Here is a 56859-nt window from a genome sequence, read left to right as displayed (position 1 = left end):
CGCCGCCATGGCACTGTGCCAGGCGCAGGCCGCCGAACCGGCTGCCGCCAGCCTGGACGCGCACCTGGCCGCTTCGGGCGACTTGCCCACCGTCATCATTACGGGCAGCATGCCGCTGCCCACCGTGGAGCAGCCGCGCGATACCCTGGCCGCGCCCGTGCAGACGGCCAGCGCGCAGCAGATCGCCCGCAGCGGCGCGCTCGACATTTCCGCTTTCCTGCGCCGCAACCTGGGCAGCGTGTATGTGAACGAGGTGCAGAACAATCCGTTCCAGCCCGACGTCAGCTACCGCGGCTACACGGCCTCGCCCTTGCTTGGCACGCCCCAGGGCCTGTCCGTCTACCTCGACGGCATGCGACTGAACCAGCCGTTCGGCGACGTCGTCAGCTGGGACCTGATCCCGCGCATGGCCATCGGGTCGCTGACCCTGATGCCGGGCTCGAATCCCCTGTTCGGCCTGAACACCCTGGGCGGCGCGCTGGCCCTGCAGACCAAGGATGGCCGCAGCAGTCCCGGCACCGCCATCGAGGCGCGCCTGGGTTCGCACCAGCGCCGCGCCGTGGAGGCCGAGCATGGCGGCAGCAATGCGCAGGGCTGGCACTGGTACGTGACGGGCAACCGTTTCAAGGAAGAGGGCTGGCGCGACGATTCGCCGTCCGACGTGCGCCAGGTGTTTGGCAAGCTGGGCTGGGGCGATGCGCGCACGGACATTGCCGCCACCGTGTCCCACGCGGACAATGCGCTGACGGGCAATGGCTTGCAGGAACAGCGCATGCTGGCGCGCGATTACCGCAGCGTCTACACCAAGCCGGACTTGACGGAAAACAAGTCGACCCTGTTGAACGTGACGGGCAAGCACCAGGCCAGCACGGCCTTGCTATTGTCCGGCAATGTGTATTACCGCAAGATCGACACGCACACGTTTAACGGCGACCTGAACGACGAGTCGCTCGACCAGTCCGTCTACCAGCCCGGCGCGGCCGAGCGCGCGGCGCTGGCGGCGGCCGGCTACACGGGCTTTCCCGCCAGCGGGGCGAACGCGTCCAACACGCCTTTCCCCAAATGGCGCTGCATCGCCAACGTGCTGCTGAACGATGAGCCGGCCGAAAAATGCAACGGCATGATCAACCGCAGCCATACGCAGCAGGAAAACTATGGGTTTTCGGGCCAGTTCACCGCGCTGGCCGACGTGGCGGGAGTGCGCCATACGGTCACGGCCGGTGCCGCCTACGACGTGAGCCACGCCACGTTCCGCCAGACCAGCCAGTTCGGCTATCTGAATCCGGACCGCAGCATCACGCCCGTGAACTTCTTTGCCGACGGCACGGAAATCGATGACGATGGCACGCCCGTGGACAACCGGGTCGACTTGAGCGGGCGCATGCGTACGTGGAGCGTGTATGCGAGCGACAGCATGGCGTTCACTCAAGATCTGACCTTGACCGTCTCGGGCCGCTACAACCGCAGCACCGTGCGCAACCGCGACGCCATCACGCCCGGCGGCGGCGGCGGCTCGCTCGATGGCGACCACCGTTTCAGCCGCTTCAATCCCGCCATCGGCCTGGCCTATGCGCCAGCCGCAGGCGTGAGCGCCTACCTCGGCTACAACGAAGGCAGCCGCACGCCGACGGCCATCGAACTCGGTTGCGCCGACCCGGAAAACCCGTGCCGCCTGCCCAACGCCATGGCGGGCGACCCGCCCTTGAAGCAGGTGGTGACGAAGACGTGGGAAGCGGGCGTGCGCGGCACGTTCGCCAGCGTGGCCCGTTGGAGCGCGGGCGTATTCCGCGCAGAAAACCACGACGACATCCTGTTCGTGGCCGACAACCAGGCGGGTTTCGGCTACTTCAAGAATTTCGGCAAGACGCGGCACCAGGGCGTGGAACTGGCGCTTGATGGCAAGGCGGGCGCGCTGGACTTCGGCGTCAACTACACGTGGCTGCAGGCCACGTATCAAAGCCGCGAAGTGGTCAACGGCAGCGCCAACAGCAGCAGCGATGCGGCGGCGCCCGGCCTGGAAGGCAATATCGTCATCATGCCTGGTAACCGCATTCCCCTGACGCCCAGCCATATCCTGAAGGCGCACGTGGATTACGAGGGCGGACGCGACTGGACGGTGGGCCTGGCCATGACGGCCGTGTCGAGCGCCTACGCGCGCGGCAATGAAAACAATGGCCACCAGGCGGGCGGCCCGTCCTACCTGGGGCCGGGCAAGAGCGCCGGCTACGCCGTGGTCGAGCTGAACGGCAAGTACCAGCTGACGCCCCGCCTCAGCGTATTTGCCCAAGTAAATAACTTGTTCGACCGCAAGTACGCGACGGCGGCCCAGCTGGGCGCGACGGGGTTCGATGCCAACGGCAATTTCGCCGCCCGCCCGCTGCCCGCCGTGAATGGCGACTATCCGATGGTCAACGCGACGTTCTATGCGGCAGGCGCGCCGCGCAGCGTGAATGTGGGCGTGCGTTACGCGTTTTAACGGGTCAGGGCTGGCGCTGCTCGATGATGCTGTTGCGCAGCGCCAGGTGGACGAGGGCGGCGGGGCCGGGCACGTCGAGCTTTTCCTTGATGCAGGTCTGGTGGTTGGCCACCGTCTTGCTGCTCACGTGCAGCAGGCGGGCGCAGTCGGCGGCGCTGCGGCCTTCGGCCAGCAGGCGGAAGATTTCGAATTCACGCTGGCTCAGGCTGCTCAAGCGCTGCGCTTCCGCGCTGGCTGCGCCCTGCAGCACGCCGGGCGCGCTGTGCGGGTCCAGGTAGCGCCGGCCCGCGTGGGCGGCGCGCACGGCGTCGACCAGGTGTTCCGGGTCGGCTTGCTTGCTGACGAAGCCGCAGGCGCCGCCGTCAAACGCGCGCGCGATCAGCTGCGGCGTGTCGTGCATGCTGAATACCAGCACGCGGGCAGCCGCATCGCGCGCGAGCAGCTTGCGCAGCAATTCCAGGCCGCCGATGCCGGGCATGGACAAATCCGTCACGCAGACGTCGGGCGCCTGCTCCTGGTACAAGCCATACGCCGTTTCGCCATTGCCCGCCTCGGCCACGACGGCGATGTCGCCGCCCTGTTCCAGCAGGCGGCGGTAGCCCGTGCGCACCACGGGATGGTCGTCCACCAGCATCACGCGGATCGGCCGCATGTTGCCGTTCATGGCGCTCATGCCGCGCACCGGGCGGCCAGGGCCACTTCGATGCGCAAGCCGTTGTCCAGCGCGCTGATCCAGCGGATATGGCCGCGCAAGCCCGCCACGCGCTCGCGCATGCCCAGCATGCCGAAACCGGATTCCTGCTGCGCGTCCTGGCGCAAACCCTGGCCATTGTCTTCGATGGCCAGGTGCAGCAAGCCGTGCGCATCGGCGCGCAATTCCACCGTGGCACGGTCGGCCCCCGCGTGGCGCGCCACGTTCGTCAAGCCTTCCTGCACCAGGCGGTAGATGGCGGTGGCGGTGCTGTCGTCGAGGCCGATGGGGATGGCGTGCGGTGTGAAATGGCAGGCGATGCCGTGCTGCTGCGCCCAGCTGTCGCACAGCGCCTGCAGGGCCGCTTCCAGGCCCAGGCTGTCGAGCACGGGCGGGCGCAGCCGGCGCAGCATGGTGCGCACCATCGCATGCAGCGCTTCCGAGGAGCGGGCGATGCTGGCGGCGCACGCCTGCACGTTTGCCTGGTCGCTTGCGCCGGCGCGCAGGATGTAGCTGGCGGCCGCGCGGATGGCCGTGCAATCCTGTCCCACTTCATCGTGCAGTTCGCGCGCCAGCGCGCAGCGCTCCTCTTCCTGCGCGCGCAGCAGGCGCTGCGTCAGGGCGCGGTTCTGCGCCAGCAGCAACGCCACCTGGCGTTCCCGCCGCACGGCAAGGCCGGCCAGCGCCAGTACCAGCACCAGCAGGCTCAGGACCAGTTCATCGAGCTGCAAGTGTTCCTGCCGCGCGAATGCCTGCGTCAGCCGTTCGGCCAGGTCCAGCCTGGCGGCCAGCAGGAAAAAAGCCAGCGCCAGGGCGCAGCACATGATGTTGCGCCGGACCGGGCGCGTGCCTGTGCGGCCGCTGGCGGCCAGTTGGTCGTGTTGCATGGTGCTGCTCCCCGGGCATGGTCGATCTTCTGGTTGTGCAAGCTTCATGCCATCGGCGCAGTGGCGCGACGGGACGCGTCATGCGTTGCGCAGGGGGACGGGCAAGTGTTCCAGGATGGAACAGGTGTACCGCGATGTGACGGAGAGGAGGGCGCGGCAGGCGCGGTTTTCGAGCTTATCCGAAGTTGCGCCCGCACGCTGGCGCGCACGTCTGCAGTGCGATGGATTGTTGTTCAGATGTAACGTTGAGATTGCTCAAGCTTTCATAGATAAAACAAAACAAAGTTTCGCGGACCTAGATAAAAAATAAATAAATGATATTAAAAATATGATATTTGTTTTATGCGATTTGCTATATTTGTTGACACTTTTGTGAAAAAGCTGAAAGCGGGCGTCAGACCTGCCGACCTATCTATCCACAACAATCAAGGGAATAGAATGAATCGTTTATCACATGCGCGGGTATCGCCCGCCACCGTCAATCCGTCCGCTATCCGCGGTCGCGCCACCGTCCTTGCCGCGCTGGCCGGCTTGTCCGTGCTGGCCTCGGCGCCGGCCATGGCTGGTGTCCTGACTTTCGACAACTTGCGCCCCGATGTCTTTGAAAGCGGCCAGACGCTCAATACGGCGAGCTACAACCTGCTGTTCCTGGCCGATCCGACCACGGCGGCCGGCGGCGGCGTCAGCGGCGTGGGCGCCATCCTCAATGGCCGCGTGGGCTCGTCGTGCGATATCGCCGCCTGCCCGCAGGGCGCCACCGGCAATTACCTGGCCATTCTCAACGATGGCGGCGTGAATTTCTCGCGCGCCGACCGCCAGGCATTCACCCTGGCCGGCTTCGATTATTCCTTCATCGCCCCCGTGTCCGGCTTGCCCAACCAGAATTGGGGCCAGCTGCAGCTGAACGGCACCTTGAGCGACGGCCAGGTGATCAGCACCTCGCTGGCGTTTCCGGGCCAGGGCAGCGACGGCAATTACCATTTCCAGAGCGCTTCGCTGCTGGCGGGCTTCAGCAACTATGCGTTTACGGGCCTGACCTTCAATGCGTGCATCTTCAACGATACGGGCGCGTGCAGCAATTCCCTCGATTTCCCCGCCTTCAACCAGGGCCAGTTCGCGCTCGACAATATCAACATCAGCGCCGTGCCGGAACCGTCGACCTACATGCTGATGCTGGCCGGCCTGGGCGCCATCGGCATGCTGTCGCGCCGCCGCACCGGCAAGTTCGCCGCCTCCACCGTGCAAGGAGCGTAAGATGAAATTACGTCCCGTTTCGCTCGGTATTCTCCTGCTGGCCGCCAGCCTGGCGCAAGCGGCCCAGGCTCAGGAACGCCGCTCCTACATCGTGCAGCTGGTCGACAAGCCGGCCGCCACCTATACGGGCCAGGTCGACGGTCTGGCCGCCACCAAGCCCGCCCCGGGCGCGCGCATCAATGTGGGCGCCGCCGACGTGCAGGCTTACCTGAACTACCTCGACACCAAACAGGCCGCCGTGGCCGGCACCGTCAGCGCGGCCGAAATCACGCACCAGTACAGCGTCGTCTTCAACGGCTTTTCCGCCTTGCTGACGGACGATGAAGTGCGGGCCCTGAAGAAAAACAGCGGCGTGGCCAGCATCAGCGCCGACTCCATCCTGCAGCTCGACACCAGCTACACGCCCAGCTTCCTGGGCCTGGACAAGCCGGGCGGCATCTGGGAGCAGCTGGGCGGCAAGGCGCACGCGGGTGAAGACATCATCATCGGCATCGTCGACAGCGGCATCTGGCCCGAGAACACGGCCTTTGCCGACCGCCTCGACGAGAACGGCGTGCCCAGCCACAGCGGCAACAACGTCGTGTACGGCGCGCCGCCCGCCAGCTGGCAGGGTACTTGCCAGACGGGCGAAGGCTTTGGCGCCGAGAATTGCAACAACAAGCTGATCGGCGCGCGCTACTACCGCGCCGCCACGTCAGCGCTGCACTGGACGGAATTCCTGTCGCCGCGCGATTCCGTCGCCGGCCTGACGGGACACGGCGGCCATGGCACGCACACGGCGTCCACGGCGGGCGGCAACAACGGCGCCCTGGCCACCTCGAACGGCGTATCGCTGGGCAAGGCTTCGGGCATGGCGCCGCGCGCCCGCATCGCCGCCTATAAAGTGTGCTGGACGGCTGCTTCGACGGGCCGCAACGGTTGCGCCACGGCCGACAGCGTGGCCGCCATCGACCAGGCGGTCAAGGATGGCGTCAACGTCATCAACTTCTCCATCGGCCCGAACGCGGGCGGCGGCGCCTTCGACGAACCGACGGAAGTGGCCTTCCTCGGCGCGGCGGCCGCCGGTGTCTTCGTGGCTACGTCCGGCGGCAATTCCGGCCCGGCCACGCCCGCACCGGACGTGCCGGCGCCCGTGTCGCACATCAGCCCCTGGCTGGCGACGGTGGCCAATTCCACCCACAACCGCCTGTACGCGGCCAACGTGATCCTCAGCAGCGGCACGAAGCTGGAAGGCGCATCGAGCAATGCGAAGACGCCGGCGCTGCCGCTGATCCAGGCGCGCGACGCGGGCCTGGCCGGCGTGCTGCCGACGGATGTCAACCTGCTGCGCTGCTTCGGCGTGGCCGATGCCACGTCGGCCTACCTGGACCCGGCGAAAGTGGCGGGCAAGGTGCTGGTGTGCGACCGTGGCGGCAACGTGCTGGTCAACAAGAGCGCGAACGCCAAGACGGCCGGTGCGGCGGGCGTGATCATCGCCAACGTGGCCGGTGGCGCCAACACCATCCTCAACCAGGCGCATGCGCTGTCGACCGTGCACCTGGCGCAGGCGCAGGGCGACGCGCTGAAGGCTTTCATGGCGGCGACGCCCGACGGCACGGCGGCGCTGGACGAGGTGCATACGATACCGGACACCACGGTGCTGGCGCCGATCGTCAGCGACCGTTCGTCGCGCGGCCCGAACGTGGCCAACGCGAACATCCTGAAACCGGACCTGTCGGCGCCCGGCACCAACGTGCTGGCCGGTGTGACGGCCGACCTGACGCAGGCGCAGCGCGATGCCGTGGCAGCGGGCGGCGTGGCGCCGGCGGCCGAGTGGGATTTCTATTCCGGCACCTCGATGGCCAGCCCGCACGTGGCGGGCGTGGCGGCACTGCTCAAGCAGCAGCATCCGGACTGGTCGCCTGCGGCCATCAAGTCGGCGCTGATGACGACGGCCTTCAGCACCTATTCGGACGGCTTGAACGGTTCCGTGTCGTGGGATGCCACGGCGAAGAACTCGGGCCAGCTGCCGTGGGGCCAGGGCGCCGGCCACATCGCGCCGAACAGCGCGGCCGATCCCGGCCTCGTGTACGACATGTCGGAAATCGACTATGCGCGCTTCCTGTGCGGCCTGAACCTGAAGGTCTACAGCGCCGCCACGTGCCAGGCCATCGGCAGCATCGCTGCCTACAACCTGAACCTGGCGTCGCTGACGGCGGCCAATGTGCTGGGCACGCAAACCCTGACGCGCACGGTGACGAACGTGGGCGCCGGCAGCGCCGTCTACACCGTCTCGGCCAGCCTGCCCGGCTACACGGTGGCGGTGACGCCAACCAGCCTGAACCTGGCTCCGGGCGCCAAGGGCCAGTACCAGGTCAAGCTGACGCGCACCACGGCGCCGGCCAATACCTGGACGTACGGCGCCTTGAGCTGGACCGATGGCACGCACACGGTGCGCAGCCCGCTGACGGCGCGCGGCACCTCGCTGGCCGCCATTCCGCTGGTCAGCAGCGAAGCGGCCACGGGCAGCAAGGTGCTGACCCTGGGCACGGGCTTCTCGGGTGCGCTGGTCGGCGTCAAGTCGGGTCTGGTCGAAGCCGTGCGTGAAACGCGCACGATCGGCCAGGCATCGACGGGCGCTGCCGCATCGGCCGCCTGCAAGGCCGGCGGCGCCACGGGCGTGAACGTGCACAACGTGGTGATACCGGCCGGTACTCTGGCGGCGCGCTTCGCCACGTACGACGCGGAAACGACGGGCGGCGCGAATACCGACATGGACATGGAGGTCTACAACGCCGCCAATGTGCTGGTCGGCAGCAGCGGCAACGAAAGTTCCAATGAGCAAGTGGAACTGCGCCTGCCCGCCGCTGGCACCTACAAGGTGTGCGTGATCGGATTCGCGCCGCAAAACGGCCAGGCCGATTACACCTTGTCGTCGTGGGTGCTGGCGCCGGGCTTGTCCAACGGCAGCTTTAAGGCGCTGATGCCGGGCACGGCCTTCACGGGCGGCACGGCTTCCGTCTCGCTGAGCTGGTCCAACCTGGCCGAAGGCAAGCGCCACCTGGGCGCCGTCGGCTACCAGGTGGCTGGCGTGGTGCAGGGCGTCACGGTGGTCGAGGTTAATACCAATGATCCCGTGCCGCTGTTCCAGAACGCGCGCGGCGCCAGGCCGGTGCTGGCCGAGTAATCCGCTGCAGGTGTGAGCGCAAGGCGTGCCTCCGGGCACGCCTTTTTTATTTGACACCCCCCGTTCGGGAGGAATAGCGCTTGCGCGGCGCACATCGCCCCGGTATCTTGTCGAACAGCCATGGCTTTGTGCCCTGGCATTCTTGGGGAGTCGCGCGTGACCAGTTTCCGCACCAATACCGACCGCCTGCTGGAAGTGCGCCTGCAGGATGAAAAAGTGCTGGCCATTGCCGGCGCCATGGTCGCCTATACGGGCAGCATCAAATTTGAAAAATCCCTGCTCGGCGGCGAGGGGATCTTCGGCGCGCTCAAGCGCAAGGTGACGAACGAAGGCATGCAGGTGATGCAGGCCGCCGGCACGGGCACCGTGTTTTTCGCGCAGAATGCGGCCGAGATCACCGTTATCCCGTTGACGGGCGAAAAGCTGACCATCGAAAGCAGCAGCCTGCTGGCCTACGACACGAGCCTGAAGACGGGCACGAGCTTTGCCGGCTTGCGCGGCGCCAGTTCGGGCCAGGGCCTGTTTTCCACCACCGTCGAAGGCCACGGCAACCTGGCCGTCATTTCGCGCGGCAACCTCATCATGCTGGAAGTGACGCCGGCGCACCCGCTGCGCGTGGACCCGGACGCCTTCGTCGGCTTCAAGGGCGATATCCGCCAGGAATTCGTCTTCGACGTCAACTGGCGCACCATGATCGGCCAGAGCTCGGGCGAATCGTACCAGCATAAATTCACAGGCCAGGGCGTGGTGTTCATCCAGCCCGCCGAACGTTAAGTCAGCGAGGACCCGCGATGCCTGTCTATCAGCAGATCAATGAAAAGATGCTCGAGGTTAAACTCGGCAATGAAGAAGTTTTCGCGCGCAAGGGCGCCATGGTGTCCTACCAGGGCGACGTGGCGTTCAGCCGCTCCTTCCTGGCCGGCCAGGGCGTGCAAAGCCTGGCCATGCGCGCCGTCACGAACGAGGGCTATGCCCTGATGTCGGCGCGCGGCACGGGCAGCGTGTTTTACGCGCAGGGCGGCCTGTTCGTCACCATCGTCCCCGTGCGCGGCGAAACGTTCTATGTGGAAAGCGATTCCCTGCTGGCCTTCGATGCGCGCCTGACGGCCGGCACCATGTTCCTCGGTAACCAGGGCGGCGTGCAGGGCGTGGTGCGCGGCATGGCCTCGGGGCAGGGCTTGTTTACCACCACCTTGCAAGGCACGGGCGAAGTGGCAATCCTGTCCGACGGCAACGCCATCGGCTTGCCCGTCACGCCGGACGTGCCCGTGTTCGTGGACCCGCAAGCGTATATCGGCCACACGGGGCAATTGAGCTCGACCATCGTCACGGACCTGAACTGGAAAACCTTCGTCGGCCAGGCATCGGGCGAGTCCTACCAGGTGAAGTTTACGGGCCAGGGCACGGTCTACATCCAAGCGAGCGAAAGGTAAGCCATGACGATTTACACCCCCGATACCTTGCCGAAGAACGATAACCTGAACCGTTTTTCGTATGTCATCGACGTCAAGGAACAGATCTTCATTCGCAAGGGCAAGATGATCGCCTTCTATGGCGAGCTGCGCTTCGAAGCCATGGGCAGCAGCGTGCTCGACCTGATCGTGCGCAATGCCTTCAATGCCCCCAAGTATGTGCACCACTTTGTCGTGGCGCAAGGGCAGGGGCAATTGATCCTGGGCGACAATGGCAACGACCTGGCGTGCTACGACCTGGACAACGCCAACATGACCATCCGCGCGAAGAATCTGCTGGGTTTTACCAAGGACGTGATTTGCCAGGAATCGACCCTGCCCGGCTATCTGACCATGATAGGCACGGGTAAAGTGATCGCCTCGTCGAACGGCCCCGTGCATTTCCTCGAATTGCCGTGCCGCGTGGACGAGCAGGCCGTGCTGGGCTGGGCCGACTGCCCCAGCCCGTCCTACCACTACGACTATGCCCACGTGCAGGGCTGGGCCTCGGCCGCCGGCGCGCTCACGGGTTTCAGTTTGTCTGGCGAGGAAAAGCAGATCGATTTCACGGGCGCCGGCACGGTGCTGGTGCAGTCGTCCGAGCTGGACGTGACGGGCAGCTCCGCCCTGGCCCAGCTGCTGGCGCAATTGCCCCTGCTGGGCAAGGAAGACCTGGGTACCTTGAGTCTTTCTGTCCAGCAGCAGATGAAGGATACTCGTTAGCTTACTCATTCAAGAGTACCTGACAGAGCCGTAGCGAGCGGAAGGGAGAGGTGGCCGAGAGGCGCAACTGTACTGAAGTACAGTGAGCATCGCAGGCCGCCTATACCGACGCGCAGTAGGTTCGGTCAGGTGCTCAAGGCCGCGCCCAGCTGGGCGGCCGCTTCTCTAGGAAGGCGGTGACGCCTTCGTCCGCATCCTCTTCCATCATGTTGCGCGCCATCACGTCGCCCGCATACGCATACGCGTCGTCCAGCGGCAGCTGGCGCTGTTTGTAAAACATCTGCTTGCCGTAGCGGATGGCCGTGGGGCTTTTCGCCATGATCTGCTGCGCCAGGCGCGCCACGGCGTCGTCGAGTGCCGCGTCGGCCACCGTTTCATTGATCAAGCCCCAGTCGGCGGCCGTGTCGGCATCGATGAAGCGGCCCGTCACCAGCATGTCGAAGGCCCGCTTGGTCGATACATTGCGCGAGAGGGCCACGGACGGCGTGGCGCAGAACAGGCCCACGTTGATGCCGGACACGGCAAAGCGTGCCGACGCGCCCGCCACGGCCAGGTCGCAGCTGGCGACCAGTTGGCAGCCGGCCGCCGTGGCGATGCCGTGTACGCGGGCAATCACGGGCACGGGCAGGGTTTGAATGGCTTGCATCACGCGCGAACATTGCGCAAACAGGGTTTGATAATACGCAAGCTGGCGCGTGGCCTGCATCTGGCGCAAGTCGTGGCCCGCGCAAAAGGCCTTGCCCTCGGCGGCCAGCACCACGCAGCGCACGTGCGGCTGCCCGGCGATGAGGTCGAGTTCAGCCTGCAGCGCCGCCAGCATGGCTTCCGACAGGGCATTGAATTGCAGGGGACGGTTCAGCCTCAGGGTGACCAGGCCACCCTCGTCCTCGCGCAGCACCAGCGGCGCTGCGGTGTCATGTGTTGCGGTCATGCGGTCTCCAGCGGCCTGATGGCCTTGTTTTTGTCAGCAACGCTTATTTGGCGGCGTTGACGCTGCCGATGCCGGCGATCGACTTGTGCACGATCTTCGGCTTGCCGTAATAGGTCAGTTCGCCCATGCCGCGCACCACGGCGTTCAGCTCGCCCGAGGAGTACACCTTGACGGAGCCGATGCCGTCGAAATTGACGTCGACGTTTTTCGCCAGCAAGGCTTTCGTATCGACTTCGCCCACGCCTTGCGCTTTCAGGCGCAGCCAGTCGACCTGGCCATCGGCGGCCAGGCGTCCCGCGCCCTTGTAGCTGATGTCGACCCGCGGGCCATTGAGCTTGGTCAGGATCTTTTCGCCCGCGCCTTCCGCGATCAGCTTGCGCAAGGTGGGCATGGTGATGATGATCCGCGGATCGCCATCCGTTTTCTTGATGTCCTTGTCCTTCATGGAAATTTTCAGCTCGCCGTCGACCACTTCCGTGATCACGCCGCTGAGGAATTTCTGGTCGCCGCGCAGCAGCAGGGTCTGCTCTTTGCCCGACTCGATTTCGATGTTGATGGGGCCGCGGATGTCGATGGCGTTGAAGGCGCCCACCGTGCGCGCCTGCTCGTCGGCATGCGCGACGCTCGCGAGGCAGGCAAGGGACAGGATGGACAACTGAAACAGATGACGCATGGCGGTTTCCTTGAATAGTTGATCAGTGTATTCTAGGGCGGAAGCTCTCGCAAAAGGGAGAAAGTTGCGATGCACTGCACAAATCGCGGCATCGATGAGACAGCGCCGCTGCCGGCCAGGCGCGCGCCCGGCAAGCTGCCGTTCGGCTATGCTATGGCGTACCGCGTCCTGGAGACTGCATGAAAAATTACCACAAAGAAGACTATCCCGTCGCCGATATCCGCCGCTTCCTCGAACCGGGGCCGGTGGTGCTGGTCAGTTCCACCTGGAAGGGCGAGAGCGACGTCATGACCATGGCCTGGCACATGCTGATGGAATTTACGCCATCGTTGCTGGGCTGCTTCATTTCCGACGCGAACCACAGCTATGAAATGATCAAGCGCAGCATGGAGTGCGTGATCAACCTGCCCACGGCCGACATGGTCGACCAGGTGGTCGCCATCGGCAACTGCAGCGGCGAAGACACGGACAAGTTCGCCGCCTTCGGCTTGACGGCGCAGCCGGCCGAGCAGGTGGGCGCGCCTCTGATTGCCGAGTGCTATGCCAACTTCGAATGCAAGCTGGCCCAGGTGGCGGGCAATCCGAAAGGGGGCTTTTTCATTTTCGAGTGCGTGAAAGCCCACGTGGCCACTTCGCCCAAGCTGCCCGAAACCCTGCACTACCGGGGCAACGGCGAGTTCATGGTGTCGGGCCGCACCATCAGCCGCAAGAGTTTGATGAAACCGGAAATGCGTTAACCCCAAACGCAAGGGCTGGGGTCGGACCCTGAGGGTCCGACCCCAGATTTTGTCATTGGGTTAAATCACCCCTTGCGCCAGCATCGCATCGGCCACTTTCACGAAGCCGGCGATATTGGCGCCATCCACATAGCTGACGGAACCATCGGCGCGCGTGCCGTATTGCTTGCATGCGGCGTGGATGCCTTGCATGATCTGCAGCAAACGCGCATCGACTTCTTCGCGGGGCCACGACATGCGGGCCGCGTTCTGGCTCATTTCCAGGCCGGATGTCGCCACACCGCCCGCATTGCTGGCCTTGCCCGGCGCATACAGCACACCGGCCGCCTCGAACGCCTTTGCCGCCTCGATGGTGGTGGGCATGTTGGCGCCTTCGGCCACGCACTGCACGCCATTGGCAATCAGGGTGCGCGCATCGTCGATGTCCAGTTCGTTTTGCGTGGCGCAGGGCAGGGCGATATCGACGGGCACATGCCATGGCGAGGCGCCCGCCGCGAAGCGCACGCCCGTGCGTTCCGCGTAGTCGCTGACCCTGCCATACAGATGGTTCTTGATCTCCATCAAGATGGCCAGCTTGTCCGGCGTAAAGCCCTCTTCGTCGATGATGGTGCCGCTGGAATCGGAGACGGTGATGACTTTGGCGCCCATGGCCATGGCTTTTTCCACCGCGTACTGCGCCACGTTGCCCGAGCCGGAAATGGACACGCGCATGCCTTCGAACGAACGGCCCCGCGTTTTCAGCATTTCTTCGGCAAAATACACAGTGCCGTAGCCCGTCGCTTCCGGACGCATCAGCGAGCCGCCGAAGCTGGCGCCCTTGCCCGTGAAGACACAGTCGGCGCGGTTGCTGAGTTTTTTCATCATGCCGGCCATGTAGCCCACTTCGCGCCCGCCCACGCCGATATCGCCGGCCGGCACGTCCGTGTCCGAACCCACATGACGGAACAGTTCGCTCACGAAGGCCTGGCAGAAACGCATCACTTCGCCCGGGCTCTTGCCCTTCGGATCGAAATCGGCGCCGCCCTTGCCGCCGCCCATGGGCAAGGTCGTCAGCGCATTCTTGAATGTCTGTTCGAAGGCGAGGAATTTCAGCACGGACAAGGTCACGGACGGGTGGAAGCGGATGCCGCCCTTGTACGGCCCGATGGCCATGCTGTGCTGGATGCGGTAGCCGCGGTTCACTTGTACTTGCCCATGGTCATCGACCCACGACACGCGGAACATCACCACGCGCTCTGGCTCGATCAAGCGTTCCAGCAAGCCTTGTTCCGCGTATTTCGGGTGCTGTTCCAGGAACGGCCACAAGCTCTCCATGACTTCGGTGACGGCTTGCAGAAACTCGGGTTGACCTGGATTGCGTGCGACGACATGCTGGACATACTCGTGAGCAGATGCGTATTTCATCAGAATTCCATGGAGGTGATCGGTTATTTGGGCAACTATCATCGCAGATTTTGCACGAAAATAGTGCGGAAATTTGGTTTTGAGGGGTTTCTGCTACATTTTGGGGATTTTCTGGCGAAGCTTTGCCGTCGCTGGAAAGGCAACTGGTCTGCCAGGAAAAACAACCAAGTGGCACTGTCGTTACCGCGTCACGGCAAGGCTGGTCCACGCCGTGGCGCGGTGGCATCGCCATGATGCGATACCGCTGGTCACCAGCTTTCCCCGGCGCGCTGCGCGCGCTTGCACACAGCGGTCGCCGCCATGTTCCGCGCAGAAACGACAACGCCAGCCCGAAGGCTGGCGTTGTCGTGTGTCATGCAGTTTGCCTGGCGCACGCCAGTACCCTGATCATCCCGCCATGCTGCGCAATATCAATCCCGTGATGTAGGCGCCATAGGTGCCCAGCGCATAGCCGAGCACGGCCAGCAGCACGCCCACGGGCGCCAGGGCCGGGTGGAAGGCGCTGGCGATGACGGGCGCCGAGGCGGCGCCGCCGATGTTCGCCTGCGATCCCACGGCCATGAAGAACAGGGGCGCGCGGATCAGCTTGGCGACGAGCAGCATCAGGCCGCCATGGACGGCGATCCAGATCAGGCCCAGCAGGAATAAAAAGGGCTTGTCGAGCAGGGCTTTCAAGTCCATGTGCATGCCGATGGTGGCCACCAGCACGTACAGCATGGCCGAACCGATGGTCGATGCCCCCGCGCCTTCCAGGCTGCGCGCCCGGGTAAAACTGAGCAGCAGGCCGAACGTGGTGGCGAGCACGACGATCCAGAAGAAGGCCGACGTCAGGCTGTAATCCTGCAAGCGCCAGACGGCCGGCAAGGTGGTGATCCAGCTGATGATGGGGCCGGCCAGGAAATGCGACAGGCCCGTCACGCCCAGGCCCACGCCGAGGATGATCATGATGTCCGTCAGGCTGGCAACACGCGCGTGCTGGGCGCGGTAGCTTTCGATGCTGTCCTTGAGCGCATTGATGGCGGACAAGTCCGCGCCCGTCCAGCGGTCGAACGCGCCTGCGCGGCCGGCCAGGAACAGCAGCACGGCCGTCCAGATGTTGGCCACCAGCACATCGACGGCGACGAACTGGCCAAACAGGGTGGCGTCCACGTCAAACACTTCCTTCATGGCCGCCTGGTTGGCGCCGCCGCCTATCCACGAGCCGGCGACAGTCGTCATGCCGCGCCATGTGTCGCCCGCCACCGTTTCCGGGTGGATCAAACGCAAGGCTTCGAACGAGACGAGGGCGCCCAGCATCACGCCCAGCGTCCCGGTGAGAAACATGATGATGGCCTTGGGGCCGAGGCGGATGATGCCGCCGAAATCGATGGCCACGCACAGCAGGACCAGCGCGCTGGGCAGCAGATAGTCGCGCGCCACGGCGTACAGGCCCGACGTGCTGCCGTCGATGATGCCAAACGTGTTGAGCAGCGCCGGGATCAGATAGCACATCAGCAGCGACGGGATATACGTATAGAACTTTTTCCAGAAGCCGTCCGGGCGGGAAGCGGTCCAGAAAACGGCTCCCAGGGTCATGGCGAGCAGGCCGAGGACGACGGCGTCATTGGTGATGAGGGCAGGAGTGGCAGGTGGCATCGGGGGTTCCGGTGAACGTGTCAGGAACGCACGGGATGCCGATACGGCCCCCGGGCGCAGGGTGGCCGTATCGTATAGCAATGTTGAGGCTTAAACAAATTGTTTGAGCGCCAGGGTGCAAATTTTTTCTTGTCAAATCAAACACTTACATACTGGTTCACCACTGTGCACCCCAGACTGGCGGTTACAAATAGCGGGCCAGCAAGGCCTTGTCCAGCGCCCCGTCGAGTTCGATGCGCACGAAGTGGCCGCTGCCGGGCGCCACCTGGATCTCGCTGCCGTCGTCGGCCAGCATGCGCGCGATGGTGATGTCGCGGTTGCCGCCCGGATGCACGGCTTCGATGCGGTCGCCCACGGCAAAGCGGTTTTTCACTTCCACCCTGGCCCAGCCGTCCGTCACGCCCAGCACGTCGCCCACGTACTGGCTGCGGTCCGCCTCGGAGGCGCCGCGCATGTAGTTCTGGTGCGCCTGCGTGTGGTGGCGCTGATAGAAACCGTCCGTGTAGCCGCGGTTGGCCAGGCCTTGCAGCTGGCCCAGCAGGCTGATATCGAAGGGCCTGCCCGCGACGGCGTCATCGATGGCCTGGCGGTAGACTTGCGCCGTGCGCGCCGCGTAGTACAGCGACTTGGTGCGGCCCTCGACCTTCAGCGAATCGACGCCGATCTTGACCAGGCGCTCGATGTGCTCGACGGCGCGCAAGTCCTTCGAGTTCATGATGTAGGTGCCGTGCTCGTCTTCGAGTATCGGCATCAGCTGGCCCGGGCGCTGCGCTTCTTCAATCAGATACGGCTGGTCGGCCAGCGGGTGGCGCGGCTGCTGGTGCAGGGCGGAAAACGCGTTGTTGTCGGCCTCGGCCAGCGCCTGGTGAAATGCCAGCGGCACCACCTGCATGCCGCCCAGGTCGCCGCTGGCGTCTTCCGCCGCGTTTTTCACCTTGTAATCCCAGCGGCAGGAATTCGTGCACGTGCCCTGGTTCGGGTCGCGGTGGTTGAAATAGCCGGACAGCAGGCAGCGGCCCGAATAGGCGATGCACAGGGCGCCGTGGACGAACACTTCCAGTTCCATCTCCGGGCAGCGCTGGCGGATTTCCTCGATTTCGTCGAGCGACAGCTCGCGCGACAAAATCACGCGCGTCAGGCCCATGCGGTGCCAGAATTTCACGTCGGCCCAGTTGACGGCATTTGCCTGCACGGACAGGTGCACGGGGATCTCCGGCCACTTGTCGCGCACCATCATGATCAGGCCCGGATCGGCCATGATCAGGGCGTCCGGGCGCATGGCGATCACCGGCTCCATGTCGCGCAAATACGTTTTCAGCTTGGCGTTGTGGGCGAAGATATTGCTGGCAACAAAGAATTGCTTGCCGCGCGCATGCGCACCGTCTATGCCCTCCTGCAAGGCTTGCAAGGTCGAAAAATCGTTATTGCGCACGCGCAAACTGTAGCGGGGCTGGCCCGCGTAGACGGCGTCGGCGCCATAGTCGAAGGCGGCATGCATCTTGGCCAGCGAGCCGGCAGGCAGGAGTAATTCGGGAGCGTGGCGCATGGGGGATGGGCAAAGCCGGCGATTGTAGGCGGGCGGCGCGCGCATTGCATTGCCCTGGATCAAGGGATTGCAAGGCGCTGCGCCGTGGCAGCCTAGGCGGCCGGACAGATGTTCTGGTTGGCGCGGAACAGGTTGGCGGGATCGTATTGCTGCTTGATGCGCGCCAGGCGCGGATAGTTCACGCCATACGCGTCGACCGTGCGCCCGCCTTCATCGTCGGTCAGGAAATTGACGTACACGCTGCCCGTCGCATACGGCGCCGCGTCGTTGAAGAAGTCGCGTGCCCAGGCGATGCAGCGTGCATCATCGGCCGGCTCGTCCCAGCGCGTGTGCACGTTCATCACGTACAGGGCGTCGCGGTGCGGATAAGCCGTATCCTGCGGCGCCGGCCGGCTCGCCTGCGCGCCCAGCAGGCCGAGGAAGATTTCGCATTGCGGCGTCGGCAGCTTGCCCGCATGGCGGATGACGGTATCGATGGCCGCGTCGCTGAGCTGCGTGAAGTTGTGCGATTTCCAGTAATTGCGCGCGCCCGGCGTGAGCAGGGCATCGAAGGCCTGTTGCCAGGCCGTGTACGGCATGCTGCCCACGTGCATGCCCAGCGGCTGGCCGAAGCTGCCGATGCGCTCGATCGCTTCCTGCATGGCGGCAGATTGCACGGGCGAAAAGACGGGCAGGACCAGCACGTCCTGGCCGTGCACTTCCGGCGGCAGGAAGGGCAGCGGCGGCGCCTTGCGCAAGACGGCCCAGACGGTCAATTCATCGGGCATGCCATCGACGAAGTCGCGGTATTTCGTCAGCACCGCCTTGGCTTGTGCGTAGGGGAACACGATGAGGCCGGCCGTCACTTGCGGCCCCACGGGATGCAGCTGGAATTCGAAGCGCGTGACCACGCCGAAGTTGCCGCCGCCGCCACGCAAGGCCCAGAACAGGTCGGGATGTTCCGTCGCGCTTGCGTGCAGGAATTGGCCGTCGGCCGTGACGACGTCGGCCGCCAGCAGGTTGTCGGCCGCCAGGCCCAGCGTACGGCTGAGCCAGCCAAAACCGCCGCCCAGGGTCAGCCCTGCCACGCCGGTGGTGGAATTGATGCCCAGCGGCGTGGCCAGGCCGAATGCCTGCGCTTCGTGATCGAAGTCGTGCAAGATGGCTCCGCCTTCGACATGGGCGCGGCGTTGTTGCGGATCGATATGCACCGAGCGCATGCCCGACAGGTCGATCACCAGTCCATCGTCGCACAGGGCGCTGCCGGCGATATTGTGGCCGCCGCCGCGCACGGCCAGGGGCAGGCCGCGGTCGCGCGCATACGCCAGCGTCGCGCGCACGTCGGCCGTGCCCGCGCAGCGCGCGATGAGGGCAGGATGCCGGTCGATCATCGCATTCCAGACGGCGCGCGCGCTGTCGTAGCCGGCGTCGTTCGTTTGTAACAGTTGCCCTCTCAATGAGGCTTGCAACTCATTGAGCTGGCCGTTCGTCAAGGTATTCATCGTGTACCTCCCAGCAGCTGCATGCGGTTATGGGTATGGTGACGGGAAACAGGAGGACGGTTCCCGCGTGCCGGCCTGCATGCATCGTTTGCCAGCGCGTGGTTTCATGATAGGAAGGCACCAGACGGTACGCAAGCCCAGGTGCTGGCAAATGAAACAAGGAAGTACGAGGGCTTGCGCTGCGACAGACGATGGGCCGCCTGAACGACGGGGCTGCCGTTTCAGGCGTAGGGCGTGCCCGCCATGGCAGCGTCCAGGCCCGTGTGCCCGCGGTCTACCAGGGACAGGAAGCCGGCCTTGGCCAGCCGCGCGTCGCCATGTTGCGCGAAGGCACGGTGCGCTTCGACGAGGGCGGTGCTCCAGGTGGCCAGCAGCAGGCTGGCCGCCAGGTGGGCGAGGGGATCGTTTGCATCGCGCCCCGTGGCGTCGGTCAGCGCTTGCGCCACCACGTGCGCCAGCTCGTCGCGGATGGCCCGCGCCCGCGCTTTCAAGGTAGCGCTGGCCTCGATGGTGGCAATGAAGCCCTGGCCTGCAGCGGAAAAGCTGACGTAGGGGCTGTCCTCGGCCACCAGCCGGTGCGCCAGCAGGCGCAGGGTTTCGATGGGCGCGATGGCGGGATCGCGCTGGCGCAGCGCCGCGCGCAGCAGTTCGCGCCCCTCTTCCTCGCGGTCGAAGAACATGTCTTCCTTGCGGGGGAAGTGGTTGAACACCGTCATGCGCCCCACGCTGGCGGCCGCCGCGATCTCGTCCACCGTCACCTGCTCGAAGCCGCGCACGAAGAACAGGCGCGTGGCGGCATTCGAGATGGCTTGCCGGGTAGCAAGGCGTTTGCGGGAGCGGAGGTCGGCAGGAATCGTCATGTTGCCACGATCATACACTAAGTGTACTGGGTATATATAAAGCTTGGCGGCGCAGGAATGCCGGGCGTATTATTTATGTACTGAGTGCATATTTAGATTGAGTATATGAAAGTATCCGTTTCCGCCAGCCCGTCGCCCGTCATGCAGCGCGCGCTGCCTGTCATCTTTGCCACTGTCGTCCTCGATGCCGTGGGCATCGGCCTGATCTTCCCCATCTTGCCCGCGCTGCTGCAGGAGGTCACGCATGCGGCCAGCGTGGCGCCGTACATCGGCATCCTGACGGCCTTGTACGCATTGATGCAGTTCATGTTTGCGCCCGTGCTGGGTGCGCTCAGCGACCGCCTGGGCCGGCGTCCCGTGCTGCTGGTCTCGCTGGCGGGCGCCGCCGTCAATTACCTGTTCCTGGCCTTTGCGCCCAGCCTGTGGATGCTGCTGCTGGGACGCGCCATCGCGGGGGTGACGAGCGCCAACGTCTCCGTGGCCACGGCCTACATCACCGATATTTCTCCCGAGGCGACGCGGGCGCGCCGCTTCGGCTTGCTCAACGCCATGTTCGGCGCAGGCTTCATCATCGGGCCCGTGCTGGGCGGCGCGCTGGGCGACTACGGGCTGCGCCTGCCGTTCATGGCGGCGGCAGTCTTGAATGCCGGCAACCTGCTGCTGGCGTTGCTGATGCTGCCCGAATCCCGCCCGCCCACACAGGGGAAAATCGACCTGGCGGCATTGAATCCCTTGCGGCCGCTGCGCTGGGTCTGGTCGCAAAAGCGCTTGCTGCCCATTGCCTTCATCTTCTTTACCTTCAGCGCGGCAGGCGAAGTGTATGGCGTGTGCTGGGCGCTGTGGGGGCGCGACGCGTTCGGGTGGAATGGCTTGTGGATCGGCCTGTCGCTGGGCGCCTTTGGCGTATGCCAGGCGCTGGCCCAGGCCTTCTTGCCCGGCCCGGCCGTCAAACTGCTGGGCGAGCGCGCCACCATCCTGGGCGGTGTGGTATGCGCGGGCGTGGCGCTGCTCGTCATGGCCTTTGCCACGCGCAGCTGGATGATCTTCGCCATCATGCCCGTGTTCGCCTTGGGCGGCATCGGCGCACCGGCCCTGCAGTCGCTGGCCACGCGCCAGGTTGCGGACGACCGGCAAGGCCAGTTCCAGGGCGTGCTGGCTTCGTCCGTGAGCCTCGCATCCGTGCTGTGCCCGCTGGTGTTTTCCAGCATTTATTTTGGCGTGAGAGCGCACTGGCCCGGCGCCGTCTGGCTGTCGGTGCTCGTCATGTACGCCGCCCTGGTGCCGCTCGTGCTGGGCCTGGACATCAGGGCGCCTGCCCGCAAGCTGGCGTCCTGAGCGGGCCATTGCGCGCGGGCGGCGCGTACTAATGCGTGTGCGCGGCGCCGCTGGCGCTGCTGCCGGCCTGTCCCGTCATGGGCACGTGTTCGGGCGGCATGCCGTCCTTGAACAATTGACGCAGTTGCTGGCGCAGTTCCGGCGTGTCGTGGTGATGGTGTACCGAGACGGCGTGTTCCACGGCTATGCCCAGCAGTTCCTCCTCGCTGTCGGCCGAGATGGCCACCGAGCAATGCGTGTCGCTTGGAAATTCCCGGCAATCGATGAATTTGCGCGTCATGATCGACTCCTTTCTGCATGGCGCGGGCACCGTGCCCGCTCCATTCAGTATAGGCCGCAAACCCGCCAGGCCTAGGCCGCGCGGCTCTCGCCAGCCGCTTCCTCGTCCAGGCGCTGCACGGCGCTGCCGCCCTGTGCCTGAGGCGCCGCAGCGGCGGGAAAATCATCGACCTGGATCAGGCCATCGACCAGGCGGGCAAATTCCAGCAAGGTGTTGTGTTCCTGGCAGCTGACGGAGCTTGTCGCCTTGGCCGAAGCCAGCCACTGCTGCATGGCGTGCAGGCTTTGCGGCAGGTGCCTGAGAGCCGCCCCTTCGGGCGTGTCTTTCAGGCGTTTTTCGATGTGCAGCACGTCCGGCAGCAAGGCCAGTGCCCGCTCGGCGCAGGCCAGCGGATCGCCGCCGTGGCTGCCCTCGCTGGCGACATGGCCGTCGGCCAGCAGGCGCTCGCGGTCGGCGCCCGGTGTTTGCAGGGCCAGCGCCACCTCGCTGCCCAGTTCGTCCGAGGGCGGACGATGGGGCAGGCCGAAGGGGAACAGCAGCGTGCGCAGCAGCACCGCCAGCACGCGCGCGGGGAAATTGTCCAGCACGCCCGTCAAGCCTTGCTGCGCCTTGAGCAGCGCATCCTGCAGCGACCAGTGCACATAGGGCAGGTCGGCTGGCGGACGCCCATCGTCCTCGTAGCGCTTGAGCACGGACGACGCCAGGTACAGTTGCGCCAGCACATCGCCCAGCCGGGCGGACAGCCGTTCGCGTCGCTTGAGTTCGCCACCGAGCACGAACATCGACATATCCGTCATGACGGCAAAGGCCGTCGACAGCCGCGTCAGGGCGCGGTAGTAGGGAGCCATCGCGGGCGCGCCGGCGCCGGGCACGGCCGCCAGGCGCGCGCCGCCCAGTCCGTACCACAGCCCTCTGGCCAGGTTGCCCAGCACAAAGCCCACGTGGCCAAAGAAAGCCGCATCGAAATCGCGCAGGGCCTTGCGGCCGTCGCTTTCGCTGACGGCGGCCATTTCCTTGAGCACGTACGGGTGTGCGCGGATGGCGCCCTGGCCGAAGATGATCAGGCTGCGCGTGAGGATGTTGGCCCCTTCCACCGTGATGGCGATGGGGATCTGCTGGTAGGCGCTGGCCAGGAAATTGCCGGGGCCGATGCAGATGCCCTTGCCGCCCAGGATATCCATGCCGTCATTGACGAGCGCGCGTCCCCGTTCCGTGACGTGGTATTTGACGATGGCGGAAATGACGGCCGGTTTTTCGCCCAGGTCGACGGCGTGCGCGGCCAGGGTGCGCGCCGCGTCCATCAGGTACAGGTTGGCGCCCATGCGGGCCAGCGCTTCCTGCACTCCTTCGAACTTGCCGATGGGCATGTTGAACTGGCGCCGCACGGCCGCATACGCGCCGGTGCCGCGCACGGCCATCTTGCCCATGCCCACGCTGGACGAGGGCAGCGAAATGGCGCGCCCGGCCGCCAGGCATTCCATCAGCATGCGCCAACCTTTTCCCACTTGCGCCTGGCCGCCGATGACCCAGTCGATGGGAATGAAGACGTCGTGGCCCGACGTGGGCCCGTTCTGGAAGGCGGCATTGAGCGGATGGTGGCGCCGGCCGATCACCACGCCGTCGTGGCTGGCGGGAATCAGTGCGCACGTGATGCCCGGTGCATCGTTGTCGGACAGCAAATGGTCGGGATCGCTGGTCTGGAATGCCAGGCCCAGCAAGGTGGCCACGGGCGCCAGGGTGATGTAGCGCTTGTTCCAGGTGAGGCGGAAACCCAGGGTTGGTCTCCCCTCATGCATGCCCATGCACGCCACGCCCAGGTCGGGAATGGCGGCCGCGTCGGAACCCGCATACGGGCTGGTGAGCGCAAAGCAGGGGATCTCCGTGCCGGCGGCCAGGCGCGGCAGGTAGTAATCCTTCTGTTCTTCGGTGCCGTAGTGCAGCAGCAGTTCGGCCGGCCCCAGCGAATTGGGCACCATCACGGTCACCGCCAGCGCCGAGCAGCGGCTCGACAGCTTCATCACCACTTGCGAATGCATGTAGGCGGAGAATTGCTTGCCGCCGTATTGTTTCGGGATGATCATGCCGAGGAAGCCTTGCGCCTTCAGGTAGTCCCAGGCCCGGGGCGGCAAGTCGAGTGTCTGCTGGGTTTCCCAGTCGTCGACCAGTTCGCACAGCCGCTCGACGTCGTGCTCGAGAAAGTGGCGCTCCTCGGCGCTGAGCGCGGCCGGTCCATAGGCCAGCAGCCTGGGCCAGTCGGGCCGGCCGGAAAATAGCTGGGCATCCCACCACGTGGTGCCCGCCTCGAGGGCGTCGCGCTCCGTGCCGGACATGGTGGGCAGGATGCGCTTGAACAGCGCGAGCAGGTGCGGCGTAATCAGGGCGCGGCGCACGGGGGCGACGGCGAACAGTAAAGCCAGGCCCAGCAGGGCCACCAGCAGAGCAATCTTGAGCATGCGATATCTCCCTGTTTAATAGCTACAGGGTAGGCCGATCTGGCGAACGTTACTGTGCGGTACAGCGCATACGGACGAAGCCCGCCAGCGTGACAGTACCGAGGAAAAAAGCCAGGCCAAGGTTGGCTTTTTTTTTCATGGCTTGCCGAATGCTTGCTGGCCCGGGGCGCAATTGAACTGCCGGCGCAAGGACTTGTCCAACAAGGACCGGCTTACTGCGCGCTTTCCATGGAGGCCACGGTATCGAAAATAGGCGCGAGCGCGCTTTCCATGGCGCCGGCGGTAGCGTCGCCGCTCTGGTTGGTGATGATGTAGACCCCGAGCTGATATTGGGGAACGATATAGGCGTAGCCTTGCGCACGCGGCACGCCGCCATGGTGTACATAATGCGTGCCCAGCTGGCGGTTCGTGCCGATGTTCCAGAAGTAACCTATGCTGAAGTCGTCCTGAAAGCGTACCAGCGGCTTGTGCGATTCGGCGACCGCGGGATGGGCGCTCAATTGCAGGCGCAGGTATTTCGCCATGTCCGGCATGGTCGACTTCAGGTTGCCGGCCGCCCCCCAGGGCAGTTGCGGCATCGGTGTCGTGATGACGGGATTGTCGCTGTGGTAGCCGGGCGCCAGCCGGCCGCTATCCTTGGCTGCGAGGCTCAGCCTGGTATCGTGCATGCCGGCTTCGCGCGCGAGCAATTGCGTGAGCAGGACTTCATAGGGCATGCCGTAGATGGTTTCGAGAACGTGCGCAACGAGTTCGGTACCGGCGCTTGAATATGCGTAGTCCTTGCCCAGCGGACCGTTGAGGCTGACTGTGTGCAAGTCCTGCCAGAATTGCCGTTGTCCGTAGCCGGCGTAGGCGGCATTGAGCTTTGCCGGCGTGGCGTGCGCCGTGAAATCCTTCAATACGGTGTTCACCTGCAGTGGCAGCATGCCCGGCATATTGCTCGTGTGCGTGATCAAGTGGCGCAAGCGCACGGGCTGCCCCTGCGACTGCAGGTTCGGGTAGGCGGCCGGCAGGTACTTTTGTATGGGATCGTCGAGCGACGCCTTCCCGTCGAGCACGGCGTTCGCCAGCAGCAGGCCCGCAAAAGTCTTGCTGACTGAGCCGATTTCATACAGCGTCGCATCGTTCGGCGGATTGGCTTTGCCGGTCTCCAGCTCGCCTTGATGCAGAATGAATTCCTGGCCCCGGTAAACGACGGCAATCGAAGTCGCGTGCAGCAGTTTCGACTGCAGCAGGGTGGTCGCGGTCTCGCTCATTGCCGCAGGAATATCATGCGCAGGTGCCGTGGCTGCGGGCTTGCAAGCAGCCAGCAGCAGTGTCATTCCAGTTATGATTGCGGCGAGTTTTGTCATCATGCGCACCATCCAGGGGGGATGGGGCATTTTCGCACAAGGGATTCAGCGGCGGCAGAAAAAAGTCGCGCGTAGGGTGTTGCGGCGGTGCCGGACAAAAAAAACGCCACCCGAAGGTGGCGTTTTTTTTAATTCTTGGTGGCCCGGGGCGGAATCGAACCACCGACACAAGGATTTTCAATCCTCTGCTCTACCGACTGAGCTACCAGGCCAAGGCGGCGAATTATAGCAGAAAGAGATTCCACCTGACCAGAGGAAGCTGTGTTCAAATGCAACAGATGGCCAAAACATGGTGTTTTGGCATCCATATGCGACATGGGGATACGGCGATGCAAGGACGTGATGGCGTGCAGTGGCTGGCGGTGGCCGGCTTGTTCAGTATGGTGTGCGGAACGGCGCGGGCCGATGGCCTGGCCGATTTGAATGCGGCGCTGGCGCGCTTGCAGGGACTCTCGCCCGTCAAGGCCCAGGTGGAATCGAAAAGCTGGCGCAAGGAGGGCGAGGGCAAGGAGGCGGAAGAGGATAGCGGCCAGGCCACGGTGGCTGTCGAGAGCGGGCCGGCGGGTTTGCAAGTGCTCTACGGCAAGGATTTGCTGGCAAAAGTGGAAGCCGAGCAGCGCGCCAAGGTGAAAGACCCGAAGGTCAAGACGCCAATCGGCTTTGCGCTGGGAGAAATGAAGGCGACGGAGTTGCGGGCCATGGTGTCGGCGGCGGGCGCCCTGTCGCGCGAAATCGATGAAGCCGTGTTCAGCAGCGAGAAGGCCGACAGCTACAAGGGCAAGCCGGCGCGCCTGCTCAGCTTCACCTTGTCGCTCGACAAGGTGCCGGAAAAGGACCGCAAATATGTGAAGAAGTTCGACGGCGGCATCGAGGTGTGGATCGCCGCCGACGGCACGCCGCTGGCCAGCCAGTTCCATATCGACGTCAGCGGGCGCGCCTTTGTCGTCGTCAGCTTTACGCAAAAGACGGACGAGACGCGCCAATATGGCGTGCAAGGCGACCGTTTATTGTTGTTGCGCAAGGAGAGCCGGAACACCACTTCGGGCGCGGGCGAGAAAGTGGAAAGCAAGATCGTGAAGACCTTGCAATTGCAGTCTTGACTGAACCGTTACAGCACCTCACAAGCCGCTGAACCAGCGGCTTTTTTTACATGGCCGAGCTGCCGCCCAGGCCGCTCTTTTGCAGCACGCAGCGTCCCGCCTGGCACGTGGCGCCCGGGTCCGTGACGATGGAGCAGGTGGACATCATGCCATCCGCTTGCTGCTGCTTGCGGCTCGCCTCGGCGTGCGCCTGGACCAAGGCCTTGAGTTTCTTGCCGTCATTTTCCTTGCTGGACCAGGCCAGGTAGCGCTCGGGCCCGCCGCAGGCCTTGGCGCCGATGGCGATGGTCTGGCATTGCTGGGTGGAATCGCAGGCAGCGTTGCCCGCTTCCGCCTGGATTTGCGCCAGCAAGCCGGCATTGCCGGGGGCGGGCGCCGCATCTTGTGCGGGAGGGCTGCCGCAGGCACTGGTGGCCAGTAGCACGATGGCGGCGCAGGCGGCGCGCAGCAGCGGTAACAGGGTGGGGGAGGTTGGCGTGTGCATGCCCTCATCATGTGCCACGCTTGCCCAAATGGCAAGCACGATTCGTCGGTTGGCCTATCCTTGATCCCGGTCATTTTCATTATCAACTCGTCAAAGTTAATATAAATCAACATCCAATCTGCGATGTACGGGTGGCAACCGGGCCGGCGTGCTGCATTCCCCCGCCGGCGCGTGCCGCCGATTCGGGAATGTTTCCAGGAGTTAGACCATGCGCCGCACCTTATCCCCCTTCCTCTTCCTCGCCAGCCTGACTTTCGGCAACGTGCTGCACGCCGCCGAAAGGGAACCGATCCAGCCGATCACGGCCGCCAAGGTGGCCAATCCGGCGATGGTCGAGCTGGGCAAAAAACTGTTTTTCGACCCGCGCCTGTCGCGTTCCGGCTTTATTTCCTGCAATAGCTGCCATAACCTGAGCATGGGCGGCACCGATAACATCAAGACCTCGATCGGCCACAACTGGCAGCGCGGCCCTATCAATTCGCCCACGGTGCTCAATTCCAGCATGAACGTGGCGCAATTCTGGGATGGCCGCGCCAAGGACTTGCAGGAGCAGGCGGGCGGCCCCATCGCCAATCCCGGCGAAATGGCGTTCACGCACGAGCTGGCCATCGACGTGCTGGCCTCGATTCCCGCCTACCGCGCGGAATTCAGACAGGTGTTTGGCCAGGACAAGCTGACCATCGAGCAAGTCACGCGCGCCATCGCCGCCTTCGAGGAAGTGTTGGTGACGCCCGGCTCCCGCTTTGACCAATGGCTGTCGGGCAAGAAAAGCGCGCTGACGAAAGACGAGCTGGCCGGCTACCAGTTATTTAAATCGAGCGGCTGCATCGCCTGTCACAACGGCCCCGCCGTGGGCGGCAACACCTTCCAGAAAATGGGTGTCGTCGAGCCGTACAAGACGGCGATGACGGCGGAGGGACGTTCGGCCGTGACGGGCAAGGATGGGGACCGTTTCAACTTCAAGGTACCCACCCTGCGCAACGTGGAATTGACGTATCCCTACTTCCACGATGGCGAGGCGGCCACCCTGACGCAAGCCGTCGACGTGATGGGCCGGCTGCAGCTGGGCCGCACCTTTACGCCGGACGAGAACGCCAAGCTGGTGGCCTTCCTGAAGACCTTGACGGGCAAGCAGCCGCACATCGTGCTGCCGGTCCTGCCGCCATCGTCGGATTCGACGCCGCGGCCCCTGCCGTTTGACTGAGTGATTGCCTGGCGGTTGTTTGGGGTCAGACCCCCAACACAGTTAACGCAAAGCTTGACGCTAGCGCAGGCGGGGGTCTGACCCCAGTTTTTACTTCAGCGTGCGCTGGAATAATTGGTAAATCCGCCGGTACTCGTCATACCACGCTTCCGGCTGCACGAAGCCGTGGCGCTCCATCGGATAGCTGGCCATTTCCCAGTTATCCTTTTTCAGCTCGATCAGGCGCTGCGACAGGCGCACGGAATCCTGGTAAAACACGTTGTCGTCGATCATGCCGTGGGCGATCAGCAGGTTGCCCGTCAGCTTGTCCGCGTATTCGATCGGCGACGAGACTCGATACGCTTGCGGATCGACGTCCGGCGTGTTCAGGATGTTGGCCGTGTACTCGTGGTTATACGTCGTCCAGTCCGTCACGGGACGCAGCGCGGCGCCCGACTTGAAGACGTCCGGCGCGCGCATCAGGGCCATCAGGCTCATGAAGCCGCCGTAGCTGCCGCCATAGATGCCCACGTTCTGGATGTCGCCCTGGTGCTGCTGTGCCAGCCAATTGGCGCCGTCGATGAAATCTTCCAGTTCCGGGTGGCCCATCTGGCGGTAGATGGCCGTGCGCCAGGCGCTGCCGTACCCGAGCGAGGCGCGGTAGTCGACGTCGAGCACGATGTAGCCTTGCTCCACCAGCAGGTTGTGGAACATCTGCTCGCGGAAATACACGGGGTAGCGTTCGGTCACGTTCTGCAGGTAGCCGGCGCCGTGGGCGAACATGACGATGGGATATTTCTTGCCTGCTTCCAGCTGGGCTGGACGGTACAGCTTGGCCCAGATGGGCGCCGCGCCATGCGTGGACGGCACTTGCACCAGTTCCGGCATGACCCAGTTGCGGGCCTTGAAGGCTTCGCTGCGCGTATCGGTGAGGAGATTGGCCTTGCCGCCCGAGACGGCCACCGTGGCCAGCTGGGCCGGCATATAGCTGGTCGAATAGCGCAGCAGCAGCTTGCCGCCGTCGGGCGACAGGCCGAAGTTTTCCACGCCTTTCAGCTGCGTGATTTCGCGCGCGCCGCCGTCCTTGGCCGTGCTGGCGCACACTTCATACGTGCCCGGCGCCTGCGGGTTGCACATGAAGTAAGCATGCTTGCCGTCGCGGCTCCATTCCACATTGCTCACTTCCCACTTGCCGCTGGTCAAAGCGCGCGCGGGGGCCGCGCCCGTCTTCGCGTACAGGTGGGCGTAGCCGCTTTCCTCGGACAGATACCACAGGGTGGCGTTGTCGGGCAGCCAGCCGAATTCGTCGGCGCGGCGGTTGACCCAGGCCGTGTCGCTGACGCGGTGCACGGGCACGAGGGCGCCATTGGCCAGGTCGACATTGGCGATCCAGCGGTCCTTGTTGTCGATGGCGCGGATGCGCACGGCCACCTTGGAACCGTCGTCGGTCCAGGCGATGCCGTCGCGCTGGGCGTCGACGCGCACGGGACGGTTGCCTTTCAGCGGCGGCAGCTTCTGTTCGGCACGCAGCGAGGCCAGCGGGTCGGTGGCGATGCCGGGCAGATTGTCGACAGCGATCTCGCGCACCTGGCCCGTGCGCAGGTCGGCCAGCTTCAGGCTTTGCGCGATGGGCATGTTGCGGCCCACGCGCGTGCGCTCGTCGTCCGCTTCCGGGTAGCCCGTTTCCGTGATGTAGCGGGCCAGCTTGCCCAGCTTGCCCTTCTCGGCTGCCTTGTCTTGCGTGACGAACAGCAGCCAGCGGCCGTCCGGCGACAGGGCGCTGCCGGAAATGGTGACTTTCTCGCCCAGGTAGATCGGCTCCGGCGCGCGCGTGCTGTCCAGGCGGCGCTCTTCGTGGCGGCGCTCGCGGCTCGTGTCGCGGTCTTCCTTCTGGCGCGCCAGGTTGACGATCAGGCGCAGTTGCAGTTCGCGCAGGGCATCCGCTTCCGGCTTGGCGTCCGGGTCCTTGGCCGCGCGCAGCAGGGCGACGGGGGCGCTCAGGCGGTCAAGCCGGTTCCAGCTGAACCAGTCGGTGCCGCTGCGGTATTGCACGGCGCCGCCGTCGCTCGAGTATTGCGGGTCGCTGATGGCGGAGACGCCGCGCGTGATCTGCGTCAGGGCGCCGCTTTTCAGGTCGCGCTCGAACAAGTCGCCGTTGCGCAGCAGGATGGCGCGCGTGCCGGTCCGGTTGACGACCATTTGCTGGCCATCGAGGTTGGCCAGTTGCGCGTCGTCGATTTTCTTGCCGCTATTGAGTCTGGCGTTCGCGCCGGCGACCTGGAACGTGTCGCGCAGGGGCGAACCGAGGCGCTTCTGCTTGTAATACAGCTGGCCATTCCAGCCCCACCATGCCGCTTCGACGGGCGTGCCGATCCAGTCGGGATCGGCCATGGCCTGGTCCAGGGTGATGGGCGTGGGCGCGGTGGTGGAAGGGGCCGCATGGGCGGCGGGCAGGGCGGCGGCCAACAGGGTGAGCAGAAGGGGACGGGCCAACAGGGGAAGAACCAGACGCATCGGAGATCACTTTACAGGAAAGGCGGTGAAGGTGCAGGGCGACAAGGCCGGTATTCTAGCGGAGGAGTTTCGTGGGGGAAATGCCGTAAAGCTAATGCCGGCCGGCCAGCCAGGCCATGAAGTCGGGCAGGGGCATGGGCCGCGCATACAGATAGCCCTGCAAGCCGTCGCAATCGTGGGCGATCAGGAAGTCGGCCTGCTCCTGCGTTTCCACGCCTTCGGCCACCACGCGCAAGCCCAGGTGGCGCGCCATGGCCAGTATTGCTTGCACGATGGCCGTGTCGCGCGGCGTGTCGTCGATGAAGCGCTTGTCGATCTTCAGTTCGTACAGCGGCATTGAGGTCAGGTAGGCGAGGCTGGAATAGCCGGTGCCGAAATCGTCGATGGAAAAGCGGATGCCCAGGGCCGCCAGGTCGCGCATGCGCGCCAGCGAGGCGTCGCGCTGGTCGATCAGCAAGCCTTCCGTCAGTTCCAGGATCAGGGCGCCGGCCGGCGTGCCGTACTCGGCCAGCGCCGCTTGCACGCGGGCGGCGAAATCGGGCTGGCGGAACTGGGCCGGGCTGACGTTGGCCGAGACGGCGACGGGCGAGCCCGCCTGCGCCAGCAGGCTGGCGGCGCGGCACGCTTCGCGCAGGGCCCAGTGGCCCAGCCTGACGATCAGCCCCGATTCCTCGGCGATGGGAATGAACACGCCCGGTGCGATCTGCGTGCCGTCTGCCTGCGGCCAGCGCATCAGCATTTCGGCGCCCGACACCCGGCCGTGGCGGTCGACCTGTGGCTGCACGTGCATGCGCAATTCGCCCGTGTCGAGGGCGCGCGCCAGCGCCCGTTCCAGGGTCAGGCGGCGCTCCACGCCCGCCTGCATGGCCGCTTCAAAGAAGGCGATGCCGTTGCGTCCTTCCGCCTTGGCGCGGTACATGGCGATATCCGCCTCGCGCAGCAGGTCGTGCGCCTGCTGGCCCGCTTTCGGCAGCAGGGTCACGCCGATGCTGGCGCTGCAATGATACGACTGCGCGCCGATCTCGAAGTCGCGCGCGATGGCGGCGCGGATCTTTTCGGCCACCTGGGCTGCCGCATGGGCGGCGCCGTGCAGGTCTTCGGCCAGGTGCGCCAGCAGCACGACGAATTCGTCGCCGCCCAGGCGCGCCACCGTGTCGGCCTTGCGCATCAGCTGTGCCAGCCGTTCTCCTGCCAGGCGCAGCAGCGCGTCGCCCGTGGCGTGGCCGCGCGCGTCGTTGATGTGCTTGAAGTGGTCGAGGTCGATGAACATCAGCGCGCTGATCTGCCGGTTGCGCGGGGCGGCGGCCAGCAGGTGGGCGATGCGGTCCATCAGCAGGCGCCGGTTGGGCAAGCCCGTCAGCACGTCATAGAAGGCCAGGCGGTGGATGGCCGCCTCCGATTTCTTGCGCTCGTCGATTTCGCGCTCGACGGCTACCCAGTGCGTCTGCCTGCCGTCCGCATCCGTAAACGGCACCAGTTCCGCTTCTACCCAGTAGGCCTTGCCGGCCTTGTTGTAGTTCAGCAGTTCCGCCCGGGCCGGCTGGGCGCTGGCCAGGGCGGCGGCGATGCGCGCCAGTTCGCCCGCATCGGTGGCGGGGCCCTGCTGGAACAGCAGGCTGCGGCCCAGCACCTCGGCGCGCGCATAGCCGCTGCTGCGCTCGAAAGCGTCGTTGACGAAGATGATGCGCGTGGCCGGCACCGCGCCGGGGCTGGGCGGCGCAGCGGCCACTTCGGCGATCATCACCATGTCGTTCAGGCGGGCGACGGCCGTGGCCGTCAAGCGCAGCTCCGCATTGAGCGCCGACAGGACGACGCTGCTGTGTTCCAGCGACAGTGCGCTGGCTTGCAGGCGGTCCAGTGCGTGCTCCAGGTGGCGCAGCAGGAAGGCGCAGGACAGGGTCAGCACGGCCGCGATGAACAGGTAGTTCAAGGCGATGATCAGCGCGCGCAGCACGGGCGAGTCGGGCACGCCGTGCATGTGCAGGGCCACGTCCGGATGCAGGCCCAGCACGAACAGGGTCAGCGAGGTCAGCGCCAGGCCCCACAGGGCCGGTTGCATGCCCAGCAACAATGCGGCCAGCACGGGGATGACCATCATGTAGATCTGGCTGATGGGGCCGATTTTCAGCAGCAGGCCGACGCCGACGATGTAGGCGATCAACAGGAATTGCGCCACCCGCCAGCGGTAGGGCGCTGTCCGCCAGTACCAGATGGCGGCGACCCAGGCGATGGCCAGCACGTCGAGGATGACTATGGACCAGATAGCTTCGCGCGCGGCCAGCAGGGCGCTGGGAATGGCCGTGACAATGCCCAGCACCAGCACCGCCTGGAGCAGGCGCGCAAAAATCTGGCCGCGCCAGTGCGCGAGATCGTTCGACGCCGCCACGCTGCCGTCCTTTCACCAGGGAACTGTGTTGCCGAGCTGAACAGTATGGAAAAATATTACGCGCTATCGTTCAACATGTCATCTTGATCATTCGGCATGATTGCCCGGCCTGGCTTCCTGCCATGGGCGAAAAAAAACGCCAGCTTCAAGGCTGGCGTTGCAGGCGGTGCGTGCGGTGCTTATTTTTTCGGTGCGCTCAGGCATTCCTTCATGAAGGCCTTGCGGGCATCGCCCTTCATGTCCTTGGCGTCGGCATTGCAGGTTTTCATCTTGTTTTGCTGCGTCATGGCCGGTGCCGGCTTGGCGCTCAGGCATTCTTTCATGAACGACTTGCGCTCATCGCCTTTCTTGCCGGCGGCGTCGGCATTGCAGGTGGTCATTTTCGACTGTTGCGCCGTCTTGGCGGCAGGGGCCGCTTCCGGTGCGGCGGCAAAGGCGGTGCTGGCAAACGCGGCAGCGATGCAGAGGGCGATTAATTGTTTCATGGCAAATCCTTGTAGACGCAGGCGATGGAAGGGACATGCAATCGGCAACGCATTGCCGATATGCAGAACGTAACTAACTATATGACATTTATCAACAAGATTTCCAATCGAGTGTGTCTTTTTGTTACTGCCACGCGTACGGCGTCCACCGGCGGGGCCGGGCAGGCATTCTGCGGCGGCAGCAGCCCTGTTTTTTGCTATGCTAGCGTCTTTCCACCGGCCGATGCCGCTGCCTTGGCCGGCGCACCCTCAATACGGAGTAGTTATGGTCTCGTTGCAAGAGCAGTTTTTAAAGGCCGGCCTGGTCGACAAGAAAAAGGTCAAACTGGCCAACCAGGACAAGAGCAAGCAAAAGAAGGACGAGCGCAAGAGCGGCACGCAAAGTGTCGACGAGGTGCGCCTGGCCGCGCTCGAGACCCAGCGCAAGAACGCCGAGCGGGCGCGTGAACTGAACGCCCAGCGCGACGCGGCCGCGAACCAGAAAGCCATCGTGGCGCAGATCGCGCAAATGGTGCAAAAGAACCGCCAGAGCAAGGGTAACAACGGCGACGTGCCGTACAACTTCACGTTCAACAACAAGATCGAGCGCATCTACGTGACGGCCGCCGTGCAAGCCCACCTGGTGGCGGGCCGCCTGGTGATCGTCTGCCTGGGCGGCGCCGTGGAACTGGTGCCGCGCATCATCGCCGACAAGATCGCCGAACGCGACCCCGCCATCGTCGTGCGCGTCAAACAGGCCAGCACCGAAGTGGACGAGGACGATCCATACGCGGCGTTCCAGATTCCCGATGATTTGATGTGGTAAGAGGGGGATGGTCCGGCGCCAGGTGCGCCGGATGATGGTAGCGAGCGGGCCGGAAACGGCCCGTTTTTGCGTGGCGCACGAACGGCGCCACAAACAAAAACGCCACCCGAAGGTGGCGTTTTTGAACGTAAAACATATTCTTGGTGGCCCGGGGCGGAATCGAACCACCGACACAAGGATTTTCAATCCTCTGCTCTACCGACTGAGCTACCAGGCCAAGGTGGCGAATTATAGCAGACCAAAACGGGAATGCAAGAGCCTGCCGCGAATTTCCCTCGATTTCCTGCCTGCTCGTTGCCTTATTTGCTCGTGGCTCAAATATGATTTGATATAAACGGTATTTTTCTCAACAAAGGATGGGCGCATAGTGTGGCCATCGTTACTGACTTGAGAGGACTCACCGCATGAATGCCACTACCCAACACACCGCCATCCCTGAAATCGGCCTGGGCACCTTCCGTCTGCAGGGCCAGGTCGTCATCGATTCCGTCACCACGGGTCTGGACGTGGGTTACCGCCATATCGACACGGCGCAAATCTACGGCAATGAAGCCGAGGTGGGCCAGGCGATCGCCGCCAGCCCTGTCCCGCGCGATGCACTGTTCGTCACCACCAAGATCTGGATCGAGAACCTGCAGCGCGACAAACTGATTCCCAGCCTGAAAGACAGCCTCCACAAGCTGCGGCTGGAACAACTGGACCTGACCCTGATCCACTGGCCGTCGCCGCAGGACGCCATTCCCGTCGCCGAATACATGGCGGCGCTGGCGGAGGCCAAGGCGCAGGGGCTGACCAGGGCCATCGGCGTGTCGAATTTCACCAACGCGCAGCTGCAGCAAGCGATCGATACGGTGGGCGCGTCGGAAATTGCCACGCAGCAAATCGAGATCCATCCGTTCCTGCAGAACCGCACCGTCATCGATTTCGCGCGCAGCCAGGGCATCCATATCACGGCCTACATGCCGCTCGCGTATGGCAAGGTGGTTGCCGATCCTGTCATCGCCGCCATCGCCGCGAAGCACGGCGCGACGCCCGCGCAAGTGGCGCTTAGCTGGTCGCTGCAGCAGGGCTTTGCCGTGATCCCCTCGTCGACCAAACGCGCCAACCTGGAAGCGAACCTGCATTTCCAGCGCATCATCCTGTCGCCGGACGAGATGGCGCAGATGGCCACGCTCGAGCGGGGCGAGCGCCTGGCCAACCCGGACGGCCTGGCGCCGCAGTGGGACTGATATGGGCGCCATGACCAAGCTTGGACAGGGCGGCTTCAGCATCGGCCTGGAACTGCCGCTCGATAATGACTGGACGTCCACGGGGCGCCAGGCGAATGCGGCGTCCGTCCGCGTGCCGGGCGAACCGGATCTGCGCCAGCATGCGGAACTGGCAAAACTGGCCGACCGCCTGGGCTTCCGGGCGCTGTGGCTGCGCGACGTACCTTTATATGACCCGTCGTTCGGCGACGCAGCCCAGGTCTTCGAGGTATTTACCTACCTGGGCTACCTGGCTGGCATCACGGAGAACATCTTGCTGGGTACGGCCGCTGTGGTGCTGCCACTGCGCGAGCCCGTCTTGACCCTGAAGGCGGCGGCCAGCGTGGACCAGTTGAGCGGCGGGCGTTTGCTGCTGGGCGTGGCCAGCGGCGACCGGCCCATCGAGTATCCCGTGTTCGGCCGCGACTTCGAGCAGCGCGGCGCCGCCTTCCGCGAGCAGGTGGCCATGCTGCGCGACTGGGGCGAGACGCGCCTGCCGTCCGGCATCCGCTTGCTGCCCAAGCCGGCCGCGCCCCTGCCGCTGCTGGTGGCGGGGCTGGCGCAGCAGTCGCCCGCGTGGATCGGCGCGCAGATGGATGGCTGGCTCGCCTATCCGGGCACGCCGGACGACCATGCGCGGCGTGCGGCGCAATGGCGCGCCGTCGCCGGGGAAGATAAACCCTACGTCAGCTTCATCCACCTGGACCTGGACGACGACCCGAGCGTGCCGCTGCAGCGCTTCCGCTTTGGCGCACGCACGGGGCGCGACGGCCTGATCGCCGAGCTGGCGGCCATGCGCGACGCCGGCGTGCAGCACATCGGCCTGCAGCTGCGGCAGAACCGCCGCCCGCTGGCCGAGACCCTGCAGGAGATCGCGGACCACGTGCTGCCCGTGTTTCATGGCGCCGCTTGATCTGGGGCATGCGTCCTGTACTTCCGGACTATCTGAAACAGGTGGGGCAAACGCTATAATGGCCCCATGAACAGTCCCTCTTCCCCCACCATGCGGCGCTTCATGCATAGCCACAGCGACGTTTGCATCGTCGGCAATGGCGCCATCGCGAAAACCACGGCGCTGGCGTTTGCCCAGGCAGGACAAAGCGTCACCCTGTTATCCCCGGTGAGTCCGCCCGCATCCGCTGGCAAGCCGGTCGAGCCCAGCTGGGATGTGCGCGTGTACGCGCTCAATCACACGGCGCACCAGCTGCTGTCGTCGCTGAAGGTATGGGGCGCCCTGGAAGCCGACAGGGTAGCGCCCGTCGACGCCATGCTGGTCAACGGCGATGGCGCGCAGGCGGGCGGGCTTGGTTTCGACGCCTATGGCGCCCATGTGGGCACCCTGGCGTGGATCGTCGAAGACCGCAACCTGGGCCAGGCGCTGGACGCCGCCCTGAAATTCGCGCCGAACGTCAATGTGGTGCAGGGCCGCGCCAGCCGCCTGGAATGGACGAACGACTCGGCCATCGTGCATCTCGATGGCGGCGACACCATCACTTGCGCATTGGTAGTGGGCGCGGACGGCGCCCAGTCGTGGGTGCGGGGCCAGTGCGACATCGGCCTCGATTACCGCTCGTACGGCCAGCGGGGCGTGGTCAGCAACTTCGCCTGCGAAAAGCCGCACCATGGTGCTGCCCACCAGTGGTTCACGGGTAGCGAAGGCATCGTCGCGCTGCTGCCGCTGCCTGGCGAGCGCGTTTCGCTGGTCTGGTCGGCACCCGATGCGCTGGCCGATACCTTGATGGCCGAACCGGCCGACGCCCTGGCCGCGCGCCTGGCCGCCTACTGCCACGACAAGCTGGGCAAGCTGACGCCATTGCAGCCGGAGCTGGTGCGCGCGTTTCCGCTGACCCTGATGCGCCCGCACGCCATGGTGGCGCCGCGCGTGGCCCTGGTGGGCGACGCCGCCCACGTGGTGCACCCGATGGCGGGACACGGCATGAACCTGGGTTTTGCCGACGTGGCGCAGCTGGTCAAGACCATCGCCGAGCGCGAGGCGCACCGCGGCATCGGCGACGAGCGCGTGCTGGCCCGCTATGCGCGCGCGCGCAAGGAAGACGTGCTGCTGATGCAGCTGGCCACCGATGGCCTGGCGCGTTTGTTCGGCGCCGATCTGGAGCCGTTGCGCGTGGTTCGCAATTTGGGATTAAACTTGCTGGATAAATTACCGGCCCTGAAGCGGAAAATGATTTCGCACGCACTGGGAAATCAGTAGATATCAGTGAATCTTAAGATATCGCCGGATAATGGCAGCAGTGAAAATTCAAGGTCGCCGCAGCTGGTCTGCGGCGATCGTTTTGTCAAATAGGTAACGGCGCCGGGCCAGATGCCAGTTCCGCCAGGCGTTTCAAGTGGAGAAGTGATAGTGATAAAAATGAGCAGAGTCGCATTGGTACTGGCCTCGGGCCTGATGATGTCGTGCGCCGGCGCGGAAACGCCGACGGAAGCGGGCATCAAGAAGCTGATCGAGCCGCGCCTGGGCGAAGGCGCCAAGGTCGATTCGGTCAAGGAAACCCCGTACGGCGGCCTGTACGAAGTGCGCACGGGTGGCGACATCCTGTACACGGACAAAACCGCGCAATACCTGTTCGTCGGCCACGTCTTCGACGCCAAGACGTCGCAGGACCTGACCAAGGTGCGCCTGGACGAAGTCAATCGCATCAAGTTCTCCGACCTGCCGCTCGATTCGGCCATGAAATCCGTCAAGGGCAATGGCAAGCGCGTGATCGCCGTGTTCGAAGATCCGAACTGCGGCTACTGCAAGCGTTTCCGCCAGAACGCGCTGAAGGAAATCGACAACGTCACCGTCTACACCTTCATGTACAACATCCTGTCGCCGGACTCCATCGTCAAGTCGCGCAACGTGTGGTGCGCGCCGGACCGCAACAAGGCCTGGGACGACTGGATGTTGAACGGCAAGGCGCCGGCTACGGTGGCCGCCAATTGCGCCAACCCGCATGAAAAAATTCTGGCCCTGGGCCAGCAGCTGCGCGTGTCGGGCACGCCAGCCATCTTCTTTGCCGACGGCAGCCGCATTCCGGGCGCAGTCGATGCGAAGACGCTGGAACAGAAATTCTCGACCATTAAGTAATCCGGGCTGTCGCCAGGAAGGCTGGACGGCGCGCCCTCGCAAGGCGCGCTTTTTTTTGCACTTTTTTCCGCTGTCGTATCATCAAGTGTTGTTTGTAGACGCCATAACAATTCCAAAAAGGAGAAGCAGCAGATGATTACCCTGAATATCAACGGACGCGACACGCAGGTCGATGCCGATCCTTCCACGCCCATCCTGTGGGCGCTGCGCGATAACCTGAACATGACGGGCACCAAATTCGGCTGCGGCATGGCCCTGTGCGGCGCCTGCACGGTGCACCTCGACGGCCAGGCCATCCGCTCGTGCATCACGCCGATTTCCTCCGTCGGCGCGCAAAAGATCACCACCATCGAAGCGATGGAAAACGACCAGGTGGGCAAGGCCGTGCAGGCGGCGTGGGTACAGCACGACGTGCCGCAATGCGGCTACTGTCAAAGCGGCCAGGTGATGAGCGCCACGGCGCTGCTGCGCACCAACAAGGCGCCCAGCGATGCCGACATCGACGGCGCCATGAGCGGCAATATCTGCCGCTGCGGCACCTATCAACGGATCCGCGCCGCCATCAAGGACGCGGCCAAGACCCTGGCCTGAGGAGAGCGACATGCGTATCGAATGGTTGAATCAGGAAGCATTGCAGCATGGCGGGGTGACCCTGGGCGCGGCGCTGGCATCGGCTTCGCCGGGCGTGGCCGATGGCGTCTCGCGGCGCGGTTTCATGAAGGCGGGCGCGGTGGCCGGTGGCGGCCTGATGCTGGGCTTTTTTCTGCCGGGCGCAGGCAAGCTGGCCATGGCCGCCGATAGCGCCCCCGCCAAGCCCGTGTATGCGCCAAACGCCTTCTTGCACATCGCCCCCGATAACACGGTGACGGTGCAGGTGAACCGGCTGGAATTCGGCCAGGGCGTGCAAACGAGCTTGCCCATGCTGATCGCCGAGGAGCTCGACGCCGACTGGAGCATGGTGCACGGCGCGCTGGCGCCGGCCGGCGAACAGTACAAGGATGCTGCCTACGGCATGCAGATGACGGGCGGTTCGGGCAGCATCGCCCATTCGTTTACGCAGTACCGCGAAATCGGCGCCAAGGCGCGCGCCATGCTGGTGGGCGCCGCCGCCGCGCAGTGGAAAGTCAGTCCCGAGCAGGTGCGCGCCGCCAAGGGCGTGCTGTATGGCCCCGGCGGACAAAAGGCGACGTATGGCGAGTTTGCCGATGCGGCCATGCGCCAGCCGGTGCCCGCCACCGTCAAGCTGAAAGACCCGCGCGACTTTGCCCTCATCGGCAAGCCCGTGAAACGCCTGGATGCGGCAGCCAAGTCCACGGGAAAACAGCAGTTCGGCATCGACTTCAAGCCGCCTGGCGCGAAAGTGGCCATGGTGGCGCGCCCGCCCGTGTTTGGCGCGAAGGTGGCGAAGTTCGACGCCAGCAAGGCGAAAGCCATCAAGGGCGTACTGGAGGTGCTGGAAGTCAAGACCGACCGTGGCGGCAGCGGCGTGGCCGTCATCGCCGACGGCTACTGGCCCGCGAAGCAGGGACGCGACGCGCTGGTGATCGAGTGGGACAGCAGCGCCGTGGAAAAGGTCAGCAGCGACAAGCAGCTGGCCGCCTTCAAGGCGCTGGCCAAAACGCCGGGCACGGTGGCGCGCGCATTCGATGTCTCGGCATTGTCCCGGGCGCCGAAGAAAATCGAAGCCGTCTACGAATTTCCTTACCTGGCGCACGCGCCGATGGAGCCGCTCAACTGCGTGGTCGACCTGCAGGCCGACAAATGCACGATGTGGGTCGGTTCGCAATTCCAGACGGGCGACCAGGCGGCCATCGCTGCCACATCCGGCCTGAAACCCGAGCAGGTGACCCTGCACACGATGATGGCGGGCGGCGGCTTCGGCCGGCGCGCCGTGCCATCGTCCGACTACGTGGTCGAAGCCGTCAACGTCGCCAAGGCCTGGCGGGCGGCGGGCAAGAGCGGACCATTAAAACTGATGTGGAGCCGCGAGGACGACATCAAGGGCGGCTACTACCGGCCGTCGCATGTGCACCGCGCGCAGATCGGCCTGGACGCCAAAGGGAAGATCCTCGCCTGGGACCATACCATCGTGGGCCAGTCCATCATGGCCGGCACGCCGTTCGAAGCCTTCATGGTGAAAAATGGCGTCGACGGCACCATGGTCGAAGGCATGGGCGAACCGTATACCTTGCCGATGAAGCTGTCCGTGCACACGGCCAAGGCGAACGTGCCCGTGCTGTGGTGGCGTTCCGTCGGCTCGACGCATACGGCCTTTGTCATGGAAACCCTGATCGACGAAGCGGCGCACGTGGCCAAGATGGACCCCGTCGCCTACCGCAAGCAGCTGATCGACGCCAAGCACACGCGCCACATCGCCGCGCTGGACCTGGCCGTGGCCAAGTCCGGCTATGGCAAGAAGAAGCTGCCGAAAGGGCAGGCCTGGGGCGTGGCCATGCATGAATCGTTCAATTCCGTGGTCGCCTACGTGGTGACGGCTTCGGTGGTGCAAGGCGCGCCCAAGCTGCACCAGGTGTGGGCGGGCGTGCATTGCAACCTGGCCGTCAATCCGCTGACGATCGAGGCGCAAGTGCAGGGCGCCGCGCTGATGGCGCTGGGCATGACGATTCCCGGCGCCGCCATCACGCTCAAGGATGGCGTGGTGGAGCAGCAGAACTTCGGCGACTACCCCGTGCCGCGCATGCCCGACATGCCGGTGATCGAGGTGCACCTGGTGCCTTCGGGGGATGCGCCGACGGGCATGGGCGAACCGGGCGTGCCGCCATTGGCGCCCGCGTTTGCCAACGCGCTGTTCGCGCTGACGGGCAAGCGCCTGCGCAAGCTGCCGTTCGACCTGGCGGCCGCATGACGGCAGTGGTCTTTTGAGCACGGTCGGCATCTTGCTGGCAGCTGGGAGGGGGCGCAGGTTCGATCCTTCCGGCGTGCAGAACAAATTATTGCAGCCGTTGACGGAAGGCCCGCACGCGGGCTTGTCGGTGGTAGTGGCAGCCGCCACGAACATGCTGGCCGCCTTGCCGCGCGTGCTGGCCGTGGTGCGTGCCGACGACACGCAGGTGGCGCGCGTGCTCGGCGCGCTGGGCTGCGAAGTGCGCGTCTGCCATGATGCCGACACGGGCATGGCAGCCTCGCTCACCTGCGCCATCGATTACGTGCGCGGCGCGCCGGGCTGGCTGATCGCGCTGGGCGACATGCCTTGGGTGGAAGCGGCTACAATCGCCGCCTTGTCGCAAGCCATCGGCGATGGCGCGCGCATCGCCGTGCCCGTGTTCCAGGGCCGGCGCGGCAATCCGGTCGCGTTCAGTGCATTTCACTTGCCGCTGCTGCTGGCGCTCGATGGCGACCAGGGCGCGCGCAGCATCGTCAACAGCCATGCCGTATGCGACGTGACAGTGGACGACAGCGGCATCTTGCGCGATATTGATACATCTGACGATTTGTAAGGCGGGGCAGTGGCGCTCCCGGGAAGACAGGCCAGACACGAGGAAAACATGAAGAAAGCACCGACTAAGAAAATCATCGCCAAGGCGAGCGGCAAAGCCACAAGCAAAGCCGCGGCGAAAACCGCAGTGAAAACCACACCGGCCGCCGGCATCATCTACAGCATCGCCGCCGCGGACCTAGCGGGCCACATGTTCAAGGTCACCTTGACGGTCAAGGCGCCGGCCGCCATCGGCCAGGTCTTGTCCTTGCCGGCCTGGATCCCGGGCAGCTACATGATCCGCGAATTTTCGCGCAATATCGTCAGCATCCGCGCCGAGTCCCAGGGCAAGGCCGTGGCGCTGACCAAGCTGGACAAGCATTCGTGGCAAGCCGCCCCGTGCACGGGCGCCTTGACGGTCGAATACGACGTCTACGCCTGGGATTTGTCCGTGCGCGCCGCGCACCTGGACCAGAATCACGGCTTCTTCAACGGCACCAGCGTGTTCCTGCGCGTGCTGGGCCAGGAATCCGATGCGCACGAAGTGCACATCGTGCAGCCGAAGGATACGGCCTGCAAGACCTGGAGAGTCGCCACCACCCTGCCGGAACTGAAAGCGAAGCGCTATGGCTTCGGCAGCTACCAGGCGGCCAATTACGATGAGCTGATCGACCACCCGGTGGAAATGGGCGACTTCGCGCTGGCCACTTTCACTGCGCATGGCGTGCCGCACGATATCGTCGTCACGGGCAAGGTGCCGAACCTGGACCTGGACCGCTTGTGCCGCGACCTGAAGGCCATCTGCGAAACGCAGATCGCCTTCTTCGAACCGAAGACAAAAAAAGCGCCGATGGACCGCTATGTATTCATGACCATGGCCGTCGGCGACGGTTATGGCGGCCTGGAACACCGCGCCTCGACGGCCCTGATCTGCGCGCGCGCCGACCTGCCGACGACGGCGTCGACCAGCACGGAAATCGGCGACGGCTACCTGAAATTCCTGGGCCTGTGCAGTCACGAGTACTTCCATACCTGGAACGTCAAGCGCATCAAGCCGGCCGCGTTCGCGCCGTACAACCTGCAGGCGGAAAGCTACTCGCCGCTGCTGTGGCTGTTCGAGGGCTTCACCAGCTATTACGACGACCTGATGCTGGTGCGCGCGGGCCTGATCGACGAGGATGCCTACTTCAAGCTGCTGGGCAAGACCGTCAACAGCGTCTTGCGCGGCAGCGGCCGCACCAAGCAGAGCGTGGCCGATTCCAGCTTCGACGCCTGGGGCAAGTACTACCGCCAGGATGAAAACGCGCCGAATGCCATCGTCAGCTACTACACCAAGGGTTCGCTGATCGCGCTGGCCTTCGACCTGACCCTGCGCACGAAGACGAATGGCGAGAAATCGCTGGACGATGTGATGCAGGCGCTGTGGCAGCGCTATGGCCGCGATTTCTACAAGGGCAAAGCGCGCGGCGTGACGCCGGCCGAAGTCGAAGCCCTGTTCGACGAGATTTCCGGCACGCGCATGAAGCCTTTCTTCGAGCGCTACATCCGCGGCACGGACGACGTGCCGCTGGCGCGCCTGCTGGCACCGTTCGGCGTGAAATACAGCGATGCCCGCAAGGGGCAAAAAGCCAGCCTGGACGTCAACCTGGGCCGCGACGGCAACGATGCCAAGCTGGCGCAGGTGCACCAGGGCGGCGCGGCGCACCTGGCCGGCCTGTCGGCGGGCGACGTGCTGGTGGCCATCGATGGCTTGCGCGTGACGGGCAACCCGGCCAACCTGGACACCTTGCTGGGCCGTTATGCGGTGGGCGCCAAGGTGGCGGTGCACGCATTCCGCCGCGATGAGCTGATGACGTTCGCGGCCGTATTGCAGGGCGACCGCGTGCCCGGCGTCAGCCTGAGCTTGCTGCCGGCACCAAAGAAAGCCACGGGGCCGAAGCGTCCGAGTGCCGCATGATGCTGCTGCTCATGCGTTAAGACCAGGAACCGGCCGTCACTGGCCGGTTTTTTATTGGGCGGCGCAATTTCTCAAATGCAACTAAGCGGCGGGTACTGGCGCGGTGCCATCATATTTACCGCAAATGAACTAATTTTTCTTTAACTAAACTAAAATTGCCGAACTGCTTCTTTTAGATAGCGCCCGACGTGCAAACACTCGATCCTCGAACGATTATGCTGATGACGACCCTGATGTGCGGGGCGATGAGCATCGTCATGTTCTCGGTCTATCGCAGTTTCCGGCGCGAGGTGCATGGCCTGGGGCATTGGGCGGCCGGTTTGCTGTTGCTGGTGTGCGCGTCGCTGCTGTTCGGTACCCGCGAGGTGCTGCCACCGGCATTGTCCATGCTGGCGGCCAATGCGGTGCTGGTGGCCGGCATCGGCCTGTCGATGCTGGGCACGGAGAAATTCTATGGCCTGGCGCCCAGCCGCCGCGCCTATCTGCTGATACTTTCCCTGGCCATCGCCGGCAGCGGCTGGTGGCTGCTGGTGCGTCCCGATTTCTCGATGCGCGTGACGGTCTTTTCCCTGCTGGTCTTCCTGTTTTATGCGCGCCAGGTGCAGCTGGTGTGGCGCTACGGCGAACGTCATTTTTCCAGCTTTTTCTTTGGCGCGCTGATGCTGCTGCAAGCTGTCGTGGTGCTGGCGCGTGGCGTGTCTGCCTTGCTGCATGGCGGCGCCAGCGTGGACCTGACGGTGGCCGGCACGCCGGCCGGCATCTATCTGGCAGTCGCCAATTTCATGGCGCTGCTGCTGACGGTGGGCTTCATGACGGTGGCGACGCGGCGCCTGCAGCAGATACTGGAGCGCCGCTCGACCCACGATCCCTTGACGCAGGTGCTGAACCGGCGCGGCTTCGGCGACGCGTATGCGCGCGAGATAGACAATCTGCGCCGCCACCGCTTGCCGCTGACACTGCTCAGCATCGACCTCGATTACTTCAAATTGATCAATGACCGCCACGGTCACGCGGTGGGCGACCAGGTGCTGGCGCATGTGGCCACCGTCATTGGCGGCGCCCTGCGCGAATCGGACTGCGTGGCGCGTTTCGGCGGCGAGGAGTTCGTCGTGCTGATGCCGGACATGCCGCCACAGAATGCGCTGGGCGTGGCCGAACGCATCCGCGCCTTGCTGCACGAACCCAATCAGGCGGGCTTGCCGGCGTGTACGGTCAGCATCGGCGTGGCTTGCCAGGCATCGGTGATGGAGGGGCTGGAAGAATTGCTGTCGCGCGCCGATGCGGCCCTGTACCTGGCCAAGGAGCGAGGCCGCGACCGCATCGAATTCGATGCCGCCGCGTTTACTGTGGACCGGACAAGGTCCGCAGCTGGAATCGATACTGTTCGTTGAACAGGAAGGTTTCGGAAAAATCGAAAGTCCGGGCGCGGCTGTGCATCAGGTGTGCGGCCGGCGGAAAGAGGGTGGGCACGCGCCGCACGGCGGCCAGCGCCGCGGCCGATGCTTCGCTGTCGCGTGAACGGTGCACATGCACGCTTTTCAGCTCGCCGTCGGGCCCCACGCTCAGGTCGAGCACGACGATGGCCGGCAGCATGGGCGGCAGGCGCCCGCTGAACGTGTAGGCGCCGTTGGCCGCCATGATCTGCTGCGCCACCAGCGCCTTGTAGGCATCGATGCTGGCGGCCAGCTGTATCGCCGCCTGCGTGCGCGGGGGCGCTTGCGCCGCGGGCGGAGGCGCATGCTGGCAAGCCGACAGCAGGACGGTGGCAGCAAGGACGGTGATCGCGTGTCTCATGGCTGCCAGCCTACCACGGTTTAGCTGAACAGGCGTTCCAGTTCCACGCCGGGGTCCGGCGCACGCATGAACGCTTCGCCCACGAGGAAGCTGTGGATGTGCGCGTCGCGCATGCGTTGCACGTCGGCCGTGCTGTGGATGCCCGATTCCGTGATGATCAATTTGTCTTGCGGGATGCGCGGCAAGAGATTGATGGTGGTGTCGAGCGAGGTCTCGAAGGTGCGCAGGTTGCGGTTGTTGATGCCGATCAGCGCGCTCTTGAGCTTGAGTGCCGCCGTCAGCTCTTCGCCATCGTGGCTTTCGATCAGCACGCCCATGCCCAGTTCGTGGGCGCACGCTTCCATCTCCGCCATCAGGCCATGGTCGAGCGCCGCGACGATCAGCAGGATGCAGTCGGCGCCCATGGCCCGCGCTTCGTAGATCTGGTACATGTCGACCATGAAGTCCTTGCGCAGCACGGGAATGGCGCAGGCGGCACGCGCCTGCTGCAGGTATGCCACGGAACCCTGGAAGAATTGCTCGTCCGTCAGCACGGATAGGCAGGCCGCGCCATGCGCCGCATAGCTGGCGGCGATGTCGGCAGGGCGGAAGTCGGCGCGGATCACGCCTTTCGACGGCGACGCCTTTTTGACTTCGGCGATGATGCCGGGTTTGCCGGCGGCGATGTGCTGGCGCAGGCTCGCTTCGAAACCGCGCAGGCCGTCGCGCAGGGCGCCGTCGCTTTCCACGTCGCCGCGCAGGCTGGCCAGGCTGCGGCGGGCCTTGGCCTTGGCCACTTCATCGGCCTTCACGGCCAGGATTTTATCGAGTATGTCGGACATGATGGTCGCTATTCTATAAAGGAGGGCGGGGAGCTCACGCTTGCGCCGGGGTACCCAGCTGTTGCGTCACCTGCACGAATTGGTCGAGTTTCGCCAGCGCGGCGCCCGAGCTGACGGCCGTGCGCGCGCGCGCCAGGCCATCTTCGATCGAGCTGGCCACGCCGGCCGCATACAGCGCCGTGCCCGCGTTCAGGGCAACGATGTCGCTGGCCGCGCCCGGTTCGCCGCGCAGCGCTTCCATCATCTTGGCTTTCGATTCCACGGAATCGGCCACTTTCAGGTTGCGGCTGGCGATCATCTGCAAGCCGAAATCTTCCGGATGGATTTCATACTCGCGGATTTCGCCGTTGACCAGTTCACCGACCATGGTGGCCGCGCCCAGCGACACTTCATCCATATTGTCGCGGCCATACACGACGATCGCATGCTGCGCGCCCAGGCGCTGCAGCACGCGCACCTGGATGCCGACCAGGTCGGCGTGGAATACGCCCATCAGAATGTTCGGCGCGCCGGCGGGATTCGTCAGCGGGCCCAGGATATTGAAAATCGTGCGCACGCCCAGTTCGCGGCGCACGGGCGCCGCATGCTTCATGGCTGCGTGGTGGTTGGGGGCGTACATGAAGCCGATGCCCGTCTGCGCGATCGACTGGGCGATCTGTTCGGGCTGCAGATTGATGTTGACGCCCAGCGAGTCGAGCACGTCGGCGCTGCCGGACGAGGACGACACGCTGCGCCCGCCATGCTTGGCCACGCGCGCGCCGGCTGCGGCCGCCACGAACATGGAGGCGGTGGAAATATTGAATGTGTGCGCGCCGTCGCCGCCCGTGCCGACGATGTCGAGCAGGTTGGTGGTGTCGGCCATGGGCACCTTGGTGGAAAACTCGCGCATCACCTGCGCGGCGGCGGCGATTTCGCCGATGGTTTCCTTTTTCACGCGCAAGCCCATGGTCAGGGCGGCGATCATGGTGGGCGACATTTCGCCGGACATGATCTGGCGGAACAGGTACAGCATTTCGTCGTGAAAGATTTCGCGGTGTTCGATGCAGCGCAGCAGGGCTTCTTGTGGGGTGATCGGCATGATGCTTCCTTCTTCAATGATGGCGCAGGAGGACACTGACGGCACGCCGTGGCGTGCGCATGGAATCAGCGCTCGAGAAAGTTCTTCAGCAGGGCGTGGCCGTGCTCCGAGAGGATCGATTCGGGGTGGAACTGCACGCCCTCGATATCGTATTCCCGGTGTCGCACGCCCATGATTTCGCCGTCGTCCGTCCACGCTGTCACTTCCAGGCAGGAAGGCAGCGAGGCGCGTTCGATCGCCAGAGAGTGGTAGCGGATCACTGTGAAGGGGCTGGGCAAGCCTTTGAAAACGCCCACGCCCGTATGCGCGATGAGGGAAGTCTTGCCATGCATGACTTGCTTGGCGCGGATGACGTTGCCGCCAAACGCTTCGCCGATGGCCTGGTGGCCCAGGCACACGCCCAGTATCGGTTTCTTGCCGGCGAAGTGCTTGAGCACTTCCACCGAAATGCCCGCCTGCGCCGGCGCTTTCGGGCCGGGCGAAATGCAGATGCGGTCCGGGTTCAGCGCCTCGATCTGCGCGATCGTGATTTCATCGTTGCGGTAGACCCGCACGTCTTCGCCCAGTTCACCGAAATACTGCACGATGTTATAGGTGAAGGAGTCGTAGTTGTCGATCATCAGCAGCATCTTAGAATCCTCCATCCAGGCCATCTTGCACTTGTTCGGCGGCGCGCAGCACGGCGCGCGCCTTGTTTTCGGTTTCCTGCCATTCCATTTCGGGGATCGAGTCGGCGACGATGCCGGCCGCGGCCTGCACGTACAGCATGCCGTCCTTGACCACGCCCGTGCGGATGGCGATCGCCACATCCATTTCGCCGCCAAACGACAGGTAACCGCAGGCGCCGCCGTAGATGCCGCGCTTGGTGATTTCCAGTTCGTCGATCACTTCCATGGCGCGCACTTTCGGCGCGCCCGTCAGGGTGCCGGCGGGGAAGGTCGCGCGCAGCACGTCCAGGTTCGACAAGCCTTCCTTCAGGCTGCCTTCCACGTTCGAGACGATGTGCTGCACGTGCGAGTATTTCTCGATGACCATGCGGTCGGTGACTTGCACGCTGCCCGTTTCGGCGATGCGGCCGATGTCGTTGCGCGCCAGGTCGATCAGCATCACGTGTTCGGCGATCTCTTTCGGATCGGCCAGCAACTCGGCCGACAGCTCCGCGTCGCGCTCTGGCGTGGCGCCGCGCGGGCGGGTGCCGGCGATCGGACGCAAGGTGACTTTCTTGCCGCCGCCCGCCGTCGTTTCGTTGCGCACCAGGATTTCGGGCGAAGCGCCGATGATCTGCATGTCGCCGAAATTATAGAAGTACATATACGGCGATGGGTTGAGCGAGCGCAAAGCACGGTACAGTGTCAGCGGCGAATCGACGTAAGGTTTACGGATGCGCTGGCCGATCTGTACCTGCATCAGGTCGCCGGCCATCACGTATTCATGCGCCTTGGCAACCGCCTTCAGGTAGTCTTCCTTGGAAAAATCGCGGATGGTTTCCGTGCGCACGGAAGCGCTGGTGACGGGCGCATCGACGCCGCGGCGCAGCATCATGCGCAAGTCCTTCAGGCGCTGCTGCGATTTCGAAAACGACTCGGGCTGCGTAGTGTCGGCGTAGACAATCAGGTACAGCTTGCCGGACAGGTTGTCGATGACGGCCAGCTCTTCCGTCACCATCAGCTGGATGTCGGGCAGGTTCAGATCATCCTTCGGCGCGCCGCCGGCGAGTTTTTTCTCGATGTGGCGCACCGTGTCGTAGCCGAAGTAGCCGGCCAGGCCGCCGCAGAAGCGGGGCATGCCGGGGCGCAGGGCCACCTTGAAGCGCGACTGGTACTGCTCGATGAAGTCGAGCGGATTGCCTTCATGTTCTTCGATCACGGCGCCGTTCTTGACAATTTCCGTGCGTTTGCCATAGCTGCGCAGCACGGTCGTGGCGGGCAAGCCGATGAAGGAATAGCGGCCGAAACGCTCGCCGCCGACGACGGATTCGAGCAGGAAGGTGTTCTTGCCGCCTTGCTGGGTCTGCGCCAGTTTCAGGTACAGCGTGAGCGGGGTTTCCAGGTCGGCGAATGCTTCGGCGATCAGGGGGATGCGGTTGTAGCCTTGCTGGGCCAGCGATTTGAATTCGAGTTCGGTCATGTTTCTCTCCATGCCGTCAGGGTGCGTGTGCGCATAGTGCACAAACCCTGCGGTGGGTTATCAAAAAACTTGCCGGGGCATGCAACTTGCGCAAAATGCGCAAAGGACGCGTGTGCAACCGGCAGCAATCGTAACGGCTCGGCCCTTAAGCCTGCCAGGATTGCCAGCGTCGCCAAAGCCAGGCCTCAATCGAGCCGGTTTGGGTGACATTGTGTTTTTTGATGAGAAACGTGTTCACGATATGGTGGTGGGTTTGGTCAGTATGCCGGTTAGTTTTGCATGCTAATAAATTGGGCCGCTTCGAGCAGCGTATTTACTATACCATCGGAATCGGTATCGTGTATAGAGTGTCCGTGATTGTAGCCGTACGGTACCGTCAATACGGGGCAAGCCGCAGCCCGGGCCGCTTGCGCGTCATTCGAGGAGTCGCCGATGGCCACCACTTTGGCGGGCGCCAGGTCGAAGTCCGCACACACTTGCAGCAGCGGCATGGGATGCGGTTTTTTCTGCGGCAGCGAATCGCCGCCGTAGACGATCTCGAAATAGCCGTCCAGGTTTTTCTGTTTCAGCAGGGGCAGGGCGAAGGCGATCGGCTTGTTGGTGACGCAGGCCAGGCGCAGGCCTGCCGCCTTCATTGCCGCCAGGCCCGCTTCCACGTCCGGGTACAGGGTGCTGAACTGGCCGTTGATGGCCAGGTAGTGGCGCTGATAGGCGTCCATCGCCTGTTCGAAGCGCTGTTCCACGCCGGCTGTGTCGAAGTCGAGGGCCAGCACGGTGCGGATCAGGTTTTCCGAACCCTTGCCCACCATCAGCTTGATGGCCTCGGCGCTGATGGGCGCCAGGTCGAACTCGGCGCGCATGCCGTTGATGGCGACATGGAAATCGGGCACGGTGTCGAGCATCGTGCCATCGAGGTCGATGATGGCGGCGCGTACGCCGGCCAGCACGTGTTGCTTTACCGTGCCCGCCACCATCAGTTGCCCACCGTCTTGGCCAACTCGGCGCGCATGGCGTCGATGACGGCCTTGTAGTCCGGCTTGCCGAAGATGGCCGAGCCGGCGACGAAGGTGTCGGCGCCGGCAGCGGCGGCCGCGGCGATGTTGTCGATCTTGATGCCGCCGTCGACTTCCAGCATGATGTCACGGCCCGACTCGTCGATCATGCGGCGCGCTTCGGCGATTTTCTTCAGCGCTTGCGGAATGAAGGACTGGCCGCCAAAGCCCGGGTTGACCGACATGATCAGGATGATGTCGATCTTGTCCATCACGTGTTCCAGGTAGTGCAGCGGCGTGCCCGGGTTGAAAACCAGGCCCGATTTGCAGCCATTGTCGCGGATCAGCTGCAGCGAACGGTCGACGTGATCCGACGCTTCCGGGTGGAAGGTGATGATGTTCGCGCCAGCCTTGGCGAAATCCGGGATAATGCGATCGACAGGCTTGACCATCAGATGCACGTCGATGGGCACTTGCACGTGCGGACGGATCGCTTCGCACACCAGCGGGCCGATGGTCAGGTTCGGCACATAATGGTTATCCATCACGTCGAAGTGGATGATGTCGGCGCCGGCAGTGACGACGTTGCGCACTTCCTCGCCCAGGCGGGCAAAGTCGGCGGACAGGATGCTGGGAGCGATACGGAATGTTGTCATGGTGGCTAAAGGCTAAGAGTAGAAAATGCGAAGATGCGCTATTTTACGCTTGACGCCGTTACCATGCCTTATTGAAGCATAGTGAAACACCGAATACGCGGCGCGCGATGGCCCATGCGGCGCGCGCGACACACACGACTGGTAATGTCTGAATAGGAATGACGATGGCGACTTATGAATTTACGGTAACGGTCAAGACGCAATATCTGCCCGAGCAATCGGCACCGGACCAGGGGCGGCACGTGTTCAGCTACACGATCCGCGTCGTCAATACGGGCACGGCTGGCGCGCAGCTGATTTCGCGCCACTGGGTCATCACGGATGCGAACAACAAGGTGGAAGAGGTGCGCGGCCTTGGTGCCGTCGGCCACCAGCCGCTGCTGCAGCCGGGCGAACAGTTCGAATACACGAGCGGCACCATGCTGGGCACGCCGCAAGGTTCGATGCACGGCGAATACTTTTGCGTGGCCGAAGATGGCCATCAGTTCGAAGCGCCGATTCCCGAATTCGTGCTGTCGGTGCCGCGCACCCTGCATTGAGGAAGCGGGGGCCTTGCGCCCCCTATTTCAGTTTTTCGGCGCTGTCCTGTTCTTCGCTGAGCTGTTTGCGCGCCGGTGGCGCGGGCTTCTTGCCCGAATACATGGTCCACCAGACTATAAATGCCAGCAAGAAGAACGCCACCAGCGCTTCTATCATCAAGATCCACATACGCACCCCTATGTTATTTACCCGCAGCTTATTATTAAACCGTCGTTTATTGACACGCGGTAGTCTACTCGTTTCAGTCAGTGCCGTCGCGCTTGCTCTGTCTGCCTGTACCACGCCACCGGTAGCGCCCGGCACTGCCGGCGACAAGGCACCGGCAATTGCCCCGACCGTCGTCAAGCCCGTGCCAGCCAAGCCGGTCGATGCCAAGGAGGTCAAGGACGCCACGGATGCGGCCGCCCCCACCTTCGTACCCGCCAAGTTTGCCGCCTTGCCTGGCTGGGCCCGCGATGACATGCGCGCTGCCTGGCCCGCCTTCATGGCTTCGTGCGGCGTGCTGGTCAAGCGTCCTGACTGGAAAGAATCGTGCACCATCGCGCGCCAGGTGAATGCCGACAGCGACAAGGCCATCCGCCTGTTTTTCGAGACGTTCTTTGTGCCAAATCAAGTGGTGGCCGCCGATGGCGCCAATACTGGGTTGGTGACCGGGTATTACGAGCCATTGCTGCATGGCGCGCGCAAACGCGGCGGTCCATATCAGACGCCGCTGTACAAGGTGCCCGACGATCTCGTTTCCGTCGACCTGGCCGGCGTGTATCCGGAACTGAAGAACATGCGCTTGCGGGGCAAGCTGGTGGGCAAGAAGGTGGTGCCGTATGCCACGCGCGCCGACATCGAGCGCGCCACTTCCGTCACGGGCAAGGAGTTGCTATGGGTGGATGACGAAGTGGAGGCGTTCTTCCTGCAGGTGCAGGGTTCCGGGCGTGTGCAACTGACCGATACGCAGGAAACCGTGCGCGTGGCGTACGCGGACCAGAATGGTCACCCGTACAAGTCGATCGGCCGCTACCTGGTCGACAAGGGCGAACTGACCCTGAGCCAGGCGTCCGCGCAGGGCATCAAGGCGTGGATCGCCGGCCATCCCACGCGCAAGGATGAGTTGTTCAACGCCAATCCCAGCTATGTGTTCTTCAAGGAAGAGCGCTTGCCCGATCCCAAGGTGGGGCCGAAGGGGGCGCTGGGCGTGCCGTTGACGCCGCAGCGTTCGGTGGCCATCGATTCGCGCTTCGTGCCGCTGGGCGCGCCCGTGTTCCTGGCCACCACGCAAGCCAACAGCGATATCCCCATGCAGCGCCTGGTGATGGCGCAGGATACGGGCGGCGCCATTCGCGGGCCCATTCGGGTCGATTATTTCTTTGGTTTCGGTGCGGAAGCGGCGGAGAATGCGGGCCGCATGAAACAGAGCGGCGCCGTGTGGGTGTTGTTGCCGAAGCAGGCGCCGGCGCGCTAGACGATGCTGGCGCCGCCGGGGGCAAGGTCGGCGCTTGCTGAATCACGCCTGGCAAAACCGCAGCGCGCGGCAGTGGGTTGCGTCCTGCGACGCGCAGCAGCTTGGCTCAGGTGTTAGCGCAGGACCATCACTGGCAGATGGGTATGCGCCAGCACTTTTTGCGTTTCGCTGCCCACGAACAGCTTGTTCAAGCCCTTGCGGCCATGCGAGGCCATCAGGATGATGTCGCAATGGTAGGTTTGCGCCGCACTCACGATTTCCTCGTGCGGGCTGGGCGAGACGGCCACCACGCCTTCAAAGGGGACGCCGACGGCGCGCGCCGCTTCGCCGATCTTGTCGATGGCGCGCTGCGAGGCTTCCTGCATCTGTTGTTCGTACAAGCCGGCGTCGAGCACGATGCCGCCATCGGCCATCGGCGAGAACGGGAACGGCTGCACCACGCTGATGGCAACCAGCTTGGCCTTGTTTAATTGGGCGAAGGCGAGGGCGGTCTCGGCCGCTTTGTCGGACAACGGCGAGCCGTCGGTGGGAAATAAGATGGTGTTAAACATAGCGTGCTCCTCAAGTGATGTAAGACAGCTTATGGATTTACATCAATTAAAACCTTGATGTAAATCAAACCTCGCAAGCTTTGGCGTGAATAGTGTCGCCAAGGCAATCTTTCAGCAGTGTATGCCCGTTCATTGCTTCAGGTGCGCACGCTACGCAGCGGCGTGCCCCACACCATGGTCACCGTCAACAGGATGCTGCCGGCCGCGATGCAGGCCAGGCCATTGCGCACGCCAAAGTGTTCCGCGATCCAGCCGGCGGCCAGCGCGCCCAGCGGCGCCGTTGCCACCGTCAGGAAGCGCATGGTCGAAGTCATGCGGCCCAGCATGGGGTCCGGCGTGACTTTCTGGCGCAAGCCCAGGTAGGGAATAAAGAACAGCATCACGCCGCAATCGAAAAAGAACATCAGCACGGCATAGGCCACGGCGCTGGCGGCTGCGCTGCCGAACAGGGCGGCGGGGATGGTGGGCGTCAGGGCAAAGCACACGGAAGTCGACGCCAGCCCGATCAGGATGGTGCGGCCGGCGCCGTAGCGCTTCGTCAGCGGCTTGACGATGAAGGCGCTGAGCAGGACGCCGGCGCCACCGAGCATCTGCGTCATGCCCAGTACGCCGGGGCTCATGCCCAGGTCGCGCGTGGCAAACAGTACCGTCAAGGCCATGCTGGCGTAAAACAGGAAATGCCAGATACCGGCACCCCACGCCAGCGCGCGCAGCAGCGGTTCACGCCAGACAAACAGCAAGCCATCGGCGATGTCGCGCAGGGCGTGTTTGTCGGACGGCGCGGGTCGCGGGTCGCGCACGCTCATGGCGCGCAAATTGAAGACGGAAATCAGGTAACCGCAAGCCGTGCACAGGATGGCGACCGGTGCCGACAAGACTTGTACCAGCACGCCAGCCAGGCCGGGACCGATCAGGCGCGACGCCGATTCGGTGGCGGCAAATTTCGACTGTGCATCGATCAAGCCATCACGTCCCACCAGGAAAGTCAGAAAGACTTGCTCGGCGCCGCCGCCGACGACGAAGCCCGTGCCGATAATGAAGCCCACTATATATAACCAGGGCATGGACAGCACGCCGCACCAATAGGCCACGGCCACGCTGGCCAGGGCCAGGCCCGACATGCTTTCGCTGAACAGCATGATCGGGTGTTTGCTGCGCCGGTCCAGCAGCACGCCGACGGGCAAGCCGAACAGGGCGAACGGCAGCGCCTGAAGGGCGACCAGGACGCCCATCTGTTCCGGCGTCGCATGCAGCAACAGCACGGCGCACAGGGGCAGGGCCAGCGAGGTGATCTGGGCGCCGAAGCAATTGAGGCCGTTGCTGAACCACAAGCGGCGAAAATTGGCGCTGGCGGCGCTGCCGTCGCCGCGCAGGTAGCGGACGCAATGCTGGAAGAATGAAGAGAAAATATCTTGCTCGATATGAAAATGATCAGGCTCACAATAATAGCAGCGCACCTGCCGCGCTGCTGCCGTTAGCCGCTACAATCGTCGCTACCGTGTTCATCCAGAGGAGACTATATGCAATACGAAGACCTGATCATCGAAATCCAGGACAAAGTGGCGGTCATCCGCCTGAACCGCCCGAAGGCGCTCAACGCCTTGAACGACAACATGATGAATGAGCTGGGCGACGCTTTGCTGAAGTTCGACGCCGACGACAATATCGGCTGTATCGTGCTTACGGGCAGCGAAAAAGCGTTTGCCGCCGGCGCCGACATCGCCGCCATGGCCGACTACACTTACCCCGACACCTTTACCCAGGGCTACATCAGTCGCAACTGGGAACATATCTTGCGCGTGCGCAAACCCGTGGTGGGTGCCGTAGCTGGCTATGCGCTGGGCGGCGGCTGCGAACTGGCCATGATGTGCGATTTCCTGATCGCCGCCGACAGCGCCAAATTCGGCCAGCCGGAAATCAAGGTCGGCGTCACGCCGGGTGCGGGCGGTACGCAGCGCTTGCCGCGCGCCATCGGCAAGGCCAAGGCCATGGACCTGCTGCTGACGGCGCGCACCATCGACGCAGCGGAAGCGGAACGCATCGGCCTGGTGTCGCGCGTGGTGCCGGCCGACAAATTGCTGGAAGAAACCCTGGCTGCCGCCAAGACCATCGCCGCCATGCCGACTTCGGTGGCCATGATGATCAAGGATTGCGTCAACCGCGCGTTTGAAACGACCTTGACCGATGGCGTCGCCTACGAGCGCCGTTTGTTCCAGGCTGCCTTCGGTACGCCTGCGCAAAAAGAAGGCATGCACGCTTTCCTGGAAAAGCGCTTGCCAAACTTCGACGGTCTTTGATATGATTCGCCTCCCCGATGCAACGCAGTGGTTTTGGCGAAACAGAGGGAGCCGGATGCAGTAGCAAACGGCAAAAAAGAAGGTTGACGAAATGCTGCAAACGCTTCATACTCTTCCTTCTTCGCAGCTGACAAACACAACGCTTTGTCGATAACGCGAAAGCAGTAACCGAATACAGTTCTTTAACAATTAACAGTCGATAAGTGTGGGCATTTGATGTAAGTGCAGCGTCAATCTTCGGATTGGCGTAATACTTAAAATATATCAAATGTTCACAAGAAATAATGAAATAGGATACTTCGCAAGAAGTAGCCTGTCAGTTTTTTGAGTGAGCAAATCTTTTGCAATGCAAAAGATTTGGATGGTAGCGATACTGTCCGACCTGTCAGAAATGACATTAAACAGAGATTAAACTGAAGAGTTTGATCCTGGCTCAGATTGAACGCTGGCGGCATGCCTTACACATGCAAGTCGAACGGCAGCACGGAGCTTGCTCTGGTGGCGAGTGGCGAACGGGTGAGTAATAT

48 protein-coding genes, 2 tRNA genes, 1 rRNA gene and 1 pseudogene (1 of these 52 only partly in view) are annotated in these 56859 nt (G+C 64.1%); 24 read left to right on the top strand and 28 right to left on the bottom strand.

The features are described from left to right. Positions 1 to 2476 carry the 3' portion of a TonB-dependent receptor gene (locus GCN75_RS20105; RefSeq protein ID WP_226941485.1) on the top strand. Its footprint begins 23 nt before the window's first position, so the window shows 2476 of its 2499 coding nt (coding positions 24–2499); its start codon lies beyond the left edge, outside the window; the stop codon is at positions 2474 to 2476. Positions 2477 to 2480: 4 nt separating this feature from the next. Here the strand turns inward: GCN75_RS20105 and GCN75_RS20100 are convergent, their stop codons facing one another. Both GCN75_RS20100 and GCN75_RS20095 read right to left on the bottom strand, forming a co-directional pair. Continuing rightward, positions 2481 to 3149 carry a response regulator transcription factor gene (locus tag GCN75_RS20100; protein ID WP_226941484.1) on the bottom strand — a complete coding sequence of 223 codons (669 nt, stop codon included), beginning with the start codon at positions 3147 to 3149 and terminating at the stop codon, positions 2481 to 2483. Further along, on the bottom strand, positions 3146 to 4054 hold the full coding sequence (locus GCN75_RS20095; protein ID WP_193317578.1) for a histidine kinase: 909 nt from the start codon (positions 4052 to 4054) through the stop codon (positions 3146 to 3148). The genes GCN75_RS20100 and GCN75_RS20095 overlap by 4 nt, the downstream gene beginning before the upstream one ends. Positions 4055 to 4492: 438 nt before the next feature. On the opposite strand from GCN75_RS20095, the gene GCN75_RS20090 reads away from it, so the two are divergent. The 5 genes from GCN75_RS20090 to GCN75_RS20070 all read left to right on the top strand — a co-directional run bounded on the left by GCN75_RS20090 (position 4493) and on the right by GCN75_RS20070 (position 10648). Next, on the top strand, positions 4493 to 5308 hold the full coding sequence (locus GCN75_RS20090) for an NF038120 family PEP-CTERM protein (RefSeq protein ID WP_193317577.1): 816 nt from the start codon (positions 4493 to 4495) through the stop codon (positions 5306 to 5308). A gap of 1 nt (position 5309) precedes the next feature. Then, positions 5310 to 8474, top strand: coding sequence for a S8 family serine peptidase (locus tag GCN75_RS20085; protein ID WP_152283986.1), 3165 nt, complete (start codon positions 5310 to 5312; stop codon positions 8472 to 8474). Between the two features lie 156 nt (positions 8475 to 8630). After that, entirely contained in the window at positions 8631 to 9248 is a 618-nt protein-coding gene (locus GCN75_RS20080; protein ID WP_226941483.1) for an AIM24 family protein, read from the top strand. Positions 9249 to 9265: 17 nt separating this feature from the next. Beyond that, positions 9266 to 9907 carry an AIM24 family protein gene (locus tag GCN75_RS20075; RefSeq protein ID WP_034784288.1) on the top strand — a complete coding sequence of 214 codons (642 nt, stop codon included), beginning with the start codon at positions 9266 to 9268 and terminating at the stop codon, positions 9905 to 9907. 3 nt (positions 9908 to 9910) lie between these two features. Further along, complete coding sequence (locus GCN75_RS20070; protein ID WP_152283984.1) at positions 9911 to 10648, top strand: AIM24 family protein; 738 nt, start codon at positions 9911 to 9913, stop codon at positions 10646 to 10648. 133 nt (positions 10649 to 10781) lie between these two features. Here the strand turns inward: GCN75_RS20070 and GCN75_RS20065 are convergent, their stop codons facing one another. After that, positions 10782 to 11579 (bottom strand): enoyl-CoA hydratase, encoded by a 798-nt coding sequence (locus tag GCN75_RS20065; RefSeq protein ID WP_152283983.1) that lies wholly within the window; start codon positions 11577 to 11579, stop codon positions 10782 to 10784. A 43-nt stretch (positions 11580 to 11622) separates the two neighbouring features. Then, positions 11623 to 12252 carry a head GIN domain-containing protein gene (locus GCN75_RS20060; RefSeq protein ID WP_152283982.1) on the bottom strand — a complete coding sequence of 210 codons (630 nt, stop codon included), beginning with the start codon at positions 12250 to 12252 and terminating at the stop codon, positions 11623 to 11625. 179 nt (positions 12253 to 12431) lie between these two features. Between GCN75_RS20060 and GCN75_RS20055 the strand changes: the two genes are divergently transcribed. Further along, positions 12432 to 12989: a flavin reductase family protein gene (locus tag GCN75_RS20055; RefSeq protein ID WP_152283981.1), complete on the top strand. Its 558-nt coding sequence runs from the start codon at positions 12432 to 12434 to the stop codon at positions 12987 to 12989. Positions 12990 to 13049: 60 nt separating this feature from the next. On the opposite strand, the gene gdhA is transcribed toward GCN75_RS20055, so the two are convergent. From gdhA to GCN75_RS20030, 5 genes are all read right to left on the bottom strand, one after another. Next, the gene (gene gdhA, locus GCN75_RS20050) at positions 13050 to 14393 is read right to left on the bottom strand and encodes an NADP-specific glutamate dehydrogenase (protein WP_152283980.1); all 1344 of its coding nucleotides are present in this window, start codon (positions 14391 to 14393) and stop codon (positions 13050 to 13052) included. Positions 14394 to 14780: 387 nt separating this feature from the next. Next, complete coding sequence (locus GCN75_RS20045) at positions 14781 to 16028, bottom strand: DUF819 family protein (protein WP_152283979.1); 1248 nt, start codon at positions 16026 to 16028, stop codon at positions 14781 to 14783. A gap of 184 nt (positions 16029 to 16212) precedes the next feature. Then, positions 16213 to 17574: a prephenate-dependent tRNA uridine(34) hydroxylase TrhP gene (gene trhP, locus GCN75_RS20040; RefSeq protein WP_152283978.1), complete on the bottom strand. Its 1362-nt coding sequence runs from the start codon at positions 17572 to 17574 to the stop codon at positions 16213 to 16215. A 92-nt stretch (positions 17575 to 17666) separates the two neighbouring features. Further along, positions 17667 to 19055, bottom strand: coding sequence for an FAD-binding oxidoreductase (locus GCN75_RS20035; RefSeq protein WP_152283977.1), 1389 nt, complete (start codon positions 19053 to 19055; stop codon positions 17667 to 17669). Positions 19056 to 19276: 221 nt separating this feature from the next. Then, a complete protein-coding gene (locus GCN75_RS20030; RefSeq protein WP_152283976.1) occupies positions 19277 to 19915 on the bottom strand; it encodes a TetR/AcrR family transcriptional regulator in 639 nt (212 codons plus the stop codon). Positions 19916 to 20056: 141 nt separating this feature from the next. On the opposite strand from GCN75_RS20030, the gene GCN75_RS20025 reads away from it, so the two are divergent. Then, entirely contained in the window at positions 20057 to 21250 is a 1194-nt protein-coding gene (locus GCN75_RS20025; protein WP_152284016.1) for a TCR/Tet family MFS transporter, read from the top strand. Positions 21251 to 21278: 28 nt separating this feature from the next. On the opposite strand, the gene GCN75_RS20020 is transcribed toward GCN75_RS20025, so the two are convergent. The 4 genes from GCN75_RS20020 to GCN75_RS20005 form a co-directional block, all read right to left on the bottom strand. Then, positions 21279 to 21530: a DUF1059 domain-containing protein gene (locus GCN75_RS20020; RefSeq protein WP_152283975.1), complete on the bottom strand. Its 252-nt coding sequence runs from the start codon at positions 21528 to 21530 to the stop codon at positions 21279 to 21281. 71 nt (positions 21531 to 21601) lie between these two features. After that, positions 21602 to 23983 carry an acyl-CoA dehydrogenase gene (locus GCN75_RS20015; protein ID WP_152283974.1) on the bottom strand — a complete coding sequence of 794 codons (2382 nt, stop codon included), beginning with the start codon at positions 23981 to 23983 and terminating at the stop codon, positions 21602 to 21604. A gap of 212 nt (positions 23984 to 24195) precedes the next feature. Then, positions 24196 to 25239, bottom strand: coding sequence for a serine hydrolase domain-containing protein (locus GCN75_RS20010; RefSeq protein ID WP_226941482.1), 1044 nt, complete (start codon positions 25237 to 25239; stop codon positions 24196 to 24198). A 232-nt stretch (positions 25240 to 25471) separates the two neighbouring features. Next, positions 25472 to 25547 (bottom strand) — tRNA-Phe (locus tag GCN75_RS20005). A gap of 117 nt (positions 25548 to 25664) precedes the next feature. Between GCN75_RS20005 and GCN75_RS20000 the strand changes: the two genes are divergently transcribed. After that, the gene (locus GCN75_RS20000) at positions 25665 to 26435 is read left to right on the top strand and encodes a hypothetical protein (protein ID WP_152283973.1); all 771 of its coding nucleotides are present in this window, start codon (positions 25665 to 25667) and stop codon (positions 26433 to 26435) included. 46 nt (positions 26436 to 26481) lie between these two features. Here the strand turns inward: GCN75_RS20000 and GCN75_RS19995 are convergent, their stop codons facing one another. Beyond that, positions 26482 to 26919, bottom strand: a complete 438-nt coding sequence (locus GCN75_RS19995) for a hypothetical protein (RefSeq protein WP_152283972.1) — start codon at positions 26917 to 26919, stop codon at positions 26482 to 26484. A 208-nt stretch (positions 26920 to 27127) separates the two neighbouring features. Between GCN75_RS19995 and GCN75_RS19990 the strand changes: the two genes are divergently transcribed. Then, positions 27128 to 28123 carry a cytochrome-c peroxidase gene (locus GCN75_RS19990; RefSeq protein WP_152283971.1) on the top strand — a complete coding sequence of 332 codons (996 nt, stop codon included), beginning with the start codon at positions 27128 to 27130 and terminating at the stop codon, positions 28121 to 28123. Positions 28124 to 28213: 90 nt separating this feature from the next. On the opposite strand, the gene GCN75_RS19985 is transcribed toward GCN75_RS19990, so the two are convergent. From GCN75_RS19985 to GCN75_RS19975, 3 genes are all read right to left on the bottom strand, one after another. Further along, a complete protein-coding gene (locus GCN75_RS19985; RefSeq protein ID WP_226941481.1) occupies positions 28214 to 30616 on the bottom strand; it encodes a S9 family peptidase in 2403 nt (800 codons plus the stop codon). 91 nt (positions 30617 to 30707) lie between these two features. Beyond that, positions 30708 to 33002, bottom strand: a complete 2295-nt coding sequence (locus GCN75_RS19980; protein ID WP_152283970.1) for a putative bifunctional diguanylate cyclase/phosphodiesterase — start codon at positions 33000 to 33002, stop codon at positions 30708 to 30710. Between the two features lie 179 nt (positions 33003 to 33181). Then, positions 33182 to 33487 (bottom strand): PsiF family protein, encoded by a 306-nt coding sequence (locus tag GCN75_RS19975; RefSeq protein ID WP_152283969.1) that lies wholly within the window; start codon positions 33485 to 33487, stop codon positions 33182 to 33184. Positions 33488 to 33752: 265 nt separating this feature from the next. Here GCN75_RS19975 and GCN75_RS19970 point away from each other — a divergent pair, with 265 nt between their 5' ends. Continuing rightward, on the top strand, positions 33753 to 34292 hold the full coding sequence (locus GCN75_RS19970) for a DUF2058 domain-containing protein (RefSeq protein ID WP_034753528.1): 540 nt from the start codon (positions 33753 to 33755) through the stop codon (positions 34290 to 34292). 141 nt (positions 34293 to 34433) lie between these two features. On the opposite strand, the gene GCN75_RS19965 is transcribed toward GCN75_RS19970, so the two are convergent. Beyond that, a tRNA-Phe gene (locus tag GCN75_RS19965) sits at positions 34434 to 34509 on the bottom strand. A 187-nt stretch (positions 34510 to 34696) separates the two neighbouring features. Here GCN75_RS19965 and dkgB point away from each other — a divergent pair. From dkgB to GCN75_RS19920, 9 genes are all read left to right on the top strand, one after another. Next, positions 34697 to 35521 (top strand): 2,5-didehydrogluconate reductase DkgB, encoded by an 825-nt coding sequence (dkgB, locus tag GCN75_RS19960; protein WP_152283968.1) that lies wholly within the window; start codon positions 34697 to 34699, stop codon positions 35519 to 35521. A gap of 1 nt (position 35522) precedes the next feature. Continuing rightward, positions 35523 to 36452 (top strand): LLM class oxidoreductase, encoded by a 930-nt coding sequence (locus tag GCN75_RS19955; RefSeq protein WP_152283967.1) that lies wholly within the window; start codon positions 35523 to 35525, stop codon positions 36450 to 36452. 66 nt (positions 36453 to 36518) lie between these two features. Further along, positions 36519 to 37751 (top strand): FAD-dependent monooxygenase, encoded by a 1233-nt coding sequence (locus GCN75_RS19950; protein WP_193317576.1) that lies wholly within the window; start codon positions 36519 to 36521, stop codon positions 37749 to 37751. A gap of 159 nt (positions 37752 to 37910) precedes the next feature. Further along, entirely contained in the window at positions 37911 to 38627 is a 717-nt protein-coding gene (locus GCN75_RS19945) for a DsbC family protein (RefSeq protein WP_193317057.1), read from the top strand. Between the two features lie 132 nt (positions 38628 to 38759). Further along, the gene (locus GCN75_RS19940) at positions 38760 to 39218 is read left to right on the top strand and encodes a (2Fe-2S)-binding protein (protein WP_077399302.1); all 459 of its coding nucleotides are present in this window, start codon (positions 38760 to 38762) and stop codon (positions 39216 to 39218) included. 10 nt (positions 39219 to 39228) lie between these two features. Continuing rightward, positions 39229 to 41493, top strand: coding sequence for a xanthine dehydrogenase family protein molybdopterin-binding subunit (locus GCN75_RS19935; protein WP_152283966.1), 2265 nt, complete (start codon positions 39229 to 39231; stop codon positions 41491 to 41493). Positions 41494 to 41506: 13 nt separating this feature from the next. Beyond that, complete coding sequence (locus GCN75_RS19930) at positions 41507 to 42085, top strand: nucleotidyltransferase family protein (protein ID WP_152283965.1); 579 nt, start codon at positions 41507 to 41509, stop codon at positions 42083 to 42085. 48 nt (positions 42086 to 42133) lie between these two features. Continuing rightward, positions 42134 to 44020 (top strand): M61 family metallopeptidase, encoded by a 1887-nt coding sequence (locus tag GCN75_RS19925; protein WP_226941480.1) that lies wholly within the window; start codon positions 42134 to 42136, stop codon positions 44018 to 44020. 221 nt (positions 44021 to 44241) lie between these two features. After that, positions 44242 to 45411, top strand: a complete 1170-nt coding sequence (locus GCN75_RS19920) for a GGDEF domain-containing protein (RefSeq protein WP_226941479.1) — start codon at positions 44242 to 44244, stop codon at positions 45409 to 45411. Here the strand turns inward: GCN75_RS19920 and GCN75_RS19915 are convergent. From GCN75_RS19915 to rpe, 7 genes and pseudogenes are all read right to left on the bottom strand, one after another. After that, positions 45362 to 45814, bottom strand: coding sequence for a hypothetical protein (locus tag GCN75_RS19915; protein ID WP_152283962.1), 453 nt, complete (start codon positions 45812 to 45814; stop codon positions 45362 to 45364). The genes GCN75_RS19920 and GCN75_RS19915 overlap by 50 nt on opposite strands. A gap of 20 nt (positions 45815 to 45834) precedes the next feature. After that, entirely contained in the window at positions 45835 to 46635 is an 801-nt protein-coding gene (trpC, locus tag GCN75_RS19910) for an indole-3-glycerol phosphate synthase TrpC (RefSeq protein ID WP_152283961.1), read from the bottom strand. A 34-nt stretch (positions 46636 to 46669) separates the two neighbouring features. Continuing rightward, on the bottom strand, positions 46670 to 47713 hold the full coding sequence (trpD, locus tag GCN75_RS19905; RefSeq protein ID WP_152283960.1) for an anthranilate phosphoribosyltransferase: 1044 nt from the start codon (positions 47711 to 47713) through the stop codon (positions 46670 to 46672). A 65-nt stretch (positions 47714 to 47778) separates the two neighbouring features. Next, positions 47779 to 48342 carry an aminodeoxychorismate/anthranilate synthase component II gene (locus GCN75_RS19900; protein WP_152283959.1) on the bottom strand — a complete coding sequence of 188 codons (564 nt, stop codon included), beginning with the start codon at positions 48340 to 48342 and terminating at the stop codon, positions 47779 to 47781. 97 nt (positions 48343 to 48439) lie between these two features. Next, positions 48440 to 49840: pseudogene (gene trpE / locus GCN75_RS19895) on the bottom strand (anthranilate synthase component I); the annotation flags it as partial. Between the two features lie 269 nt (positions 49841 to 50109). Further along, positions 50110 to 50814 (bottom strand): phosphoglycolate phosphatase, encoded by a 705-nt coding sequence (locus GCN75_RS19890; RefSeq protein ID WP_152283957.1) that lies wholly within the window; start codon positions 50812 to 50814, stop codon positions 50110 to 50112. Then, positions 50814 to 51488: a ribulose-phosphate 3-epimerase gene (rpe, locus tag GCN75_RS19885; RefSeq protein WP_077399332.1), complete on the bottom strand. Its 675-nt coding sequence runs from the start codon at positions 51486 to 51488 to the stop codon at positions 50814 to 50816. The genes GCN75_RS19890 and rpe overlap by 1 nt, the downstream gene beginning before the upstream one ends. 164 nt (positions 51489 to 51652) lie before the next feature. On the opposite strand from rpe, the gene apaG reads away from it, so the two are divergent. Next, a complete protein-coding gene (apaG, locus tag GCN75_RS19880) occupies positions 51653 to 52027 on the top strand; it encodes a Co2+/Mg2+ efflux protein ApaG (protein WP_034753698.1) in 375 nt (124 codons plus the stop codon). Between the two features lie 22 nt (positions 52028 to 52049). Here apaG and GCN75_RS29255 read toward each other — a convergent pair whose 3' ends face one another. Next, entirely contained in the window at positions 52050 to 52196 is a 147-nt protein-coding gene (locus tag GCN75_RS29255; RefSeq protein ID WP_193317575.1) for a hypothetical protein, read from the bottom strand. Positions 52197 to 52377: 181 nt separating this feature from the next. On the opposite strand from GCN75_RS29255, the gene mltA reads away from it, so the two are divergent. After that, positions 52378 to 53484 (top strand): murein transglycosylase A, encoded by a 1107-nt coding sequence (gene mltA, locus GCN75_RS19875; RefSeq protein ID WP_319633302.1) that lies wholly within the window; start codon positions 52378 to 52380, stop codon positions 53482 to 53484. Between the two features lie 113 nt (positions 53485 to 53597). On the opposite strand, the gene GCN75_RS19870 is transcribed toward mltA, so the two are convergent. Both GCN75_RS19870 and GCN75_RS19865 read right to left on the bottom strand, forming a co-directional pair. Next, entirely contained in the window at positions 53598 to 54035 is a 438-nt protein-coding gene (locus tag GCN75_RS19870) for a universal stress protein (RefSeq protein ID WP_152283956.1), read from the bottom strand. Between the two features lie 137 nt (positions 54036 to 54172). Beyond that, the gene (locus GCN75_RS19865; RefSeq protein WP_264372551.1) at positions 54173 to 55366 is read right to left on the bottom strand and encodes an MFS transporter; all 1194 of its coding nucleotides are present in this window, start codon (positions 55364 to 55366) and stop codon (positions 54173 to 54175) included. A gap of 189 nt (positions 55367 to 55555) precedes the next feature. On the opposite strand from GCN75_RS19865, the gene GCN75_RS19860 reads away from it, so the two are divergent. Then, positions 55556 to 56332 carry an enoyl-CoA hydratase gene (locus GCN75_RS19860; RefSeq protein WP_152283955.1) on the top strand — a complete coding sequence of 259 codons (777 nt, stop codon included), beginning with the start codon at positions 55556 to 55558 and terminating at the stop codon, positions 56330 to 56332. 410 nt (positions 56333 to 56742) lie between these two features. Further along, positions 56743 to 56859 (top strand): 16S ribosomal RNA (locus GCN75_RS19855); the annotation flags it as partial.

The organism is Janthinobacterium violaceinigrum, from assembly GCF_009208555.1.
GTDB classification, from domain to species: domain Bacteria; phylum Pseudomonadota; class Gammaproteobacteria; order Burkholderiales; family Burkholderiaceae_D; genus Janthinobacterium; species Janthinobacterium violaceinigrum.
This window is presented reverse-complemented; position numbering and strand designations above follow the sequence as displayed.

Bases quoted from the DNA above. Each gene is read 5' to 3' on its own strand.
- GCN75_RS19915 (WP_152283962.1), bottom strand. From the start codon at position 45,814: ATGAGACACGCGATCACCGTCCTTGCTGCCACCGTCCTGCTGTCGGCT.
- GCN75_RS19900 (WP_152283959.1), bottom strand. From the start codon at position 48,342: ATGCTGCTGATGATCGACAACTACGACTCCTTCACCTATAACATCGTG.
- GCN75_RS20070 (WP_152283984.1), top strand. From the start codon at position 9,911: ATGACGATTTACACCCCCGATACCTTGCCGAAGAACGATAACCTGAAC.
- GCN75_RS19985 (WP_226941481.1), bottom strand. From the start codon at position 30,616: ATGCGTCTGGTTCTTCCCCTGTTGGCCCGTCCCCTTCTGCTCACCCTG.
- trpC (WP_152283961.1), bottom strand. From the start codon at position 46,635: ATGTCCGACATACTCGATAAAATCCTGGCCGTGAAGGCCGATGAAGTG.
- GCN75_RS20065 (WP_152283983.1), bottom strand. From the start codon at position 11,579: ATGACCGCAACACATGACACCGCAGCGCCGCTGGTGCTGCGCGAGGAC.
- GCN75_RS20095 (WP_193317578.1), bottom strand. From the start codon at position 4,054: ATGCAACACGACCAACTGGCCGCCAGCGGCCGCACAGGCACGCGCCCG.
- GCN75_RS20020 (WP_152283975.1), bottom strand. From the start codon at position 21,530: ATGACGCGCAAATTCATCGATTGCCGGGAATTTCCAAGCGACACGCAT.
- GCN75_RS19860 (WP_152283955.1), top strand. From the start codon at position 55,556: ATGCAATACGAAGACCTGATCATCGAAATCCAGGACAAAGTGGCGGTC.
- GCN75_RS20100 (WP_226941484.1), bottom strand. From the start codon at position 3,149: ATGAGCGCCATGAACGGCAACATGCGGCCGATCCGCGTGATGCTGGTG.
- trpD (WP_152283960.1), bottom strand. From the start codon at position 47,713: ATGCCGATCACCCCACAAGAAGCCCTGCTGCGCTGCATCGAACACCGC.
- GCN75_RS19975 (WP_152283969.1), bottom strand. From the start codon at position 33,487: ATGAAACAATTAATCGCCCTCTGCATCGCTGCCGCGTTTGCCAGCACC.
- GCN75_RS20045 (WP_152283979.1), bottom strand. From the start codon at position 16,028: ATGCCACCTGCCACTCCTGCCCTCATCACCAATGACGCCGTCGTCCTC.
- GCN75_RS19950 (WP_193317576.1), top strand. From the start codon at position 36,519: ATGAACAGTCCCTCTTCCCCCACCATGCGGCGCTTCATGCATAGCCAC.
- rpe (WP_077399332.1), bottom strand. From the start codon at position 51,488: ATGACAACATTCCGTATCGCTCCCAGCATCCTGTCCGCCGACTTTGCC.
- GCN75_RS20025 (WP_152284016.1), top strand. From the start codon at position 20,057: ATGCAGCGCGCGCTGCCTGTCATCTTTGCCACTGTCGTCCTCGATGCC.
- GCN75_RS20015 (WP_152283974.1), bottom strand. From the start codon at position 23,983: ATGCTCAAGATTGCTCTGCTGGTGGCCCTGCTGGGCCTGGCTTTACTG.
- GCN75_RS20060 (WP_152283982.1), bottom strand. From the start codon at position 12,252: ATGCGTCATCTGTTTCAGTTGTCCATCCTGTCCCTTGCCTGCCTCGCG.
- GCN75_RS19935 (WP_152283966.1), top strand. From the start codon at position 39,229: ATGCGTATCGAATGGTTGAATCAGGAAGCATTGCAGCATGGCGGGGTG.
- GCN75_RS20075 (WP_034784288.1), top strand. From the start codon at position 9,266: ATGCCTGTCTATCAGCAGATCAATGAAAAGATGCTCGAGGTTAAACTC.
- GCN75_RS19945 (WP_193317057.1), top strand. From the start codon at position 37,911: ATGAGCAGAGTCGCATTGGTACTGGCCTCGGGCCTGATGATGTCGTGC.
- gdhA (WP_152283980.1), bottom strand. From the start codon at position 14,393: ATGAAATACGCATCTGCTCACGAGTATGTCCAGCATGTCGTCGCACGC.
- GCN75_RS29255 (WP_193317575.1), bottom strand. From the start codon at position 52,196: ATGTGGATCTTGATGATAGAAGCGCTGGTGGCGTTCTTCTTGCTGGCA.
- GCN75_RS19940 (WP_077399302.1), top strand. From the start codon at position 38,760: ATGATTACCCTGAATATCAACGGACGCGACACGCAGGTCGATGCCGAT.
- GCN75_RS19970 (WP_034753528.1), top strand. From the start codon at position 33,753: ATGGTCTCGTTGCAAGAGCAGTTTTTAAAGGCCGGCCTGGTCGACAAG.
- GCN75_RS19990 (WP_152283971.1), top strand. From the start codon at position 27,128: ATGCGCCGCACCTTATCCCCCTTCCTCTTCCTCGCCAGCCTGACTTTC.
- trhP (WP_152283978.1), bottom strand. From the start codon at position 17,574: ATGCGCCACGCTCCCGAATTACTCCTGCCTGCCGGCTCGCTGGCCAAG.
- GCN75_RS19920 (WP_226941479.1), top strand. From the start codon at position 44,242: ATGACGACCCTGATGTGCGGGGCGATGAGCATCGTCATGTTCTCGGTC.
- GCN75_RS20010 (WP_226941482.1), bottom strand. From the start codon at position 25,239: ATGAGCGAGACCGCGACCACCCTGCTGCAGTCGAAACTGCTGCACGCG.
- GCN75_RS20085 (WP_152283986.1), top strand. From the start codon at position 5,310: ATGAAATTACGTCCCGTTTCGCTCGGTATTCTCCTGCTGGCCGCCAGC.
- GCN75_RS19890 (WP_152283957.1), bottom strand. From the start codon at position 50,814: ATGGTGGCGGGCACGGTAAAGCAACACGTGCTGGCCGGCGTACGCGCC.
- GCN75_RS20030 (WP_152283976.1), bottom strand. From the start codon at position 19,915: ATGACGATTCCTGCCGACCTCCGCTCCCGCAAACGCCTTGCTACCCGG.
- GCN75_RS19995 (WP_152283972.1), bottom strand. From the start codon at position 26,919: ATGCACACGCCAACCTCCCCCACCCTGTTACCGCTGCTGCGCGCCGCC.
- GCN75_RS20035 (WP_152283977.1), bottom strand. From the start codon at position 19,055: ATGAATACCTTGACGAACGGCCAGCTCAATGAGTTGCAAGCCTCATTG.
- GCN75_RS19870 (WP_152283956.1), bottom strand. From the start codon at position 54,035: ATGTTTAACACCATCTTATTTCCCACCGACGGCTCGCCGTTGTCCGAC.
- apaG (WP_034753698.1), top strand. From the start codon at position 51,653: ATGGCGACTTATGAATTTACGGTAACGGTCAAGACGCAATATCTGCCC.
- GCN75_RS20000 (WP_152283973.1), top strand. From the start codon at position 25,665: ATGCAAGGACGTGATGGCGTGCAGTGGCTGGCGGTGGCCGGCTTGTTC.
- GCN75_RS19925 (WP_226941480.1), top strand. From the start codon at position 42,134: ATGAAGAAAGCACCGACTAAGAAAATCATCGCCAAGGCGAGCGGCAAA.
- dkgB (WP_152283968.1), top strand. From the start codon at position 34,697: ATGAATGCCACTACCCAACACACCGCCATCCCTGAAATCGGCCTGGGC.
- GCN75_RS19955 (WP_152283967.1), top strand. From the start codon at position 35,523: ATGGGCGCCATGACCAAGCTTGGACAGGGCGGCTTCAGCATCGGCCTG.
- GCN75_RS20055 (WP_152283981.1), top strand. From the start codon at position 12,432: ATGAAAAATTACCACAAAGAAGACTATCCCGTCGCCGATATCCGCCGC.
- GCN75_RS20090 (WP_193317577.1), top strand. From the start codon at position 4,493: ATGAATCGTTTATCACATGCGCGGGTATCGCCCGCCACCGTCAATCCG.